This window comes from Chitinophagales bacterium, assembly GCA_016787225.1.
GTDB lineage: Bacteria > Bacteroidota > Bacteroidia > Chitinophagales > JADJOU01 > CHPMRC01.
In genome coordinates, this window is record JAEUUY010000010.1 from 1 (window position 1) to 57671 (window position 57671).

Consider the following 57671-nt stretch of genomic DNA (forward strand, 5'->3'; position numbering starts at 1 on the left):
AGACTCAAATGAGTATCAGGAAATAATTAAAAAAAATAAAATACATTATATCAATAAAACAATTGAGAAATATAAAATTGCAAAAGACTGTATACTAGCTAATTGAGGGGTAGTTAGATAGAATTCCGCATTAGAAAATGCAGAATCGATTAAGAATTTGTTGCAATCCCGTACGTACGGGATTGAAACAAATTCTAAATCGGGATAAACCCAACTAAATCATATAGTTCGCCACGCAGTGGCTTCTAATGATTAATTTGGGTTTAACTATATGTATGACAATAGTATAGAATCCTACACTAGAAACACATGGCTGCATTTCTGGTTGAAGCGGAAAACAAATCTCAAAATACTGGAGAGCATTCTATAATCTACTCATAAGGATTACGATAAAGTACATAAGTGGTGAGGATATTATTGTAAATACCCTCACCACTATTTTTTACTCTTTTACTATTTTCAAGCTTGTAGCTTGATCGTTTTGATTTATGTTCAGAATATAGATACCTGAAGGTAATTCTCCAAAATCAATTTCCTCGTTGATCTCACCGGAAGAATAGTTTTTCTCCGTTGATAGTTTAACTTGCTTGCCATTTATAGAGTATATAGAATAACTTATTCTTGTTTCCTTATCTAATATTACTTGGATTTTTACCTTATCGCTTGTAGGATTGGGAAATACAGCGATATTCATATCATTTCCAATATTCTGAATTCCATTCGTAGTTTTTAATACTATGGTATGGACTGTTGTATTGGTTATGACAGGGTCGTTAAAGTCGAAATAAATTTCTGCAGTATTTTTTAATATGGCACCTATGGGTTGATTATTTGCCAGATTAACACTATATCCAATAAATCCTTGACTAGCTTCGTAGTCAGTACCACTATCTGGGAGCATTATATTTTCAAATTCAAAAAATACTCTACCATTATCATTGAAATGAGTTACATATTTATGAGAGGCTTCATTTATTATGAAACTATTAAAATCGAATTTTGGATCTATTTGATCTTCGATGACTACAGTGTGTGCAGGAGCAGTTCCTGTATTTTGGAAGCGTATATGATAATCGATAGTTTTAGTATCAGGGTCAATCTCCTCAGCCTGAGCTGCTGTTTTATCATTAGGGTCCCAGCTGCCTACACAAGTATCCTTGATTGTTTTTGAGTTATTAGATAAGTTACAGTCATCATTGGTAGGTTCTATCCATACACTATCTATCACTATAGTGCCCAAGGCTAGTGAAACAGGAGTATGGAAGTAAGCGTGTTTATATCCCGAAGCGTATGGAAGTAGTTTAGGAATAGACCATGTGATAACATTTCCGCTCACTGTATAACTGGAACTTGTACTTGATTTTACAACTAGATTTGATAAGAAGCGATAATGGATTTTTACATTATGTACAGCATGGGCAGTATTATTTTTATATGTAATGGTTTTCATTGATGTAAATCCAGGAGTAATATTCCAGTTTCTATGTATCGATACAGAGAGGTCTTGACATTTATTGGCTGTATCATAGAAATTATAATTACATGTTAATGGGCCAGTAGCATTGACCGTTATCTTTTTAGGAGATGCAGGGCATAGCTGATCTAATCCCGAGAAATTAGATAGAACCTGTTCTACTTCATAATTTCCTTTTAAAACCCAAAATTCATAATATCCATTCGTATTGGTATATGTATACCTAATCGGACTCGTATTTATTTTTATCTTAATGGATGGTAATGGTTGGTCTGAAGAATCGAATCCACAATTTCTATTAAGGTCATGATATACATAGCCACATACCTTAGCCCAATCGGGGTCATTGCTGCAAGGTCCTGCAGTATATTGCTTCACCCCAGCTCTCGTGGCTTCGCATGAATTTAAATATGTTATTCCATTACAACCGCATACAGCTTGAGTATAGCTTGGACACTTAGTACTTACTTTATTGATGTAACCACTATCAAAGCATGCATTCGAACTATTTACCTGAATGTAGCGAACTATTGAATCCGTGCATTGGAAGGTACCAATAAATTTATTGATATACATAACTACTCGATAAAATCCTGGAAATGGATAGGTATATGTTGAATTAGGGGAAGTAGAACTGGCGCCATTTCCAAAGCTATAATTATACGTAACACTCGAGTCTATACAGCTTGAGGTATTGGTTAATGAAATGGTAAGACCTGATTTCGTATAACTGTTATTAGCTTTGAAGCATCCACATGTACTTGTATTGACTGTGATACATTTCGTTATCGTTTTTGTGCAAGTAGTGCCAGTCAAAGCATCAAATAATGTAATAGTGAGTGTTACAGAATATTTACCATTCTTCACAAAGGTATGACTAGGATTAGGTATATTGTAGGTTTGACCTGTACTAATTTTATAATTTATTGACACGATAGTCGCATTCGTAGTATTGGTGGTATTAGTGAATTGATAGTTACCACCTGATACTATCCAATTGAAGTCAGGTTGAAATCGATTACATGGATTCACATTAGTTACTTGTATGTACTTACAAATACTATCAATACAGTATAAATTATTGTGATTTAACCAACGCTTGGCTATCAAACAAACCTTGTAGGTGCCAGGATTTGTATAATGCGCTGTAGGATTTTTCTGAGTCGAAAAAGTTCCATTCCCGAAACTCCAAAGATAGGTGTACATTTGACCTGTCACTGGAGTAGTTTTATCCAAAAAGTTAACTGTACCTAAATTGGAATTCATTGTCCAATCGAAGTTTGCCTTGACATTACAAGGAATTTTACAATTGGTTACTGCTACTAATTTTATAATAGAATCACAGCAAATTATATTTTGATTGGAGTCTCTCAGGCAATAGTAAAGTTTGACAGAATAAATACCATTCGCACTATATTTAATTTTAGGTTTGGCGATTATACTTTTTATTCCATTGCCAAAATCCCAATTAAAGGTAAGTATATATCCTGAGCTATTTGAATCGATACTAAAGTCTAAGGATGTATCCGAAATTTTCCAATTGAAGTGACGAAACAGATTGCAAGGCGATGCTATAAAATAACTACAGTTGGATACACAGCCTGAACTATCTGTAACAGTGACATAATATGTGCCGGGTAAAAATCTTTTGATGTATCGATTCGTATCTCCTCCTGACCACTTATAGGTATAAGGCGGAATCCCAAACTTGGGATTGCAAAACAGCGTATCTTTATTTTTAGTTATATCACATCTCAATTGACATGATACAAAACCTTGAGTATTGATCGTTATCGTATGCGATTTGATATGTTTAATACCGTTAGGCATGCAATCATAAGTTTCTATGATGACATACAGTTCAGCTTGAACTGTCTTGACCGTATCAAAACTAATCGTTCCAATTAATTTATTCGTATTCGTGCCAGAAATAACCATATTAAATCCTGTTAAGTCTGTAACGGTGGGTGTAGATATTACTTTGTATTTAATTTTCGAATTGGTATTCCCCAGTATATTGAAATAGATTTTATTTCCTTTATTTTTACCTTTGATAGTATATACATAGCTCGAATCATAGGATGAGCATACGACATGCTTTACCGAATCTACCTTTAGGTTGCGATTCATTCCTTGCGCTGTCGTTACCGCAAACTGAATATCCCGCGTTATATGACCTACTAATACTCGGCGATAACCACTAGGTTGGCTAGCATCTGCAATTGCTCGATACTCCATAGCTGCAATAGCATAGACAGCTGTTTGTTCAATACTAGGTGTTAACTTAATCTCTCCAGAGTTTGGATTAAACTTTACGCCAGATGTGGTGTACAAGAAATTTTGAGTTGTGAGTTGTGGGTTGAATGCAACAGTGCCATTATTGAGATTGATAACATCCGAAAAATTGATACCTGGATGATTGAATGGGGTGTAAAGACTAAATGCTATCGAATCTAAGACTATTTGTTTCCCATTGATCATGATATAATTAGGGTCAAAAGAATCAACACCCGCAGGGTTGTAAACGTTCTCTTCTCCTTTGAATAAGTATTTAAACGGAATATTCGCAAAGGTTAAAGAATTATTGTTATAATCGGTATTCACCAAGGCTTGTAACCATGAATTTTCTCCTCCAGGATTTTGTATGGTAGTTATAGCATGATTTCTACAGCAACTCGTCCAGCCGATATAGGCATATCCTATATTCTTGCCTATGGTGTGATCCACTTCGTAGACCCATTTTTCGACCCCCATGATATTAAGAATAGGTCCTTTTGGGCAATTGGTCGTAGGCGTGACAGCTACATCTGGCACCTTACATATTTGGCTTACTTCTTCTTTATACTTAAAGTTTAAGCTTACATTGTATTTCGTACTACTAGTACCTATTGTGACAATCTCATTTCCATAATCTATCCCAGCGCAGTCACGATATACCGTAAGTCTTATTCGATACCTTCCTGTGAGAGTATCCAATAATTGATAATTCAATTCGCCGCCCATTATATGGGTAGCATTTAAGCTATTAGTCCACCCTACAAGTAGCATTAGGGAGAAAATGTAGCGTAGAAAATTGTTTCGATTGGTAAATGGTGTTTTCATAATTATCTAATTTTACTAGTTAATAATCTTTTATAATACAAAAATATAGAGATAATTATTAAATTTTAAAAGAAATTTCTTGATTTGTTAGATTGTTTTTAAGATAATAGTACTATTTATAATATAAATATTGTTTAAATAATTTTGGAACTGACACTTATCGTCAGTATGCCAACATACAAGGAATTCAGGCAGTCTATTTATAGAATATTTTAATATTCATTGGTATTAATTATTTAATTAATTATATTTGCTAAGATAAGTTTATTAAAAGGCACAGAAAACCAAACTAGAAGTGCTAGGCTTTATTTCTGGACCAGGTACGAAAAAAATATGAGATTATTAATTTTACTTTCAGTTATACTTTTTTCTTGCAATAAGGAGGACAATAAAGATACTCCTGTGCCGATAGCTTATCGAGAAACTAAATCTATTTCTTACAATTCAGTTGGAGTGGATGTCGTAATAGACAAACCAGCAAAAAACGACTTAGATGTATTGCTTGTATTTCATGGAACAGTAGCTTCTGATAGTGCTATTCTGACCGCTGCCAATAATACTTTAGACAAATTCAAAGGAATTTTGGATAGAAATGATATGATGATTGTAAGCGTAGCATATCCACAAGAATTTGTCTTGTTAGGTGATAATATTGTCAAATGTGAAGCTGCATTATTATGGCTGAAAAATAAAGCAAGTCAAGAATTAGGGATAACAGTTAAGAAAATATTCTTAGGAGGTCATTCCCAAGGAGGTTATATGGTGACTAGATTAAACACCATGCACCAGACCAATGGAGTTATAGCCAATGCGCCAGGTCCCTTGAATCTAGTTTATCGATGTCAACTAGAGGAAAATAGACAAATTCAACCCAGCGCCGTTTGCACTAAATTGAAAAACGTATATGGAACGACAGCAAGCAATCCTAATCCTTATTTTCAAAGGTCCTTGTTAAATTTTACCAATGGGTTTCAATCTGACATTTTATTTGTTCAAGGCTTAAGCGACTCTCCTATACAGCTATATACTTGGCCTACTTTCAAACAAGATATACTTAACTGCACCAATTGTCAAAAAAGCCAGTTTGTAGAAATAGCAGGTGGAGAGCACGGCTCTTTGTTTGAAAGTCCGATAGGGAAAACTGAGTTTAATAAATTTATAAATAGTCATTGATTTAGCTTATCGCTCACAGCAACTCATAAGGTAAGTGGTTATTTAAATTATACACCAAAAATCCATCGCTTTTCATTCCTATAAGCTTATTTTTGAGGTAAAATGAGTCTGCGATAGCTAATGGGAAATGAACTGGGGTCGGCTGATAAACACTGTAACTATATAATGAACGAACTGAAAACTTCAATTGAAAATTTATACTCAACTTTCTCGACTTATCCAAATAAATCGACAATGGATGGTTGCCCTTGTTGCATATTAAATACGGATAAAGAAAAAATTCATTCAAAGCAATTAAGAGACCTAACAGAAGAAGACCTTTCAAGATACACAGCAAAAGCAATGACAACTTGGGGCGATGAAGATGACTATAAACATTATTTACCAAGGATATTTGAACTATTATCTACGACAGACTTTATCGTTTCGACATTTATAGTTTTAGGGAAACTTGAATATGGAAATTGGAATACTTGGAAGGAAACCGAACAAACTGCAATCAAAAATTTCTTGTTTGCTTGGTGGGCAGAATTGGTAAAAAACAAAAAGTCATTTGAACACGAAGCATTTATTGAAATAGTAAAACTAACAGATAATGTTGATGAATTACTTAAACATTGGATAATTGAATTCAACAATAATAGCTTTGCAAACTTTGTTGATTTTGTTTATTCATATTATAACGATTTGAACACCAAGAGAACTGAATTCAAAGAACTAAACATGGAAATTTGTGACAAGTTACTAATTTGGACTAACGATAATTCAAGTATTTTAGAAAAAGGCTTTTTTAAATATGCTGACAAAGACAAAGAATTTGCAGAAAAGATTTCTATTACACAATATATACTAAAACGAATATAAAAATAAAAAGTCGAACGCCCAGCAAGGATTCCTCTGTAAATCAATCTATCTAAAAAAAGGATTATATATTAGCTATTTCCTTTTGAACAAAGAAATACTATTTTTTCCGCAAGTCAATATCTACCTTACCTTACCCCACCATTTCCTTCTCCAATCTCGCCAACTTTCTTCGTCTGATATTATGCTTCCACTTGCTGACGAGATAGAACATAACAGGCACCATGACCAAGGTTAAGACGGTCGCATAGGTCAAGCCAAAGATAATCGTCCATGCTAGCGGTCCCCAGAAGATAACATTGTCGCCTCCGAGGTAGATATGCGGATTCAAATCGGTAAGGAAGGTAAAGAAATTGAAGTTTAAACCGATAGCCAGAGGTATCAAGCCCAAGACTGCTGTCGTAGCTGTCAGGAGTACTGGTCGCAAACGTGAACGACCTGCCTCTACGATACAGATGACGAACTGATCCATAGGAATATCTTCGTGGGTCTCGACTCCCAGCTCTGATTTTTTCTTATCGAGTAGGAGGATAAAAAAGTCCATTAAGACGATACCATTTTTCACCACCACACCTACGAGCGATATGATACCCATCATAGTCATGAGTACTACGAAGTCCATATTGGCAAAGGTCAAGCCGAAGAATACCCCTGAGAAACTCAAAAGCACCGTCGCCATGATGATAAAGGTCTTGGACGTCGAATTGAATTGTAATACAATAATCATAGTGACCCCGAATAAAGCTAGTAATAATGCACGATTCAAGAAGTCCTGATTTTTCTTCTGTTCTTCTTGCTCACCCGAAAATCCAAAATTCATCTTCGCAGGGAGTTTATAGACCTTGAGTTCATTCTTGATTTCTTGCATAATCTCATTGGCATTATAGCCATCCAATAAATTAGAGTAAATGGTCATTATGCGATTTCCTGCCTTGTGATTGATTTGATTGAAGGTGAAAGTCTGCTCTGTCTTAGCCAAAGTAGCCATCGGGATTTGAATGATTTGACCATTCATCTGATTTCTAAATGTAATCGGCTGATTGAGGATAAGGCTCTCATCTTTTCGTTGATCTGCATTGAGGCGCATCATAATTTTATAATTGTCATCGCCTTCTTTATATGTAGAAACTTCTTGTCCATATAAAGCTCTTCTTAAATTAAATCCTACAGCACCTGTTGAGGTCATTAAATTTCCTGCAAGGGTTCTATCGATATTCATTTTGAGTTCAGATTTATCTTTATTGATATCCGTACTCAATTTCTCAATTCCAGGTATTTTTTTAGAATTGATAAAATCGATAATTTTATTACTCTCGGCTAGCATGGCATCATAATCCTCGCCTTGCAGCTCTATACTTATAGGATATCCTACAGGTGGACCATTACTTTCTTTCTCTATGGTAATTTTGGCGCCAGGAATCGGTTTGATGTTAGCACGCAGTTCATTTAAAATCTCCTGCGTATTGACTCCTTTACGCTCTTTGAATTCTTGAAAGAGGACAGTTACTTTTCCTTTGAATGGAGTCTCAGAACTATTCCCCATATCCACTCTAGGATTTCCAGCGCCTTCACCTACTTGGGTTACTACCGATTGAACTAAGAAATTAGGAGCTGGATTGACTTTTTTATATTTCTCCAATATACTCAGAACTTGCTTTTCTACTTGTCGTGTTGCATCATTCGTTTTTTCTATCGGTGTACCCTGCGGAAACTCTACATAGACAATATTTTGATTTGGAATGTTGTCGGGGAAAAACCAGACTTTTCGTGGAAATATTTTAAAAAATAAAATAAATGAAAGAAACAATAACCACACTATAGAATAAAGTGAGATTTGCGGTCTCGAAAAAGAAAAATCACGTCGCTTAATCATCCAAAACAATGGAAGTATCAGCAAACTAAAAAGTACAGTAAGAACCTTGGATTTATATCGTTTGTCTTCAAATAGCCAAGCTAATCTTCGAGCATACCAATTCTCAAAACGCGGGAAGTAATGATGCTGAAAAGTCTGTGTAGCATTAAATATATAATGATGATACAACCATAAAAATCCTACTATGATAAAACTCAAATGGGCTATCACTCTCAATCCAGTAGCGAATGGAATAGGATTTTCTGTAAACATCTCAGCCTTTCCCATCCACCCAGGAATAGCGAAAAACACACCTATCAATAGTAGATAGCGAGTATATTTTTTCAAATTTTCATAAGAAATATTTTCATCTTTCAGTGCCATAAAGCCCCCTGTCATAGAAGCATTGATAATCATAGCTACAATAAGCGATGCTCCTAGTACAACCGATAAGGTCGCAGGGAAATAAATCATAAATTTACCCATAGTACCGGGCCATAAACCTAGAGGGAAGAAGGCTGCCAAGGTCGTGGCGGTAGAGGATATCACTGGCCAAGCTATTTCCCCAATACCGATTTTTGAAGCGGATATTCTATCCATACCCTTCTGCATATTCGCAAAGACATTGTCCACCACCACGATACCATCGTCCACAAGCATACCTAATCCCATAACCAAAGCGAAGAGAACCATAGTATTGAGGGTAACACCATAAGCATCTAAAAAAGCAAATGCCATCAACATGGAAAGCGGAATAGCCGAACCTACGAATAATGAATTTCGCAATCCCATAGTAAACATAAGCACTGCCATAACTAGGATAATTCCAAAGAGAATATGATTGGATAATTCATCGACGGCATGTTCCACTCTCGAAGATTGGTCGCCGGTATATTCAATGGATATATCTCGAGGTATATCCGCTTTTTTTAGTGCTTCTATACGTTCTTTGACCTTTTCTATCGCATGAATCATATTGGTACCCGAGCGCTTTTTGATATTGATCATGACGACTTCTTTTCCTGACTCGCGAGCATAAGTCGTTCGCTCTTTTTCCTTAAATTGTACCTCAGCTATATCGCGCAATAGAACTGAACCTCCAAAAGATTTTACGACGATTTGATTGAGTTCATCGGGATTGTCAAACTCTCCTATTACACGAATATTGGATTTCTTACCGCCATTTTCGATATTACCTCCAGATATAGTCATATTCTCGCCCTGCACAGCACGCTGCACATCGTCAAAGCTGACAGCAGCACTCGCCATCTTGAATAAATCTAGTGCTATTTCTACCTCTTTGTCACCGACGCCGAGAATTTCTACTTTCTTAATCTCTGCAATATTCTCGACATCATCTTTAATAATTTTGGCATAGTCTTTCAGAGTCTGCGCAGGATAGTCACCTTTTAAATTGACATTTAGAATCGGGACTTCCTCTGCAATATTAATGTTAAATATTGTCGGCTCTACTTTACCGCCATTATCCATTTTAGGCCAGTCATTCGCAGCCTTGACCATATCGATTTCATCTTTGGTTTTTTGCTTGGCTAGTTCTACCGTATGCTTATCATCAAACTCGGCTACTATCAATGAAAAATCTTGGAATGAACTCGATGTGACCTTAGTTACTCCAGACAAGTTCTTAATCTTCTTCTCAATAGGATCCGTAACTAATTTTTCCACGTCCTCAGCAGCATTGCCCGGATAGATAGATGAAATGAAAATTTTATTCTCGATAATTTCTGGAAAATCCTCACGAGGCATGGTCACATAGGCTATGGTTCCCATTAGCACAATAGCAAAGGTGAGTATATAGACAGTCACTCTGTTCTCAACAGCCCATGATGATATTCCGAATTCTTTTTGTTTGAAACTCATTTTTTTTACTTTTATTTTATATTCACCACATAGGACACATAGGTTTTGTATGGTTTGAATATTTATTATGAAAATTTTTTATTTTTTAATTTCTCTGTAATTAACTATTAGGTAATGATTTGAAATATTCATTCACGAAAGTCTTCTGTCCCTCTTTAAAAATATTGTTACAATTGAAATTAATTAGTAGGCCTTTAGGTGCTTGTAATAATTTCATATAGGTGAGAAGCTGCGCTTCAAACATAGGAGTAAATTCGGTAACAGACTTCAACTCAACTACAATTAAATTCTCTATAAATAAATCACATCTAAATTCAACTTCAAGTTTCTTTTCTCTATAAACTATAGGGATAACAAACTCTGTGTAAAAATTTATTTTTCTATGTCGTAACTCTTCAATTAAACATTTATGATAAATCGATTCAAGCAAGCCTCTTCCAAGAAATTTATGAACTTCTATTGCGCTACCAATAACTTCATAGGTTAAGTCATTAATATACTTCTTAGAAATCATCACTATGTGATCTATGTGGTTATTTTCAGAATGCTAAAACTTCACTGGAGTATTATCTACTACCGACTTATTGCCTTCTAAGATTATTTTATCACCTACATTCAAGCCTTGTAATACTTCTGTATTTTCTGAATTGGCCTGCCCTACTTGAATAATAGTCTTTGAAGCTACTGCATTATTTTTATTGATTTTTTTCAGGACATAAACATATTTCTCACCTTTTGCATTCGTTCCAATGGCTTTGTTAGGGACTGAAAGTGCATTCGCATTTTGATAATCTACTATATCCAATTTCGCACTCATATTTGTTTTAATCATATTATCGGCATTGGATAGGGGAATTTCTACCGCAAAAGTTCGGTTACTAGGATTAATAGCGCTCGATACACGAGCAACTCTGCTCTGCATGGTGCGATTTAGCGCAGGTATATACACGTTGACCAGAGTACCCACTTTGACTTTACTTATAAACTGCTCGGAAACATCAGCAGATACTTTCAGGTTACCTAAACTAACTAATTTCGCTATAGGCACACCCGGCGCTACAGCTTGTCCTGACTGGACTATCAGATTATCAATCGTACCTGAAAATGGAGCTTTCAATTTAGTTCGTGATAACTGCGATTGAATAGCAGATATACTTTTTTGCGCAGCTTCGTAAGCAGTCTTTGCTTGTAAATACTGTATCTCTGAACCTATTTTATATTCGTTCCACAATCTAGCTTGCTTATCAAAAGCTGTTTTTGCGAGATCCGCTTGAATCTGAGCTTGCTTGAGCTGAGAAGACATACCACCATCATTGATACTCGCCAGAACTTGTCCTTTACCTACACGCTGACCTTCACTGACGGACCAAGTAATAGAACCAGCATATTCTGGATACAAAATAACATCCTGATCCGTACTGACACTAGACTGAATAGTTATCCCATGCTGAAAAGGCTGTGAGCTAATCGTATATGGTAGAATAGTTTCCGATTCCGATTTTTTCTCTAGCTTGGCTATTTCTTCATTGATTTTTTCTAACTTCACATGATAATCTGCAATTTCTTTGGTTATCTCACTGCGCTCTGCTCTTAATTTTTCTATATCCGACTTACATGAAAAAAGTAAGGACGCTACTAGGATAATGGTTAAATACTTGTTCATATTTTTAAATTTGATTTGAAATTAAAATTTTCCTTGAATTTTTTTGAGGTCGATATGACTATTTAAAAGATTTAATTCTGACTGTAGAAGTTTTAAATATTGCTGGATACGCTCGTTTTGCGCATTAGCAAATTCGAAGCTACTGCCGACTCCTTCTTTATATTTCACCTGAGTTTTATGCTCTATTTTTTCTGAAAGTTTGAGAATGTCTTTTTGATTTTTAAATTCATTAATATTATTGCGAAGCGTCAATACGGTATTCATATTTTCTATTTTGAGAGAATTGTATAAATTTTGTTTATCCACTTCTGCTTTTTCCAAGGCTAGCTTGGCTTGGCTAATTTGACTCTTTCTCGTAAAACCATCAAAGATGGGTATATTGGCTTGAATACCGAAATTTCCGAAATTATACCATTTATTATTGAGAAAATTAAAGCGATTGCTGAATGAATTATATCCGTAGTTGGCAGCACCAAAAAGACTAGGTAACGCTGAATATCGCATTTGTTTCAGATCATATTTTTTCAATAATATAGCTTGGTCTGCGAGTTTAAACTCTAATCTATTTTCCAAATTTTCGATAAATGGACTTTGCTGAAAAGCCTCTTGCAGTATATGAGCTACATCTTCCGCTATCATCAAACTATCTTCCATTGGGAAACCCATATTGAGTTTCAAGGCAGAAATAGCTAATTGATTTTGAGTTTCTAATACAGATATTGCATTTTCTATGGTCTTAACGTTGTATTGCAATCGCTCGACATCGAGTTCTTCTATCAAACCTTGTTTATAGATTTTATTTGTTTGGTCATATAATTTTTCGATAACAAGTTTACTTTCTTTGAGTGATTTCAAGCTCTTTTTTGCTGCTACTGCTTGAAAATAGTTCTTGGAGATTAATACTTTGACATCACGCTCGCTCATTTTGACTTGTAGATTGGCAAGTTCCTTAATAGATGCGCGCGCCTGCACCCCCACGAGGTAGCGACCATCAAAGATAAGCTGCTGCAAACCTATATTGGCATTCATAGTATTGCTTATCCCAAACTGCACTGGAATCAATTGTCCTGGAGCACCGAAAGCATCGCCCGGTATGACACTCGTAGGCACTATGAATTGATTTTGGTAGGCTATAGAACCGTTTATCTTTGGAAAACCTTGCGTCAAAACCTCTTGAGTTTTTTCATAGGTTATTGATTTTTCCAATTGATTCTTTTGATGATTGTAGTTATGCTTTAGTGCATAATCAATAGCAGCTTCTACAGTAAACACACTTTGCTGAGCGTATAGACCGGGAAGTATAAAACTAGTAACTAGTAGTACAATTAATTTATTCATATATTATAACTCAAAATTTATTTTATCTAAATATTTAATTCCTTTAGGTGTACCAATGCCATTAATGTGATAGTACATAAGTTCTTTTTCTAGTTCACCAAAGGATCGACTGCGCTGCTGTGCGAAAAAATCAACCATATTGAATATACTATGAAAATATTGACTAGCTATAAACTCAACATCTATAGTACTTCTATAGAGACCTTCTTCCTGACCTCGCTGCATATTTTCTACAATGGTTTTTAAAACACAGGTCTTAAAAAAATCTTGCAATTTTTTCCAGCAATGGGGATAGTATTTCTGGATATCAGCCACGAAAATTGGTTTCATTTTGCGATGGGTCTCCATATCCATTTGATAAATCAACCTCAATTCGTCTATCGCATTCTTCGCTAAAGTTTTCACTCGATCTATTCCGCATGCGTGTTCTGAAATATGACTATCGATTTCACATTCGACTATTTCATCCTTACTGGTAAAATGAGCGTAAATGGTTTTCTTAGAAATACCTAGCGCAGTGGCGATATCGTCCATATTGACAGCCTTGATACCACGCTCAAAAAAAAGCGTCCTCGCTAGTTCTAAAATAGATTCTTTATTCATTCGGCTGCAAAGCTAAATAAAAAAATCTATGGAAACTGAAATAGTTTTTAAAGTTTCCTAAAATTTTATCGAGGCTTAACCCTTAAATAATTCCATTATTTAAAAAATCTATCAGAATTTTCGTACGCTGCACTCCTATAAGGCTTATAAGTTCTTCTTTATCTGCCTCTTTCATATTAGAAATAGACTTATACTTCTGAAGAAGTTTTGTCACAGTTGTCTTGCCTATTCCTTCGATATTATTAAGCGAGGACTGAATCATTGCTTTAGAACGAAGCTGTCTGTGAAAACTCAAACCAAAGCGGTGCGCTTCATCACGCATCTGCTGAATTAGTTTAAGTGCGGGACTTTTTTTATCAATATACATGGGTATAGGATCGTCCTTAAAATAAATTTCCTCTAATTTCTTAGCTATACCGATTATAGTAACCTTAGACTCTAAACCCAAATCTTTTAACGATTCTAAGGCATGGCTTAGCTGACCTTTACCTCCATCTATCACTATTAACTGCGGTAGCGTTTCATTTTCTTCGACCATACGCTTATACCGACGAGTAACTATTTCTTTCATAGAAGCAAAATCATCTGGACCATCTACGGATTTGACATGGAAATGTCTATAATCTTTCTTTGCTGGTTTACCGTTCCGAAATACCACGCAGGCACTCACCGGATTGGTTCCCTGAATATTTGAATTATCAAAGCATTCGATATGAATAGGCAGTTGATTTAATCTGAGCTTATCTTGAAGTTCTTTCAATACATTAAATTCATTACGCTTCTTCTCAAACTTAGGATCGGAAAAGAGTGTCATAGCAAAACTTCGCGCATTGGTATAAGAAACATCCAGTAATTTTTTCTTATCACCTAACAATGGTATGACTTGTTTTATTTTATGAGGCAATTCAGCTATTTCGAAAGGGATAACGACCTCTTCTATTTCTTTATATGTCAATAAAAACTGAGAAATAAATTGTTCCAAAACTTCCTTATTGTTTTCTTCAAGTTTTCGTTCAACCTCAAAACTCTTCGAACTTACTATAGTGCCATTCTCCACCCTGAGATAGTTCAAGATACATTTTGACACGGTTGTATATATATTCACTGCGAGAATATGATTCCATTTGGGATTAAATATGACAGACTTGGTTTCAAATTCACCCAATTTTTTTAATTTTTCCTTCCATTGCTCTGCTTCTTCGAATTTTAAACTTTCAGCAGTTTTCTCCATTTGAGCAGTCATATAATCTTTGACCTGAGAAAATTTTCCCTTCAGTATATCTTTTATTTTTTTGATATTCTGAGCATAATCATCTTCTGATTGTTTGGCTTCACAAGGGGCTAAACAATTTCCAATATGATATTCTAAGCATGCGCGAAATTTCTTTTTACTGACATTTTCTTTTGACAAATTCAATGTGCATGTTCGAAGTGGAAAAAGAGCTGTTATGGTATTAAAAATATCTTTTGCTGTAATCACAGATGTATATGGTCCTAGGTATTCAGAACCGTCTTTGTAGTACTTTCGGGTAAAAAAGATTCGTGGGAAGCGTTCATTTTTTATCACGATAAATGGATAGGTCTTATCATCTTTTAATCTAATATTATATTTAGGTTGATTTTCTTTTATTAAACTATTCTCCAAAATCAAAGCATCATTTTCATTAGGTACTATAGTCACTTCTATTCGAGCTATTTGTTTGACCATAAGCCTAATTCGAGAAGCTACTATTTTATTCTCTAGAAAATACTGAGACACGCGTTTCTTGATATTTTTCGCCTTACCTACATATAACCAATTTTCCTCCTCATCGAAATAGCGATATACTCCAGGTTGCTCTGGAAGAGTGTCGCGGATAGAAAGAAATTCGTCGAGATTCATTCTAAAAGTTACTAGTTGAAAGTTTAAAGCTAGATGATGTTAAATTTATACTACAAAAATAAAACCAAGTTACTTGTAACTTAGAACTTGAAACTATAGACTCATTAAATCTTTCGTCTGTCTAACTGAAAATGCGTCAAATAAAGGAAAAAGAAACAAATTGAAATAAAATATATCAAATCTCTAGTATCTAGTACTCCTCTCGAAATGCTATCATAGTGGTAGCTTATCCCTAGATTTTTGAGAAAGTATTCTAAATTACCTTCAAATAAACTAAATTTCGAAACCAAATCGAATCCCCAAAAAAACAGAGCGGATATAACTGCAGCGATTATAAATGCAACTATTTGATTAGCCGTAATGGCAGAACAAAAAAGTCCTATAGCACAAAACGCAGAAGCGAGAAGCACTAAACCAAAATAACTACCTATCACTCCTCCATTGTCAATATTGCCTTTTGGATAACCGAGCTGATAGATGGAAAAGTAATAAATCAAAGTAGGAATCAAGGCAACTAGAATAATGAAAAGGCTAGCTAAAAATTTTCCTAGTAAAATATCTCGATCCGTAAAAGGCTTGGTATATAACCACTCGAGCGTACCCATTTGCTTTTCTTCGCTAAACAATCTCATAGTAATAGCTGGAATAATGAATAAAAAAAGTATAGGAGCTAAGGTAAAAAATGACTCCAATGTGGCATAACCATATTCTAGAATATCATATTCAGGAAAAAACCATAAAACTAAGCCTGTAATGGTTATAAAAAAACCCATAGCGAGAAAGCCTATCATGGATGAAAAAAAAGAATTGATTTCTCGAAGAAAAATTGCCTTCATTACTTATTAGTTAATTCTTTAAATACACCTTCTAAATCCTTTTCCTCTAGTTGCATGCCCACTATTGACCAATTCTTCTGAACAGCAAATTGGAAAACATCCTGACGGATATCAACCTTGGGATCATTAAGATAAATACGATATAGCTTGTCTTTCACTAACTCTATCTTTCCAATATTCCTTACTTGTTTCAATTCTTCTATAGAAATATCACTGGCAAACTCAACAGTTAAGATAGCTTCTTTTGAGCCCATTTTTCGCAAATTCGCAGTAGAATTATCCGCCACAATTTCACCTTTATTTATAATAATCACTCTTTCACACATGGCTTCTACTTCCTGCATAATATGTGTAGATAGCAATACTGTTTTTTCCTTCCCTATCTTTACTATCAATTTTCTTATTTCGTCCAATTGATTAGGATCGAGACCAGATGTCGGCTCGTCTAAAATCAATACCTCGGGATTATGAATAATAGCCTGTGCTATACCAACTCGCTGTTTATATCCCTTTGATAATTGATGAATTTTCTTATCCTGTTCCTTAGTTAAACCTGTCATAGCTATCATCTCCTGAACTTTAGCCAAAGTATTTGGCAGATGAAATATCGTAGCTACATAATGCAAATATTCCTTGACGTACATATCCTTATAGAGAGGATTGGCTTCGGGCAAATACCCTACTCTCTTTTTTACCTCTAAAGGCGATTCGGCTATATCAAAGCCTGAAACGCGCGCAATACCAGATGTCTGGGGAATAAAGCCTGTTAAAATCTTCATTGTCGTAGATTTCCCTGCTCCGTTAGGTCCTAGAAAGCCGACAATATTCCCTTTTGGTATTTCAAAAGAAATATTATTAAGCGCTATCTGCTCATCGTATTTTTTTGTGAGATTTCTGACTTCAATAGACATCTAGAGGAATTTATCAAGTTTATCTCTTTTTAAGTCGGTCGTAAAGTTTTTTACTTCTTGCTCTTTGTCTAATTTCAAAATCATCAAGGCGTCCTTAGTATCCACGATACATTTTCCCTCTATACCTTGCACAATAACTAGTTTACCCTTAGGGGCCACTATCAGATTATTACTTGCGTCATAAATCTTTACTAAATTATTTGTTGTGGCATTTCCTAAATAATCTTTATCTAGGGATTCATAAATCGACGACCAAGAACCTAAATCTGACCATTCGAAATCAGCAGGAATTACATAGACATCAGAAGCTTTTTCCATCAAACCATAGTCAATAGATATGTTGTTAAATTGACTATAAACATTATTCATAGCCACAGACTCTCTGACAGTATTGATATCTGCTAAAATGCTTTGAATTAACTCTCCCATTTCTGGAAGATACCTCTCAAAATTCTTCATGAATGTCTGAATATTCCATACAAAAATTCCTGCATTCCATAAGAAATCTCCAGACTTCAGAAATGTTCTAGCTAGCTCTTCGCTTGGTTTTTCAGTAAACGTCTTTACCTTTTTAAATAGGTTCGATTCATCTTCTACATATTGAATGTATCCGTAGCCTGTTGCAGGTTTATTTGGCTTTATACCAATAGTTACTAATGCACTCTTTCGTTCAACAAAACTAAATGAATTTAAAACGATAGCTTCGAATTTCTTTTCGCCTAATATAATATGATCGGAAGGAGCTATAAGAATATTCGCCCTTGGATTAATTTTACCTATTTTATAACAGGCATAGCCAATGCATGGTGCTGTATTTTTTCTTTCAGGCTCCAAGATTAGATTTTCAGGACTCAAATGTTCTAGCTGCTCCATGACTAATCCATAATACTCAATAGTAGTCACTACGTATATATTCTCAGATGGCACCATGGTTTTGAATCGATCAAAAGTCGATTGAATCAAGGTTTTGCCTGTATTTAATACATCGAGAAATTGTTTGGGTTTCGCCACTCTGCTTTGAGGCCAAAATCTACTTCCTATGCCTCCCGCCAAAATGACTACATAATTATTGTTTTGCTTTTTCAATCTCTTTCTTCACTTTCTTTAAGAGTCACAAATATACAACAGAAATTCTTATAATTTTGAAAAAGGAAAACTAAATATATAAAAAATGGAGACCAAATAGGTCTCCATTTAATTTTCCTATTTTAAAATAACAAAGCTTACTGCTTATCTACAATAATCTTTTTAATCATGCGATCCCCTTTACTATCTATTTCTATAAAGTAGATTCCATTTGGCGCACCCGATAAATCAATATGCCCATCTTTATTCGACACTAATTTATCTGCAGTGACTACTTTGCCTAACATATCTGTAACTTTGTAGGATATGCTTGTATTCAAATCATTTTGAATAAACACTTTACCATCACGGACTGGGTTAGGGTAGACTTGAATATCATTGTCTATATTGTTAGAAATAGAGGCTCCACAACCTGGGGCTGTGGCTGATTTAACTACAATGGTCTTAGTAACAGGCCCAACATTACAAGCTCCAAAACTAGATGTAACATTTATCTGTACATTTCCAGCAGCAGGGAATTTATATCCTGTAGGAACCGTAGCTGTAGAAATCTGAGTAGCTCCATTTCTCCAAACATACTTCCAATCAAGTTTAGATGAACTATTCGTAAATGTAACATCTTTATTTACACATGGAGAAGCAGGATCTACTGAAAAGTCCATAACGTTCGTATCAGATGTATTTAAATTAACATTGGCTGTAGCGGTGACTGAACAAAAAGCATTTGATACTGTGACCGTATACGCACCTGAAGTAACTTTATTTGTAGTGGCGGTAGTTGAAGCTCCTTTACTCCATGCATAAGTTTTCGGAATTGTACCACCCCCAGTAACTGTAACTGTTAAGTTTTGGTTGGTATCAGCACAACTTGTCAATGTTTTATTAGCCATTGTTGCAGACATTGAAAAAGACTCGATTACAGTAGTAGCAGTTTTAGGATTGGAACCGTCAGTAACCGTAACGGTGTAGGTCACATTTGCGTTTCCTACAGTGGCTATTGGATTCGCTATGTTAGTAGCACTAAGACCTGTGGCAGGAGACCATGTATAAGTAACTGGCCCACTATAGCCTGTGGCAGTGACATTTAATTGAACTTGAGCATCTTTACAGACCTGCTGATAACTTTGGGCCTTAGTTATACTAATATTTGGCTCTACTACAGCAGATATATAAGGATAAATTAGCCAATTTTGAACATAAAACTTCTTACAAGTCTCTGTTGTATTTAAATCGCCACTATTCCATAAGGATAGTCTATAGGGATTACCAGTGGTAGGTTTTACAACATGTGATGAGTGCGAATATCCATAACTTGTTTGGAGAGCAAATCCGTCACCATTAGTACCACAATTTGTGCTATAGGTGGCAATGCCTCTTACGTTGTTTTCTATATGTCCTACAAACTTAACTTTCACTAAAAACCCATTTCCTTTCGACAAGGTAGTTTGTTTTCTATACATATAGGTATCAATATCTGTAGCATTCTTTAAAATCACTGTATCAGAACTAGCCAATCTCACACCCGTGATATCTTGTTTGAAACCTGTACTAGGATTAACTCCATAATTGAACGAGTCTTCATAAACAAAAATATAAAGCGTGTCATCTTGAGAAGTATTGTTTCGTGTATAAATCAATACCGGATTTATAGAATCAATTGTAATAGTAGAACTATCAATATTAATATTTCTAATAACGTTATTATTGTCTAGGTAGGATAACTGCCAAAAACCTTGAATAATGCCTACCGAATTAAAAGCAGCAGGGGTGTTAGGTAGGGTAAGCGTATCATACTTGCTATTGGTAGACCAACCATAACCTTTTTCAAAAATACCTTGACTATATGATTTCTGTATACTATCACAAGTTGGGTAATTCATCATAAACTTCTCGGTGGAAGATCTTGGTTTTAATTGCTTTTTATAATTTTCATTAATCGCTAGCCTAGCTTTAATTTTTGCAATATCTAAGTCCGTCAAATTGCTTAAAGGCGGTAAATCCTGCCCAAAAACAGTCAAACTAATAAGGCTGATTGTTAAAAGTAAAATTTTCTTCATTTCTTATTTATTTTATTAAATGTAAAACGCAAATGTATGAATAATTATATTAAAAAAAGAGAGATTTTGTTTAAATTTTGTTGCAGAATCTACATCTAGGTTCGTACTCCCCTTTTTCTCCAAGTAAGATAGTAGAGTTGACCTTTACTAGTCTGTGGCTAAAAAGCGCTGGTTCTCCGCATTGCATGCAGACAGCATGTACCTTATCGACCTCATCTGCGATAGCCATAAGTGCTGGCATTACTCCAAATGGTTTTCCCAGATAATCCATGTCTAAGCCTGCAATTACTATTCTTATTCCTTTGGCTGCCAATTTATTGCATACCTCTGGAAGATTCTCATCGAAAAACTGAGCCTCGTCAATACCGATAACATCTTTATCTTCCCCAAGTAATAAGATAGATTCAGAGTTAGAAACTGCTAAAGAAGGTATTTTCTGATTCGAATGCGACACGACCTCACTTTCACTATATCGAGTATCTAATATGGGCTTGAAAATCTCCACCTGCTTTTTGGCTATTATAGCCCGATTCAATCTTCGAATTAACTCCTCTGTTTTACCAGAAAACATGGAACCACAAATTACTTCTATTCTTCCATGAAAATTTCCGTTTCTTTGCACTAAATGAATATTTTAGAGCAATAATACAATAATTATCGAATCTATGAGTAATAATTCTGAAATCTCAATTGACGATTTAATTAAAAGAATTTACAAGTCCTATGTAGAAATTAAAGTAGGTGAGTTTAGAGAAATAGATCGCGACCTGTTACTCAGTGATATTGGACTATTGTACACGAGTATAAAAAATCTTTATCCATCGAATGAAATACCTGCCATTGAGTTTGATCTTAGTCAAAAAGCGCCTAGTATAGAAATTGAAAATAGTAAAACTAAATCAGATTTCAAAGCAGAATCTATTGATAAAAATGAAGATATCCGCGAAGGAATAGATGATTCAAAGAAAAATGTAAGCGTGGAAGAAAACCAAATTCCAACAAAAGAAGAAAAAACAACCGTAATTGATCTTTCTATATTTGAAGATGCTGAGCAATTGACAACAAATGAAACAATGGATTCGAACCTCGTTGATCGGAAATCTGACAATACGAGTAGTCCTGTTTTAAAAGGATTCCAATCAGAAGTTAAACCCACTGAACAAAAACTTCAAGACCTGCAAAGTGTGCCAAAAGTAGTCAATTTGGAATCTGAAAAAGAATCAATAAAAAAGGTTGAACTCAAATCTAATATAGAAGAGGTAATAGAGAATGATAAAAAGAGCAAAAGCGACATTATGGACTTTTTGCATCACGATGATAAAAAAACTACCCGAGACATTTATAGTTTTTTAGACTTGAATACACGTATAGGTTTGATAGAACTATTTTTTAAGGGGAATTCTATGGAGTTAACAGAATGTCTTGTATGGCTAAATAAGCTCGATACCAAAGAGGCTTGTATGAAAGTTATAGATAAGTTTGCGGTGAGATTCGGCGTAGACAAAACGGAGGATATCTACAAACAGTTCGTAGGTCTAGTAGATAGAAAGCTAGATTACAGCAAATAATAGCTAATGTTTACTAGCTAGATAGCGTTCTGCTTCTAGCGCAGCCATACATCCAGTACCCGCAGCTGTAACTGCTTGTCTATAATTTCTATCCATGACATCCCCACAAGCGAATACCCCTTCTACATTCGTTTTTGTAGTTCCAGGAATCACTTTTATATAGCCATCATTATCTGTTTCTACATATTTGGAGAATATCTGTGATTGTGGAGTATGGCCTATAGCTACAAAGAATCCTGTAATCGGTATTTCTTGCAGACTGCCGTCTTTGGTGTTTTTTATTCTTACAGCTTCTACGACCTTATCGCCTAGAATTTCATCCGTTTCACTATTCCAGTAAACTTTGATATTCGAAGTTCTTAATACGCGGTCTTGCATAATCTTACTTGCTCTCATTTGATCCCTTCGAATCAACATATGCACGGTCGTACATAATTTTGAGAGATAAAGGGCCTCTTCACAGGCACTATCCCCTGCTCCCACAATAGCTACCTCCTGACCTCTATAAAAGAAGCCATCACAGACTGCGCAAGCAGAAACACCGCTGCCATTTAATCTTTGTTCAGAAGGAATCCCTAACCATTTGGCAGTAGCTCCAGTGGATATAATTACGGTCTGAGCCGATATCTCTTCACCTTTTTCATTTTTGCAAATATAAGGTGGTTTACCAGAAGAAAAATCTACCTCCGTAATTAACCCTGGTCGAATATCAGCATCAAATCGCTTAGCCTGATCATAAAGTTCTTTCATCATTTCTGGTCCTTGAATTCCATGAGGATAACCAGGAAAATTCTCCACTTCATTCGTTGTCATTAACTGACCTCCAGGCTCAAGGCCTTGATACATTAATGGTTTTAAATTAGCCCTCGAAGCATAAATAGCAGCAGTATAACCAGCTGGACCTGAACCAATAATTAAGCATTCCGTTTCTATCATGATAAATATTTAATATAAATTGTTTTTAGTTTCGGTTTTTGAACAAACAAACCACGAAATTAGTTCGATATTAATTATTTTTACGACAAGTTACAAACAGCTATGTTGAAAAATCCAAATATTGGAGATCGAGTTAAATGGATAAATCAATCATGGAGAGGTACTATACTAGAACTCCAAGGGCAAAGAGCTAGAGTTCTATTGAATGATGGATTTGAAGAATGGGAACAAATTTCAAAATTAACCTCGGAAAACGAAATTATAGATTTAGATAAAATTCATGATAGTAAAAATGAAATAACACATATTGAATCGAGACCTTTAAAGATTTCAGAGATAGACCTACATATTGAAAACCTTTTCGTTCATTGGAAAAAAATCCCAAAGGAAAAGATTTTAGAAATGCAAATTCAGGCATTTCAGGAAGAATTTCATGCATGTTATAGAAATTCAGATGAGCTTATAGTTATTCACGGCAAAGGAAGTGGAATTCTAAAAGAAAACATATTAAGAATACTTCAAGAACAAAAACAAATAAGTTATGAGGCTATGCAGGATGGTAAATATAAGCATGCAGCCATCAAGATTTGTTTTCATAAAACTTAATGCTGAATTGTCTATTACGTAGTCAACTATTTGTGTGACCATGTTTTATGACTACTTCTTTTTATTTAAACTATCTAATTAATTTATTGAAGAAAAATAATCTGTACCTTTGTTCCTATCAAGCAAGAATTGATCACATTATAAAATACAAGTCAAGTTGAAAAAAAATCTATCCTTAATTATTGTAGTGCTGAGCTTAATAGGTGTATTAGCTTATCTTAAATACACAAAATCTAAATCAAATTTTGAAGAAACTGTATTTAATATATCCGATATCAGTACTATTGGACAAATAATTATAGCGGACAAGCAAGGTAATAAAACAGTAATTACAAAAACTGACAAAAAATGGAAGGTTAATGATAGTATTTATGCTGATCACGATAAAATGATAATCTTGTTAAATACTCTAAATAAACTTCAAATTGAAATGCCCGTAGGCGACTCCATGAGAAAAATAGCCATTCAGGATTTAAGAACATTAGGCAAGGAAATTAAAATTCTTGATAAAGAGGGGAATGAACTAAAAAACTTTTTTGTAGGTAGTCAAATGGGGAGTGGAAATAACATGATATTGAGCGAAAATGGCATAGTTTCAGCTGATCCATATCTAGTGAGAATACCGGGAATTAAATCGATAGATTTGAAACACCGATTTCCTGCTAACCCGGACGCATGGTATAGTAAAGAAGTGTTTTCTACACCCATTGATAAAATAAAAACAATCGTGGTAAACTTTCATGATCGACCACAATTTTCTTTTCGGCTGACAAAAGATGAAGATCTAGTGAAAATAGACCCATTTATAGATTCTATAAAAATTAATAAACCATTGAATAAAGAACATGTTATCCAATTTCTCTTAGAGTTTGAATCCAAAAATTTTGAAGGGAGAATTAAGAATGACAGTGCTATAAACTATATCAAAAAAGCTAAACCTGACTATACAATAGAGATTGTAGATGTATTGAATGAGAAACGTTTTATCCAAATTTTTAGAATGCCTTCTACTTTTAACAATATGGAACTAGATGTGGCAGTAGATGCCGCTGGGAAAAAACTTCCGTTTAACATCAATAAATATTGGGCATATAATTCATACACGAAGGAATATGTAATCGCCCAGCATTATGTGTTTGGTCCAACTTTGGTGCCCTATAGTTATTTTTTTGAAGATAAATAATTGTTAAGATAAGGGATTATAATTCAGAACTTTATTTCTTGTAAACAATATTATCTGAATCCAATTCGATAATATTGAGATAAGTATCCATATCTGATTCAATACGATTCACTTCACCTGAACTATCAATATAGAATGGTTTATAACCCCAGTCCTGTAATAACTGATGAGCTTTTTTATGATTTATATTACCTCTGTATGAGGCAGCAAATTCCATGACAATCAAAGGAGAATTCGTAGATATAAAAGACCGAAGACCCTTTAATACAGCGTATTCTGCTCCTTCTACATCTATTTTTACTACACGAGGTATTACATCCAATGATTGAATCAAAGTATCTCCTTTCTTTCCTTCGATAACGTGTTTGATAATTTTACCCTTATCATACCACTTTTGATTAGAATATTGTTCTAACTCAAAAGTGTTATATTCAGAATAATAAGTTGGGAACTCATAGAATTCAATTTTTTCATCTGAATCTGTCAAAGCGCAATGAAATAAATCGACATTACCTAAATCTTTACAATTGGTTTCTAGGACTTGATAGGTCTTCGTAGATGGCTCAATAGAATATACTTTGCCAGCCTCAAGTAAATGACTTGCTAGCATGGTGAAGTAACCGTAATGCGCACCTATATCTAGAAAACAACTATCATTTTTCAATTCATTCACCAAAAATATAGCTAAACGTATCTCTGAATCATGTGTCTTACCACCTGATAAATAAATATCAATAGAAGCAGGTAGAACAATATGTATATTTTGACCCCAAAAGGTCTTAACAGAGGTTTTAAAAGTAAAATCGCCTAGTGATGGCAGCACTCGGGAATAGATAATGGAAATTAGGTAACGAATTGGATTATGCAAAAAACGATTTGCTTTAGAAGTTTCTGCGAAAGTTTTTATTCGCTTCAATTCAGAAATTAATTCTGCTCGATTCATTGATTTTTTTTAAACAGAGTGAATCAAATAAATCTACCTTCAGTAAATAAAAATGGACTCAACTTTTCTATTTGAAAGTTCGAAACTTTACCAACTTTAGATGCATCATAGTTTGTACGAACACGTATATAGTTATTAGTATATCCATTCATAAATCCATTATCGTTTTCATGCTCGAAAAGCACTGGGTAAAGACTACCTAAATGATCAGAATAAAATTTATTTTTCAATTTATCTGATAAAATTCTCAAACGTTTATTGCGCGCTCTTCGAATCTCCATAGGTATAAAGGAATCTGATTTTACTGCTCTGGTATTGGCGCGCTCAGAATATGTAAACACGTGTAGGTATGATACTGGTAGAGATTGAATGAATATATAACTCTCCTCGAAAAATTCATCAGTTTCTTCTGGATAACCTACAATAACATCCACGCCTATACAGGCATGAGGCATCTTATCTTTGATATGCTCAATTTTATTGCGATAGAAATTTGAATCATATTTTCGCTGCATACTCACTAGCATAGCATCGGAGCCGCTTTGCAATGGTATATGAAAATGTGGCATGAATACATCGCTCTCTGCCACTAAGTCAATGATATCATTTGTCAATAAATTAGGTTCAATAGAAGAAACGCGCACACGTATCCCCCTTCCTTTATAAGCCGTATCAATAGCCTTGACCAAATCAAAAAAAGTCTCATTTGTTCTTTTCTTACCATCTGTGGTTTTTCCAAAATCACCTGTATTGACACCTGTTAACACTATCTCTTGTACACCAGTTTTTACAGCTTGATCAAAAACCAAAAGTGTCTTTTCGATAGATTGACTCCGACTTCTACCCCGCGCTAATGGGATAGTACAAAAGGTACAGAAATAATCGCAACCATCCTGCACTTTGAGAAACGTTCTCGTTCGATCTCCACTAGAAAAAGACGGCACAAACTCATTGATTTCTTTTATATCCTCTGCTTTAACTATGGCTGCACCTTTATCTATCTGATCAATATTTTCTAGCAAATTAAATTTCTCACTTGCGCCTAAAACCATATCTACACCTTCAATTTCAGCGATTTCTTTCGGTTTTAACTGAGCATAACAACCTATGATAATCACTTTAGAATCTGGTGCAGTTCTTTTAATTTTCCGAACGATATATCGGCACTCCTTATCAGCATTTTCTGTCACTGAGCAGGTATTCACGACATAGACATCCGCTTGTTCACTGATATCGACACGCTGAAAACCTGCATCTATAGCTTCATTAGCGAGACTAGATGTTTCAGAGAAGTTTAGCTTACAGCCCAGCGTATGAAATGCTATTTTTTGTTGTGTACTCATCTATCTAAATTCTCTGTAATCAAAATGATAACCCTCTAGGTGGTACTTCTTTTTTAAATCAGCATCCTGACTTTTAGAAGGCTTATTCCCTGAATAATAAATTATCACCTCTTTCATCCATTTATCTATTACAAAATTATGGACTGTAAAAGATTGCGATGCCAGCTCGTTCTCAATATAATTTTCAAGATTATACCTTGTAGTAGCCCTGGTCAGTTCAGTGGAACTAAAGTATAAGCCAAAAAGAAAACAAACTAATGTTGTCACGAAATAAATCCATTTAAATCGATTATTTTTGATGCCCTCTCTCGAGACTCTTGATAAATATAATAAGGTGGACAAGCCCATGAATAACAAAAGAAAAAGTAATTTATATCGAATGATTATTTCATAAATTGCTACTCCGTCTCTCTGGATAAACATGACAGAGGAGGCAATAATCAATACTGGCCATTTGACTAGAAATTTCAATATCCAAATAATCATAGAAATTCGATGTGAATTAAACAAGAATATAGAAATGGCTATTAGAAATACAGCCAAGTAGGTGGCTATATCTACCTCTGCCCAATTTCCAATTGTCTGAATATTATAGGTGAAAGGAGCAATGTAAAAATAAATGAGTCCTATAAGAAAGGTAACCAATCCACCAACAAAAATTTTTATCAAGGCTGCAATAACCAGGTCGCTTTTTCTCTTGTAAACACCAATGGTAAATTGTAGGAAAGAAAAAATAAATGGACTAATTAATAAACCGGAATAAATAACAAGAGGTTTATCAAAATTTAGACCTAGACAGACCAGTATAGCACTTAATACAACCATAAATAGTACTACAGATTTTTTTTCCTGCGAGCCAGAATAATAGGCAATGAGGTCATCTAAATTAGTCATCAAAACCAATTTAGTTTCATAAAGATATTCTTTCAAATGTTCTGTCATAATTTACTAGATTTAAGTCGTTTACTTAGCTTTTGTTATGAACTCGGTTTGACAAAGGTAATCACCTTCGTTTCAAAAAAATCCTCTTTAAAATAATCCGAAATTGGTTTAATTTTTATTTTTCGCTTTGTTTCTTTAATTTCCTCTGTCAAGTCTCCGCCTTTCAAAGCTATCAATCCGTTATCAAGTTCATTAAAGGATATGGGGTGAATTTTCCCCCTAGACCACCTCAATAAATCAGACATAGGAGCTACCGCTCGAGTAACAATGAAATCAAACTGCAGTTTGATATCCTCTGCTCTCCCCCAGTGTGTTTTTACATTCTTCAAATCTAGTGTTTCAGCTACGCCGTCTATGACCTTTAATTTTTTCTGAATGGAATCTACTGCCAAAAATTTAGCCTCTGGAAACATAATGGCTAAAGGTATAGACGGGAATCCTCCACCAGCACCTAAATCCATAATTAAAGTACCCTTTTTAAACTGAACAAACTTAGCTATAGCTAGCGAATGTAGAACATGATGCACATAAAAGTTATCAAAATCTTTACGTGAAACTACATTGATTTTATCATTCCATTCTTTATAAATGTTATAAAGCTGTTGATAAGCATCTTTCTGTCGTGGATTTAGTTGATTGAAATAGGCAAATACTCGCTCTAACATCTATTTTAAGCTTTTTTTCAATTTTAGGTTTGAAGAATTGCAAAAGTAGCTATCTTTGCCGAAACTTTAAATAAAATAGAAAATGTCAACAACAAACATTGCAGAAAAAGTAACACAAATCATAGTAGATAAACTAGGATGTGATGAGACGCAAGTAAAGCCAGAAGCTAGCTTTACAACCGACTTGGGCGCAGACAGTTTAGATATCGTTGAATTGGTTATGGAGTTTGAAAATCAGTTTGAAATGTCTATTCCAGACGATCAAGCTGAGAAAATTCAAACAGTAGGCGATGCTATTAGCTTTATTGAGCAAGCTCAAAAAGCATAACCCAATAGCTTAATAAAAAACAAAAAGCAAAGGTATGCGAAGAGTTGTCATTACAGGTCTCGGAGCCGTGACACCTCTTGGTAATGATGTTGGCACCTTTTGGAATGCTCTAGTAGCTGGTACATCGGGTGCCAATTTAATTACCAAATTTGACACGACCCATTTTAAAACCAAGTTTGCATGTGAGTTGAAAAATTTCGACCCACTAATTTATATTGAAAAAAAAGAACTTAACAGACTAGATCCAGCAGCTGTTTATGCTATGGCTAGTGGCACACAAGCTGTCGAAGATAGTGGTATAATTTCTAGTTTTAATCCTGATAGAGTAGGCGTATTATGGTCGTCTGGAATAGGCGGAATATTGACTTTTGAGCAAGAAATATCCGCTTATGCTAAAGGCAATGGAACACCAAGATTTAATCCTTTCTTTATTCCTAAAATGATACCGGATATCAGTGCCGGTCATATATCCATGAAATATGGATTCCGAGGTCCGAATTTCTCACCGGTCGCTGCATGTGCTTCATCAACGATAGCTATAGCAGATGCATTTATGTATATCAAATATGGCAGAATTGATGCCTGTGTAGCTGGTGGTTCAGAAGCAGCTATTACGGAAGGTGGTATTGGAGGATTCAATGCCATGAAAGCGCTAAGTGAAAGAAATGATGATTTTGCTACTGCTTCTCGACCATTTGATGCTACTAGAGATGGATTCGTCATGGGCGAAGGTGGTTGTGGACTCGTTTTGGAGGAATTAGAACACGCCTTAAAAAGAGGAGCAAAAATATATTGTGAAATAGTTGGTTCGGGCTTGACTGCTGATGCACATCACCTTACTGCTCCGCATCCAGAAGGCTTGGGAGCATACAATGTGATGAAAAATGCAATAGAAGAAGCAGGATTGTCTGTAGAAGAAATCGATTATGTGAATGTGCATGGGACATCAACCCCGCTAGGAGACATAGCAGAGTTAAAGGCGATTAAACAACTTTTCGGTGATGCTGCATATAAGATGAATATCAGTTCTACGAAATCCCAAACAGGTCACCTTTTAGGAGCAGCAGGAGCCATAGAAGCTATCGCATGTATCAAATCTGTGCAGGAAGACATAATTCCACCGACGATTAATTTCACAACACCTGATGAGAATATAGATCAAAAATTGAACCTCACACTCAATACAGCTCAGAAGCGAACGGTAAATACTGCATTAAGCAATACCTTCGGATTCGGAGGACACAATGCTTCTGCTGTATTTAAGAAATATAACGGATAATTACTTGATTTTAGTCAAAAGTTTTTTGACTACATTACTCTTCCTTAAGGCCTTTATGGCAATACTGCCCACAAAATAAACAAACCAAACGTCCCGATCTGAAAAGGTCGGGATTTTATTTAGCCTTACCCTTTCGAACAAGAGCTGCCTCCACCAATCCCATAAACAATGGATGAGGATTTTCAGGTGTACTTTTTAATTCAGGGTGAAATTGTACTCCTATGAAGAATGGGTGATTTTCAAGTTCTACAATTTCTACTAGTCCTGTCTCTGGATTCTTACCGCTGGTCTTAAGTCCATTCTTATTAAGTAAATCAAGATATTCATTATTGAACTCATAGCGATGTCTATGACGCTCAGATATATGATGGGATCTATATATTCGGTAGGCGAGTGATTTTTTATCCTTAATAGCACAGTCATATGCCCCCAGTCGCATAGTGCCTCCCATGGCTATACGTGTTTTTTGCGATTCCATGATATCAATGACTGGATTCTTAGTATTCTTATTGATTTCTATGGAATGAGCATCTTTTAATCCCAGCACATTGCGGGCGAATTCTACAATGCACATCTGCATACCAAGACAGATACCAAAAAATGGAATATTATTTTCACGTACAAAGCGTATGGTTTCAATTTTACCGGTAATCGCACGCTCACCAAATCCTGGTGCGACCAATATACCATGAAATTTGCCCAATATCTTTTTAGCGTTTTCGGCGGTTATCGTTTTGGAGTGTATCGGAACTACATTCACTCTCGTAGATTTAGCCGCACCAGCATGTATAAAAGACTCAAATATACTTTTGTAAGCATCTTGCAATTCAATATACTTACCCACTAAGGCTATATTGACCTCATATTTTGGCTGTTTTAATTTATCGAGAAATTTAATCCATTTCTCCAGCTTAGGTTCTTTCTTGGATCTCACCTTCAATTTTTTCAAAACAACCTTATCTATGTTTTCACGCTGCATTTCAAGCGGAACATCATAAATCGTTTCCTTATCTATAGCTTGAATGACAGCAGATTCATCTACATTGCAAAATAGAGCCAATTTCCTTCTAATGTCCCTACTAAGCTCATGTTCTGTTCTGCATATAAGGATATCAGGTTGTATACCAGATTCTAAAAGCATTTTAACAGAATGCTGAGTCGGTTTTGTTTTTAGTTCTTTTGCTGCCGACAAATAAGGTATCAAGGTTAAATGACAAACAATAGCATTTTCCTTACCCATATCCCAGATAAACTGACGTACGGCTTCTATATAAGGTAATGACTCTATATCACCTACAGTACCTCCTAATTCGGTAATTATAAAGTCTAGTTTCTTACCTTTATTTGGTGCTGCAAATCTTCGCTTAATCTCGTCAGTAATATGTGGAATTACCTGAACAGTCTTGCCCAGAAAATCTCCCTTTCTCTCCCTGTCTAGAACGGTCTGATAAATTCGACCAGTAGTTACATTATTGGCTTGTGAAGTCGGTGAATTGAGGAAACGCTCATAATGCCCTAAATCCAAATCTGTTTCCGCTCCATCTTCTGTCACATAACACTCGCCATGCTCATAAGGATTTAGTGTGCCTGGATCGACATTTAAATAAGGGTCAAATTTCTGAATGGTGACTTCGAAACCATGTTCCTGAAGAATTTTAGCTAATGAAGCTGCGAATATCCCTTTTCCTAAAGATGAAGTAACGCCTCCAGTGACGAATATATATTTTGTCATGACCGTATAAGTGCTATAGTGAATACGGATGACAAAGGTAGTTGAAAAGAAATTAATAGATTTTATTTTCTATGTATTGCTTAGCTGATAAAACCTAGAGTCAATAGAATCATTAAGTTTCAAATTGCGTTTTATTTTTTTTACTTAAATTTGCCCTATAGGCATTTTGCTATAAACATAGGATATGAGCATAGAAATATTCAAGCAACTTCTTCCCAAGGTATGGTTATTTTTATGCGAATAGCCTGCCTGATGCAGACAGGCATTTGACCAAATAAATATTTAAAATAGACACATGAGAAATTCAATATATAGTATCGCTGTAATTTTACTAGGTTTACTAGCATGTAAAAAAGATGAACCCGCACCTGATTTAAGTTCTGTATGTGATAAGGGTGGAATATGGCTTGTGGACAAAAAAGATAGTTTCAACCCCAATCCTTCATTGGATACATTCTTGTTTAATCAAGGAGGGGGATATCATCGATTTATATATACCAATTCTGATGTCAATAGACTTCAAATCGATGTATTAACCAAACCTGATTCTGGTAAAACTCTAATTTATAAAGCACTTTTTGTGCGCCAAATAAGTGGTAGCTATATTTCGGATCATTTTAATTATGCTAATATGAAAGATTCTGTACTCACTATTACGAATAATGGTAACCACTATCTCATTAGTATAAATCCTGTCAAGGTCAGTATCGGGACATCACGAACCATTGAATTACGAGCTTGTAATATAAGAATGAATGATGTCACTCCGTAAAAATGAATGAACGATTGACCATGTCAGTTTTTATAAACTAGCTCACTGTAAACTATCTGAATTGACCAGGTGGTAAACGAACAAGCAATTAACAATCCTTTAAAATTATAATAAAAGAAACCAAGTTAATTATAATGAAGCAAATTATCAATACCAAACATGCCCCAGCTGCTATAGGTCCATATAGCCAAGCAGTATGGGCTGGAGATCTGTTATATACTAGTGGACAGGTTGCTCTCATTCCTGAAACTGGCGAAATGGACAACCTCAATCTCGAAACGGAAACACACAGAGTCATGAAAAACTTGACTGCTTTACTCTCTGAGGCAGGACTTAGCTTCGAACATGTGATTAAAGCAAGTATTTTTATCAAGGATATGAATGACTTTGCTAAAATCAATGAGATCTATGCCTCTTATCTCCAAGAACCTTACCCTGCTCGCGAAACTGTGGAGGTAGCTAGACTACCGAAAGATGCTCGGATTGAAATAAGTGTAGTCGCTAGAAAATCTTAAACTGAGTTTCAAAATAGTTTCTACAATTATCAACCACCAAACACTGTGACTGCTCACCGAGACTACCAACTTCATTAAAATGTTTCAGTTTAAAGATATTATAGGACAGGATGAAGTCAAAACTTCTCTCATTGCCCAGGTAAATAGTGGCAAGCTGCATCATGCCCATCTCTTTTTGGGTAAAATGGGCTATGGCACTTTTCAACTAGCAATGGCTTTTTTAAAATATATCTATTGTCAGGATAAACAAGAAGATGATAGCTGTGGAGAATGCGCTAACTGCATAAAGCTAAGTAAATTCAATCATATTGATATTCACTGTACCCTTCCCAGTTTTGATATCAATAACTTGAGTAGTGCCCTTATGCCCGAGTTTCGCGAAATAGTAGAAGAAAAAAAAGGCATGTTTGATTTAAAAGATTGGATGGATTTTCATAAAGAAAAGAACGCAAAAATACGAAGTGCCGAATGTGATATCATACTGCATGATATGGGATTGTCCTCATACGAGGGTGGATATAAAACGCAGATAATATGGATGGCTGAAAGTTTAGAAAAGGATTCTAATAAAATATTGAAAATCCTGGAGGAGCCCAATCCGCAAACCTTATTTATTTTGATAGCAGAAAACTCTGACAGACTATTACCCACCATTCTTTCGCGCTGCAATATCCATAAAATTTTACCTCTTAGAAATAAACAAATTCAGGACTATTTCATACACCAGCAGGGACAACAGGATACCGATACGCTCGAACGAGCTATCCATTTTGCCGAAGGTGATATTATAGAATCAGAGCGCTATTTAGCAGATGAAGATAGTGAATTTCCTTTGGAACAAAACCTGATTAATTTCCTTCGTGGTCTGATTAATTTCCATGAGCGAAAATTTGATAATATCAATAAAGCTATGAAACAAGCGGAAGTATTATCTGGACAATCAAAGTCCAATCAAAAGAAGTTTTTAGAATATTTTCAATATTTTCTACGTCAGGTGATTATGATAAAAATAACTGGCAATTCCCAACTCAATGAATCTTTACTAAAAGCTGGTCATCACTTTGCTAATTTACTGGATCTAGACCAAATAGAAGTCTGGAATCAGCTATTGGATAAATATCACTTCGCCATAGAAGGAAATGCGAATGTAAAAATAAGTTTTGTATCTTTGGCGATTGAATCAGGAAAGATTCAAAATAGAGAAGAATTTGAAAATTTTGTTAGTCAATAATTATATATTGTATGGGTTGTTCGAGTGGAGGTTGTAGTTCTGGTGGCTGTAGTACCGGCAGCTGCAATAAAAAAAATGTATTTGACTGGTTTTCCAATATCCAGTATGCTACAGGTATCGATGAATTTAATGTCGTAGAAATCTCATTTAAAGGAGGATCAAGAAAAGATTACTATATCAATGACAAGCGCATCGATCTGGTCAAAGGAGAATATGTATGCGTCGAAGGAAGCGGAGGCTATGATATAGGACAGGTATCCCTCAAAGGCGAGTTGGTCAAACTACAATTGAAGAAAAATAAAGTAGATACCACAAAAGAGCCCTTGTCTAAGATTCTCAGAAAAGCGAATGAAAAGGAATTAGCGACCATGGAGACCTTTCGCAAAAAGGAAATGGATGCTATGATCAAAGCCCGTCTAATAGCCCGTCAGCTCAATCTGGATATGAAAATCAGTGAGGTAGAATATCAGGCAGATGGCAAAAAAGCTATTTTCTATTTCATAGCAGACGATCGAGTAGATTTCAGAGAGCTTATCAAACGCTATGTGGCAGAATATAAAATAAAAATTGAACTCAAGCATATTGGCGCTAGACAAGAAGCTGCTAGAATAGGAGGTATGGGAAGCTGTGGTCGAGAGCTTTGCTGCAGTACATGGTTAAATGAATTTCCATCAGTTACTACCAGTGCTGCGCGATATCAAAACATTTCTATAAATATAGAAAAACTCTCTGGACAGTGTGGAAGATTAAAATGTTGTCTGAACTATGAACTAGCGCAATACGTCGAAGCTACAAAAGAATTTCCTTCTAATATCAATGAAATCCAAACCGAGGAGGGCGTTGCTGTTATTCGCAAGACTGAAATTCTGAAAAGACAAGTGGTATTTGCCTATAAAAATGATCCTGCAAGTGATTTGTACAAACTGAGTTTACAAGATGCCATGCATATCGTAGAGTTGAATAAGCGCGGACAGAAACCACAGAGTTTGTCGAGCATGGCCATCAAAGAAAAAGAGGATGAAAAAGTGAAAAAAGACGAAGACCTAGTAGGTCAGATTCAACTGAAAACACTGGAAAAGAAAAAACAAAATAACAAGAAAAAATCCAAGCATAAAGGTGGCAACACTCAGCAAAGTAGTAACGCAAATAAGCAGCAAACGAACAAAGAACAAAACCAAAACGTCAATAAACAACAAAACAACCCTCAGGATAATCAACAGATCAAACCGAAGACAAATAACCAGAACAAGAAGAAAAAACATTTTAGAAAGCCCCCACCAAAAGAGTAATATCATGTTTAGGATTCTTGTAGCATTTTTTACATTGTGTGCGCTTATTGGTTGTGATACGAGTGTGGTATACGAAAAAAGCACACCCGTCAACACCTATGGATGGAGAATGACCGACAGCCTCCAATATGAAATCGATATTCAAGATTCTTCCCAGCGCTACGATCTATCGGTGGCTATAAGACATAGAGATGTCTATGACTATACCAATCTCTATGTAAAAATCATAACCATACTACCGAATGGAGAGGTAAAATCCGAGGTAGTATCACTCCCTTTATGCGATGAGTCTGGAAAATGGATGGGGAAATGTGCTGGAGATATTTGTTTTTCTAGAATTTTAATTCTCAAAAGGACCTATTTTCCTATAAAAGGAACTTATAGATTTTATATCATTCATGAAATGCGCCAAGAAAAATTAAAAAATATTCTGGATATGAGCCTAAGACTCGAGAAATCTCCACCCAAAATATATACGGAAGATGAAGAATAGAATAGGACTTCTTTTCCTTTCGACTATCCTTATGATCAATGCTTGTCAGGACTATTCGAAGACTCAGGTAATTCAGCATAGTGATTTTAAGGTAGCACTTCCGGGCTTTGTAAAACAAGAAGAACTAGCTGAAGACGCTGAGCTGGAATATGCCAATCGATACCGAAACTTCTACGTCGTAGCTTTTATACTGAAAGATACCGTAGGTCGAGATAGTTTATGGACTCTAACGACAACAAGAATTTCTAAAGGTCTGCTGAATCCTGAGACAGATTCCTCCCATAAAAATGGATTTATAGAATCTAGGATCACAGGAAATTTCAAAGATGAAAAAGAAGCTATTTTCTACCGACAAAAATTGATTTATCAAAAAGGAAAAAGTTTATTGCTCACGGTCTGGACTAGAGGAAAAGAGCGCAATAAAAACTACGAAGGAGAGATGAACGATATTCTAAACTCATTCAAACCCGTTCCGTGAAGCTAGAGGACGATAAGATAGTAGCCATGTGCAAAGATGCCGCTCAGGTAGAACTGGGTATTCGGCATCTCATACATAAGTATAAGGAAAAACTTTACTGGCAGATCAAGCGCATTGTAGAACATCACGATGATACCGAAGAGGTCTTGCAGAATGTATGGATAAAAATATGGCAAAATATAGCCGCTTTCAAAGGTGAAAGTGCCTTATCTACCTGGATTTATAGAATTACCTACAATGAATCTGTCTCCTATATACAGGGTCGAAAAAAACAAAAACTAGCAGACTGGGAGACCTCCGAACCTATGATAGAGTCTCAGACAGAAGATAAGCTATTTAACAATGAAATCTATGATAGAGAAGAAGTCCTCAAAAGAATAGAAACTGCCATTGAAAAACTGCCCCAGAAACAAAAACTTATTTTTCACTACCGATACAATGAAGAAATGCCTTATAACCAGATAGCGGAGATTACAGGCACTTCGGAAGGAGCACTCAAAGCCTCTTTCTACCATGCAGTCAAAAAAATAGAAGAATTTATTAAAAAGAATTAAACCCAAGAGACTCGAAATTTATCTAATACTTGATAACAAACTAGATTAGAAGCACGGATGTAAAGAAAAAATGAGATGAACCACGAATTAAAAAAAGAACTTGAAGAACTAAAGTCTCCATTAGCCATGATGGAAAAGCAATATTTTGCCCAGGCAAATGAGCTACCAAAGAACTATTTCGAAAGGATGGAAGATAGATTTTTTGAACGTTTAAAACAAGAAGAAGTACCGAGAGAGGCAAAACATATAACTATGTTTAATAACAAGCGATTCTCCTATGCTATAGCAGCTGTTTCGGCTTTTGCTATTCTTAGCCTAGGGATACTGACTGTTATGAAATCTAGTGAACCTCAACTGAGTGAAAACGAAGTCAAGACCTATCTGGAAGAGGAAGGCGACTTCTTAGCCATAGAAATGCCGAGCAAAGTAGAGCAGTTCAACAAACTAAGTGAAAGTGAGATCCAAGACTATCTCTGCGAAGTAGAAGGCATGAGCTGTGGTCATTTGAATTAATCCTTAAAATAAATTAAAAACTATATATCTTTGAATCGATACATAACAAGAATAAACATGAAAAGAATACTTATAGCGTTCGGTTTTATTATTTGCGGGCTTAGTCTATCTGCCCAGAATGACAATGTGGCCAATGTAAGAAGAGATTTTATGACCAAAGAGCTTCAGCTCACCGCTAGTGAAGCTGATGCCTTTTTTCCAGTCTATAACGAATACATTCAGAAGAAAAAAGAAATTAGACGAGCTCTGAGACAAGAAGGTCGTAGCTCTGAAAAATCAGTAGATAAAATGATCGATATAGAGCAGGAACTTATCAATCTTCAACGTGAGTATCTGGAGAAATTCCGAAAAATCCTCCCAGAGAAAAAGGTAGTACAACTTCTCGAAGCCGAGAAAAAATTCAAAACCATGATGGTACAGCAGCTGAGAGACTAGTCTCTGCGCAGTGCCTCTCCCCTTTTATTATATAGCTTTACTGCTGATATTTCGATAAGTATAAACTGAATGTTTACACTTTTTTTTTGCGCATAGCATGATAAAAATATTTTATACTGTGTGGAATTCTGTAATAGTCCTCCCGATAGCTATCGGGACGCTAGGCTCCAATGGACTAAACACAATTCACATGGGTATTTACCACTCTCTATATATAGTACACATAGGAGTATTTATATGTAAGATTGGTATTACAGAATAATTGCTATTTTTGTTCAAATTGAATATAATGAAACATTTAGTCATTCTGCTTTCCATATTAGCTCTAAACGGTTGTGCCCAACCAAATCTAGTTTTTGACAAGCGATTTGTCGAATGCGAAGACAAATGGGTTGCATTCAGTAAAGATGAAGAAGACACCTATACATATGGTTTCATTTATATTGATGCACAAGCTGGATTGACGTTTAACAAAGAAGGTAGATTCAAATATAATAAACTCAATGCTATAGAAGTTGAAAAAATAACAGGATCCAGTATCAAAGCAAGATTGAAACCTAATAACGTAAAGGTTGCTATAATACCATCAACTATATTTAAAGACTTACAAATAGAAGAGTATCCAGATTGGCTAAAATTTTACAAAACGGATACCGGCACTGTCAAAAGGCTCTATAACTGGGGATATATGTATAATGGCTGGGGAGAATGTAAAAAAGCATTGAGCTTTTTGGAGAAAGCTAAAACACTGGAGCCCGAATATAAAGGCCTAAACGTAGAGTTAGCCTATTCATATAATTGCTTAAATCAATATGACAAAGCAGAAAAAGTTTTAGAATTGGATGTCATTAAATATCCACAGGACGCATATATCAATAAAGAATATATCTATACCCTTTCAAAGAATCATCAAATAGACCTCGCTTGTCAGCATTTTTCTAAAACAAAAACAATATTAAAAGATAAACAGTATCATGCGGAGAATTGCTATAATATCATGCAATACTATTATGAAAATAAGGACAAAATAAATTTTATAAAATGGTATAAAGAGCTCGAAAATTGGGAAATCACAAATGAACTGATTAGAACCTATGCAGATAGTATGAAGAAAAATTTAGAAAAGTAAAGTACTGAATTTTGCTCATATCGTCTATTGTTAACGCTTGATAAAACTATCACTAACTATAATACACAATTTAATGGAAAACATTTTTAAAGATTATGAAAAAACAATTAAGAAAAAACATAGTATTGCTTTTACACCTAACTATAAAGAAGAATTTAAAACGACCGTCAATAACACTCTTTTTGTTGCTATTGCAGAAATTGTCGTTGAAAAACTCGGCTGGGATTTAGTTTATAAAGATGATAACAACATTGAAGCAAAGCGCAGCGAAAAAAGCATGGGAATGGAACGCTGGACAGAGGCTATATCAGCAAGTTATAATTTTGGGAATATACTGGTAAAAAGTGAGAGCCTGGGAAGTGAAGTTTGGGATCTTGGCCGAAATTCCAAAAGGGTAAAATTATTTATATATGCATTTGAGAAAACCTTAAAAAGCTTCGATAACGAATCATTAAAAAAACTCGAAAAGGAAAATGAGAAAAAGAAGAACTGGGACGATTATGTTATTCCAGATAAATTACCAAACCCAGTTAAACCTAAAACTCCAAATATAATCATACCAATTATTGGAGGAATCATAGTTTCAATAATTCTTGGCTACATATTAGCTTTTGTTTCATTAAAAGGAATTTATGTTATTTTATTATTTGAGTTTTTAGTTGCATCTATTATTGCATTTATAATGAAATTCTTAATAAAACTTTCAAATTATACCAACTTTGATATCTTACAATATTTACTGGCAGGAATGATCATTCTTATTTATTTTTTAAACCAGTATTTTCAATATGACATCGTTTTGAGTGAAAATAATTTTGATGGATTTTCATTTTTCGAGTTTATAAAATTGAGAATGTCCCAAGGATTGACAATAAAGAATTTGAATACTGGTTGGTTTGGTTTAGTCATTAGCTGGTTAATACAATTAGGATTGACAGGTCTTTTCCTTTATTTAGGAATTGTCAGAGTATTGACACAATATGTTATTGAAAGAGTTCCTGGTGAAGTTATTGATTTTGCTTTTTATCATTTGATGAAAGATAAGACAGAAGAAGAAATTAGAACAGAGCTAGCTAAAAAAGGTTGGTCAGATAGTATCAATCAGGATGAAGTATTCGAAGCGATTGTAGGACTACAGGATGCTACAGAAATAAATAGAATAAAATAACAACAAAGTAGCCAGATCTAAATTAACAGACAATAATTAACATCTTAAAAAATAATCCATGAAAAGAAATACCATTTTATCTATTCTTATAATTGTGATAAATATCTGCTTAGGACAAACGAAGGATGCAAATAATTATATAATTTTTTATGAAGAATCAAATACTGCTATGTATTTCAAAATGGGTAACAGTGCCCATTTGGACTATTACCTTCCTGATAAAGTTAAATTTGGAGAATTTGAGTATTATGCAAAAATTAGACATTATACCTGGGGAAAAATAGATACCACCTACTATAGAGAAGATGATGAAAATTATTATCACTATGATCACAGGATAAATAAAGAATCTATTGTGTTGCCAAAAAAAGTTACCTTGGGTCAAAAATGGCTAGAAGCAGATAGCAGTTGGTGCTACGAGATTATAGGAATTGATAAGCAACTTCAAACCCCAGCAAGGAACTATGAAGACTTAATTGTAATTGAATGTATTCAACTGACAGGAAGAGATAAATTAAAGAGTAAGGAATACCATTTGCACTATGCCAATGGAATAGGACTAATTGGAAGTGAAACTAATGGGAAATTAACCAGCTATTTAGCTGAGGTAAAAAAGAGCGCGAAAGAAGGAGAAAAAATAGGGAAGTAAAAATCAGAAATCAATGATTCGCGAATTAGTCTCTATACTGATCAAAGAGATGAGAAACTCATTTATCTCGGAAGTATGACTTTTAAATTCACGAACGACTTATAGAATCTACACTCACCAGCGTCAGCTCCGTAATCTCTGGTCGGATACCTACCCTACCAGGATAACCGATATAGCCAAAGCCACGGTTGACATAAATATGCTGATCGGCTTCAGAATACAGCCCAGCCCATTGTTTATAGAACCATTGTACAGGTGAGAATCGAAACCATTTATTTTCTACCCCAAACTGCATACCATGGGTATGTCCGCTAAGGGTGAGTTGAATATCCTGATATTGCGCTCTCACTTGCGCATCCCAGTGGCTAGGATCATGAGAAAGAAGTATTTTAGTACCGATATTTTCTACCCCTTGATACGCTTTTTTCAAGTCACCCTGACGGGTAAAATGCATCTTGGCTCCCCAGTTCTCTACGCCTATCAAAGCTAGTTTTTCACCTTTGATATCGAGTATTCGGTTTTCATTGCACAGCAAATCCCAATTCGTTTGCTTATGGTAATCTTTTAAGGTTTGGAAATTTTCTTCTTTAAATGCAGGTGTTTCCCATGGAATATAGTCGCCATAGTCATGATTGCCTAGGATAGAAAACTGTCCGTATTTGGCTTTAATTTGCTGAAATACTTCTATAAAAGGTTCGTATTCGGAGGCTTTATTATTCACCAAATCTCCAGTGAAGAAAAATAAATCGGGCTTCAAAGAATTGATAAGGTCCACTGCATTTTTTAGTGGTGTCTTATCTGAAAAACTACCTGCATGAATATCGGACAACTGAACAATTTTAAGACCTTCTAGTGCAGATGGCAAATTTTTGATAGGTACTCGAATCTTCCATATTTGGTAATCATGGGCTGTTTTAACCATACCGTGAATAAATGCCAGAAAGGGTAAGCCTGCTACGCCTAGAAAAACGGAATCTAGAAATTGTCTGCGACTGGTATGTAATTCTTTACTCGGCTTGACTATGGTATTATAAAGAAAACTCAAAAAACGAGTTCCGTCTTCTATTAGAAGAAATAGAACTAAAATCAGCTTGGAAACAAATATTCCCATGAAAATACCTGTCATAAAGCGAGTCACTGGCGTGCTATGTTCTCTGAAATTAAATATCAACGCAAGAATAAAATAAATAATCACAAAGGCTGTCAAGCCAAAATAAATGAAGTAAGCCAGATTTTTAGTTTTCTCCGAAGAGTTTTGAAAGGCTGCCCGCACAGCACTATAACCATAATAGTCTATGACTAGAGTGATAGCTAATATTATCCAAGGGATTAAACTTCTAGTCATTATTTTTGAGAAATATAAAATCTGTTATGAGTCAATATCCGATAAGAACATTCATCCTATTGCTTTGGTTTCAAATTTTACCATTATTAGCATTCTGCCAGCTGCTCAAAGAAAAGAAGGAATACACGCGATATGATAGTTTACTAGGAACTATCACTCCTAGTCGTGCATATGACGTGACTCATTATAAGCTCAGCCTGGATATCGATCTAGAAAAGAAAAAGATTTCGGGTAGTTCACGCATGGAGTTTATCAGCCAAGATAAAATGGATAGTCTGCAAATAGATCTCTTCGATAATTATGAAGTACAGGAAATAACAATAGAAGGCATAGCTTGCAAATACCGAAGAGATAAGAATCACCTATATATAGCTACTAAAAATATAATCAAAGAAAGCAACAGTTATACACTCAGCATCAAGTACCATGGCATTCCACCTGAGGCTAAAAGAGCGCCATGGGATGGAGGATTTGTATGGAAAAAAGATAGTTTGAATAGACACTGGGTAGGTGTAGCCTGCCAAGGATTGGGTGCTTCTAGTTGGTGGCCATGCAAAGACCATTGGTCTGATGAACCAGACAGAGGTATAGAAATAAGTCTCACAGTACCAGATTCATACAAAGCAGTCTCTAATGGAAAGCTTATTTCACAACAAAAACTACCCAATGGTAAGTCCGAATGGAAATGGAAAGTGACTCAGCCCATAAATCTCTATGATGTGACCCTAAATATAGCACACTATAAAAGCATTAATCAGGTCTACACTTCAAAAGTCCATGGCAAAAATTTGAATATGGCATTTTGGGTTTTGGACTACAATCTGGAAAAAGCAAAAAAGCACTTCCAGCAGGTTATTCCTATGTTAGACTGCTACGAAGCAAAATTAGGACCTTATCCGTTTTATGAAGACGGCTATCAATTAGTAGAGACGTCTTACCTCGGCATGGAGCACCAGAGTTGTGTAGCCTATGGCAATAAGTATTTCAGCGGTTATCTTGGCAATAAAAATTATACGGGAGGTCACGATTTTGACTATATCATTATTCATGAAACCGGACATGAATGGTTTGGCAATAACATCACTGCAGCGGATAATGCTGATATGTGGATACACGAAGCTCTCACTACATACGCAGAGAGTATATATGCGGAATGCGCCTATGGACCCGGTTCTGGGGACGCCTATATGAACAATATGAAAAGACGCGTCAAAAATCTAAAGCCTATTCAGGGTGACTATGGAGTGGCCAAAGAAGGAGATGGTGACATGTATGCTAAAGGTGCTCTCTTCTTCCACACCCTCAAATATCAGATCAATAATGAGCAAGTGTGGAATTTTATATTGAAAGATATTGGCAAGACCTTTGGGAAACGCACCACAAATTATCAAGATATCGTACAATATTTTAATAAGATAACGAAACGTCAACTGGACCCACTCTTTAGTGCCTATCTTCAATATGCCGATATCCCTCAAGTAAAAAAAGAAGAAATCAAAGCAACAGGAATCAAAACTATAACCTTGACACTGAGTCATGAACGAAAAGATCTCAGTCTGCGAATATATTATAAAGTAGATGGCAAAGAAAGTCAGGTTTTATTGGAAAATTCCAAACCATTTACTTTGAAAATGCCTTTAAATACTAATTTTGAATTAAATGAAGATAAAGTCTATTTTAAGTTTAAAGATTAGAAGCAATTTAGATACAATTGATTCTTTTTCTTACACTTAGGATGCGTAATAAATATAAAAAAAAACATGTACATTTGCATCTATAAAACGTGAGATATGGAATTTGAATATCAAGAAAATACGGAAAAGACAAAATGGTGGCAGCGCCTCAAGAAAAATATCAATACAGAGACGACCGATAAGCTAGAGACTCCCGATGGTGTATGGTATAGTTGTAAAAAGTGTCGTGCGACCATTCCATTCAAAGACTATGAAAATAATCTCTGGTGCTGCACGAAATGTCAAGCAACTGGTCGAATTGGTTCTGAAGAATATTTCTCTATTTTCTTTGATGATAATCAAGTAGAGGTTTTATTTGAAAATATTGTAGCGTCCGATAAGCTAGAATTTGTCGATGAAAAACCTTATCCTGTGAGATTAAAGTCAGCTATAAAAAATACTGGTCTGACCGAAGCAATACGTGTAGGTATAGGTAAAATCGATAGCATCAGTACCGTCATAGCCTGTATGGATTTTGCCTTTATCGGTGGCTCTATGGGTTCGGTCGTCGGTGAGCGAATAGCTAAGGGAATAGATAAGGCTATTGAAACGAAATCAGCTTTTATGATTATTTCTAAATCAGGTGGCGCACGTATGATGGAGAGTGCCTTTTCGCTTATGCAAATGGCTAAAACCTCCGCAAAATTGACTCAATTGGCTGCGGCTAAGCTGCCATATATTTCATTTATGACCGACCCTACTACAGGTGGTGTTTCTGCTAGCTATGCCATGTTAGGCGATATCAATATTGCTGAACCTGGAGCCTTGATAGGATTCGCAGGACCACGAGTCGTAAAAGAAACGATTAAAAAAGAGCTTCCCAAAGGATTTCAAATGTCAGAATCTTTGCTGGAAAATGGTTTTTTAGATTTCATATCTGAGCGAAAAGATTTGAAGGACAAGGTAGCTAAATCGCTCAAATTCTTCATGCATAAATAAAAGGAATTGAAAAAATTGCTTTTCATAATTGCCCTGCTTATCGGTCTAGGGTATTTGGGTTATTATTACTACTATATTCCATATTTCGACAACAATCAAATGGGAATTACAGATATGCAAGGGCAACGAGTGAAATTTCCTCAAGACCAGCCCTATATCCTTTGTTATATTCAAACCTGGTGCAAAGACTGTGTAGCAGAGACTCCTTGCCTTATGGATTTTAGCAAAAAACAAAATATTCCTATCTATTTTGTAACGGACGAAGACACCATTTTACTCAAAAAATATCGCTCTAAATTCGACTATGAATTACCCATTTATCTCACGAAAACGAGATTAAAAGAAAAGGGGATACTTCTATTTCCGACTGCCTTTTTTTATGGGAAAAGTAATGAACTACTCTATAATAAAATGGAGAGAATCGATAGTTTGGAATTGGCTAATTATTTAGGGAAATTAAAATAGGTAGTGGTCAGAGAACTGTGGATAGTTGAAAGTGAATAATAAATGAAGAATATACGAACCCTCGATAAGACTGAACTCACAACTGCGCTCGAAGCCATGGGAGAGAAAGGGTTTCGTGCCAAGCAAATCTATCAATGGCTGTGGAAGTCACGTGTATTAGACTTTGCACACATGAAAAACATAGGGAAGGAATTGCAAGCAAAACTTAAAGAAAATTTCTTCGCTCCAGAAACTAAAGTAAGCCATTTTCAGCAGAGCCAAGACGGTACAATCAAAGTAGGTTTTGAAACCTATGATAAGGAGACGATTGAGGGTGTCATTATTCCTTCTGAGGAAAGAATCACGGCTTGTATTTCATCTCAGGTAGGTTGCAGTCTGAGTTGTACCTTCTGTGCTACAGGTTTTCTGCCTCGCAAGCGAAATTTGTTTGCTTTTGAGATTTATGATCAGGTTTATCTATTAAATGAACTTGCACTCAAATATTACAGCAAACCTTTGACTAATATCGTCTATATGGGCATGGGAGAGCCTCTCCTAAATTACGATGAAGTGGTTAAGAGTTTTCATGTATTGAATAGCGAAGAAGAAGGACTGGGCATAGGTGCTAAGCGAATCACCATCTCTACTTCAGGCATAGTGCGTAATATTAAAAGACTAGCCGATGAGGGATTGAAAATAAATCTAGCACTCTCACTCCATGCCGCTACGAATGAAAAACGAACGGCTATCATGGATATCAATAAGAGTAATCCATTGGAAGAGTTAATGAAAATACTCACTTATTTCTATGAGAAGACACACAATAAAATCACCTATGAATATATCTTGCTAGGACAATATAATGATAGTGAAGAAGACGCTCATAATCTAGCTAAACTCTGCAAAGATTTCCCCGTCTATGTCAATCTGATAGAATATAATCTCGTAGCTGAAACGCCTTATATCAAGTCGAAAAAGGAGCGTAGAGATAAATTCTTGCAAACCCTTCGCAACCAAGGAGTACAGTCCAAGGTGCGCAAAAGCCGCGGCAAAGATATTGACGCGGCGTGTGGACAGTTAGCGAATAAGATTGTGAAAATGGATATTAATTTATAAGAGTTCTGAGTAATTTTCTTATAGCTCTTTCAATAAATTAATCAATTTGCTAAAAGTTTCTTCATCTAATGCCATTGGAAATTTTAGGAACAAATCAAATTCATTAACTTCTAATATTAAGTCTTTGTATGGTAACATATTGGTTACCCTATTAGAATTTAGAAAATTGTATAACGCCATTTCATTGTTGGAATGGATATAAAACTGCTTAGAGAATTTTGGATTTTCTTTGAATTTGAGTTCCGTTGGATTGAAAAAATCATTGATACTATCTTCAAATGTTTGGGGTCTAATAAAAATTCTTGCAAAATTTGTTGTTAGTTTTTTAAATCCCACTAAGTGAAGCCCGTTTCCTATGCTGTTCCTTCTTCCTGTATTGATATTGCTTTGCAAATAACTTAGTAATATGTATGCGTCTTTAGTTTGATTTACTTGAAATACACATTCAATATAGTTTAGGTTATAACCATCAAATATTACTAAATTTTGAGTCTCATCATAAAGTAAATTTTCTTGACTTTCTAATAAATTTATTTCTGTGACTTTTTCAGTATAGTTGTTACGGATTTTTGTCAATATTTCTAATTCTTCCTCTGACATAAACCACAGTTTTGAAATAAAACAGTTATACTTTTCTTTTACCCTTGCACCCCTTATCCCCACATACGCCATAGAGGTATAGCTGATGGGAATTGATTTCTACATTTAAAACTTCTTCGAGTGATTTCTTGATTTGATAGAGACGTGGGTCACAGAATTCTATGATTTTCTTGCACTCTTGACAGATAAAATGGTCATGTTGCTTGAATCCATATGCCTTCTCATAGATAGAAGTATTGTTATTGAGATAATGTCTGGTGATAATGCCACACTCTAAAAACAACTCTAGAGAGTTATAGACCGTAGCCTTACTGACATTAAACTGATTTTTATCTACTGCATGAAATAAATCTTCTGCCCCAAAATGATCATTTCGGTCATAAATGAGTTTCAAGAGATAATTTCGCTCAGGAGTACGTCGAAGTTTCTTTAGAACAATATAGTCTTCTAATATCTTAGAAGCCTTGTCAAATAATTCTTGAATATTCTTATTGGAAGACACCTATTGCGTAGCGATTTTCTTGGACACAACTTCCGACTCTGTCATGACATGGACTATTCCTATACCAGTCCAATGAGACAAGGATAGATAGGAATCATTTAGAGTCACATTCTTTTCTTGCAGTTTCTTGCCTTCCATTGAATACACGGATACTCTTGCTATTTGTCCAGGATTCAAATTTCTAACTTCTATTCTACCATTTACTAGATCAAAGTCTAGGTTTGAGGTATTAGACGACCGAATCTGATTCGTGATAACTCCATTCTTTGTTCTATATCGGTAGCTGACAGTCTGGTATTTTCCAGTAGAATCTACAGTCGCATTGACTATTTCTTGCCGAAAATTTGGCGAATAGAAGGTGTGGGTGGTAATATTGAGTGCATTTATTGGCAACTGTCCTCCCAAAAATGGAGTTAAGTCTTGGCTAATTGGTAATTCAAAAGCTCCCAATTTAGCCTTGGCATAAAGCATAATTTTAGGTGTACCACTTATAATCCTTACAATTTTTATCACATCAATATTATTATCGACAGGTGTTTTAATTTTACCGCTACCTTCTGCTTTGAGATTCAGGTTAAGTTTTATTTCTACTCCTATTGAATCTACTATTAACTGAGATCCAGGAGGTAGACCTGGCAGCATACCTTGGAGCATAGAATCAATATTGAAGCCTTGAAATAAGGTTTTGGGAATTGTAATTTTGACTTCATCGCTACTTGTCACATTCGTGGTATTTGTCATCGGGAAACTAGAATACTTCATTGTGCCTTTAAGGTTCATAGGTCCTATACCAGGTATAGGCATTTGTTGTTGAAGTTGCCCGATAGATATCAAAAATAAATCATTGCCACTCTTTTTGAAAAAAACGGTAGCTTGGTCATTATCATCTTCTGTCAATTTCAGGTTAGAGTTAGGATACTCGACTGTCTTATCATTAGCGACATAGCGTATAACCGTCGTATCATTCTGTGTCAAGTCTGAAAAATCATATACCCCTCCAATAATAGGCTTAGGAGTATAAAGTTGATTATGGACACCATAGGTAAACACATCGCCTATGGTAGGTATATGGGTGGCAGGAATCGTGATTTGTGCATTGAAATCAATAGAAATACAAACCGATACAATATAAATTATTAATCTTTTCACAGGAAAAATTTAAGAATTACTATCTACAAAGATAAGAAATTAATGGAAAAAATTCTAACTAAAGAATATAAGAGAACTTTGACAACTAAATCTGTATAAGTTGTTTCTTAATTTTCTCTCTAAGCGATTCAGAGGCATTTACCAGTGGCAAACGAACGGCATCTGAGGTGATATTCTGTAGGCTAAGAGCGGATTTAATTCCAACTGGGTTGCCTTCTTCGAATATAGAATCTATAATTTCAGATAGTTTAAACTGAATAGCTGTAGCCTCTTTAAACTCACCATTTAATCCATGATTGATCATAGTTGAAAATTCTTTCGGCAATAAATTCGCTATTACCGATATACAACCGTCCATTCCAAATGATAGCTGTGGGACTACTAAATTATCATCACCGCTTAAAACGATAAAATCTTTCGGCTTGTTCTTGACTAATTTCATGCACTGGTCTATGTTGCCACTAGCTTCCTTGACTGCTACAATTTTATCAACCTCTCTAGCCAATTTCAAGGTAGTTTCTGGTAACATATTAGAAGAAGTACGACCCGGAACGTTATAGAGTACGATAGGCAATGGTGAAGCCTTGGCAATAGCTTTATAATGCTGATAAATTCCTTCTTGAGTTGGCTTATTATAATATGGGCTAGCACTCAGTATAAAGCGATATCCGGTCAGATCTGAATTATTCATTTCATCAATAACCTGCTGCGTATTATTACCTCCAAAACCTGCGATAAGATTTACCTTATCTGCCGCAATTTCTGCTACAAATCGAAGTATTTCCGCTTTTTCATCTTTCGTCAGTGTAGGTGTCTCTCCAGTTGTACCTAATACAATTAAGGAGTTCACTCCACCTTTGATACAGTGATTAACAAGTTTTTTTAACGCCTGATAATCTACTGCATTCTCTTTATCAAAAGGAGTTACTAATGCTACTCCTGTACCTCTTAATTGACTGCTCATCGCGTTCTTATTGAAATTATAAAATCCATTAATACCTTGACTATATCTTTCCTACCTTTTACCTTGGAAGTTCCTAATATAATATCAAAAAGTATTGGTTCTTGATTGTAGTTGACCCCAAGTCTCAATTTTGATTTTGAGGCTGCAAATATAACATTAAGCGGAGAGTTTAAATCATTAAAAAAACCCAAAAGTAGGTCGAAATCTTTTGCAGCAAAGTCAAATAATTGTTGCTTAGTAGGATATCCATACCAATTCAAATCTTTTCTACTAAACAAAAAAGGTTCATACTTCTTTTCATCAGAATTGATGAATCCAAAAACTGAGATCGTTTTCCCTTCTTGTTTCAATTTGTTTTCAAGATCTCTAACCGTAGTAATCATTTCATAATCTGAAGCATCATAGGCTATACCTATCGTTTTCATGTTAGAAAAATCCTGAAGTAAGAGATTTTTTCTGACATGTAAGCAATCTTCTTTTAATCGCTTAAAGAAGAAGTAATTTTTAATATCTTGTAACATGAATTCTTTAACCCGCCTCCACAGCACTGCTCATAGCGCTATACTTTTCTATTCTAGTATTGATGCGTTGCTCTGAAGTTAGTTTAGTTAATTCTGCTAGATTTTCGATGATATGATTTTTCAATCTTACCGCCATCTCGCTAGGATTATAATGCGCACCACCAGCAGGTTCAGGTACTATACCATCGATCAATTTATTTTTCAAATTATCTGCAGGAGTAAGTTTGAGAGCTTCTGCGGCTCTTTCTTTGTGTTCCCAGCTTCTCCATAAAATACTGGAACAAGATTCAGGTGAAATCACGGTAAACCATGTATTCTCCAGCATAAATACTTTATCTCCTACACCAATACCCAGAGCACCTCCCGATGCGCCTTCACCTATGATATAACATAAAATAGGAACTTGCAACTGCGCCATTTCAAATAGATTTCGGGCGATAGCCTCAGCCTGTCCTCTATCTTCTGCCTCAATACCAGGAAACGCACCTGGAGTATCTATTAAAGTTACAACAGGAATGTTAAATTTCTCCGCCATTTTCATTGCTCGGAGAGCCTTGCGATAGCCCTCTGGATAAGGCATGCCGAAATTTCTATACTGTCGCATTTTGGTATTCACTCCCTTCTGGTGCCCTATAAGCATAACCGATTGTCCATTGATTTGAGTCATTCTGCAAACGATGGCTTTATCATCTTTTACATTTCTATCTCCATGAATTTCTATACCATAATCTGCTATGTTGTCCATATAATAAAGAGCATAGGGACGATTCGGATGCCGAGAAAGCTGAACCTTCTGCCATGTGGTCAATCCTTGAGTTACTCTTAACTTTTCTGCTTCCAGATTTTCTTTGAGCAGATTTATCTTATCACTGAGGTCAATATTGGACTTCTTCTCCATCGCCTGCATTTCTTCTATCTGCTCTTGAATTTTCTGAATAGGAGCTTCAAAATCTAGATACTGAATTGGCAAACTTTCATTACTCGTCATAATCTTAATAATTTATTAATGGCAAATGTATGTTAAAAGTAAATAAATTGGCTTATACAATAGAAATTTTTAGGGTATTATGTCATATTTATTTAATATTCAATAATTCATATTGAATGCCAGTTAATTTAGCTACAGCTCCTACTGATGGCATATTGTAGAAGTTCTTCCTAACCCATTCATAATGATTGCTTGATTTATCTAATAAGTCAAGTGAGGCTTTATGATTTCTCTGAACCTGTTGTAGTAAACTAAACATCTTTTGCCCAGTATTATCTTTCATAAATAATCTGGTGACGGCATCCATATTGTCCTTGCGATAATCTATTTGATTATCGCTTGACATTCTAGTGCCAGACTTTTCTATAATTTCTGATTTAATGTTTTCTATATATTGATATGCATCTTGTATGTCATGGCTGTACAATGATAAATCCTGTTTTTGATTTTTCGTTAATAAAATCTTATTGAGATAGTCGAAACTTCCTATAACATCACTAGTTGGTTTATATGCCATAACAACCACAAGAAAGCAAAATAGAAGTATCCCAAAGAACCCATAATAGCTTTCTTTAAAATTGTTATTAGATTTTTTAGCCTGATAAATGGCGTAAAACAAAAGTGAAGGAAAAATAAGTGACGCGATACCTACGATACACATTTCACTAGCTCCAGGCCAATGCATAATCTTAAATAAAACTCCTAGTATAGACACACAAGTAGAAAAAATTAAACTAAAGTAGGCAAACTTTCCAAAAAAATTGGGCGTATCCTTTATTCGAACTATGAAATAGAATGGAATAATAAAAATAACGGTCCCTAAGCCTGCTATGACCATTTCATTTGCTCCTGGCCAGTGCATAATTTTAAACAATGTGCCAAACAAGACCATGACCATTGTCATATAAGAAGCTAAGGGCAAAAATCTACGCATAAGAAATAATAAAAAATTAAAATTGGTATTTGACTACCCCTTCAACTTCCTCAATGCCTCATTCAATTTTGGCATTACTTCAAAGGCATCACCCACGATACCATAGTCTGCAGCCTTAAAGAAAGGAGCTTCTGGGTCGGTGTTGATAACCACAATTGTTTTTGAACTGGATACACCTGCTAAATGCTGTATCGCACCTGAGATACCTACTGCGATATAAAGATTCGGTGAAATAGCCAGACCTGTTTGACCTACATGCTCGTGGTGAGGACGCCAGTGAACATCTGCTACCGCACGACTGCATGCTGTGGCTGCACCCAAGATTTTAGCACAATCTTCTATCATACCCCAGTTTTCAGGCCCTTTCAAGCCTCTACCTGCAGATACTACAAGCTCAGCTTCACTTAAAGGTATGTCTCCTGACACAAGCTCGCTCTTAATATATTTCGTAGAGAAATCAGAGTCCGATACAGCGGTCGCAGAAGCTATCACTTCGCAGTTTGTTGGATTTTTCTCAGCTGGGATAGAATTAGAAGCTAGAGATACTATTTTCTTTTCGGTATGTATTTTATAATTCGCTACTGCCTTGCCCGAAAACACATTTTTACTAATTACAAAACCATCGGAAGTTTCAGCCAAGGCATTCGCACCATTGACGAGACCAGCTTGTAATCTTACTGAAAGTCGAGGAGCCAAAGCCTTGCCATTTTGATTAAAAGGAAGCACCAATATACTACCACCATTGGCATTGAATATTTCTCCTATCGCTTTTGCAAAGGCTTTGCTGTCAAAATGATTGAATTTCGAATCAGTAACTTGAAATAATTTGGCGACACCATATTCTCCTACTACACTACTATCACAGGCAGTGAGACAAATTGCCCCAACGGTGCTATTCATTTTATCTGCCAATTTTCTTCCATAGGTCAATACTTCCAATGAAGATTTCTTGATTTGACCATTGACTGCTTCTATATATACTATAACCATAACTTAATTTTGAATAATGAATTCTTAAATTTTAACATCTATATGACCTTTGCTTCCTCATGGAGTGCTTTCACCAAGGCATCTACCTCATCTACCGAAAATAATTTCACCGCAGATTTTGGTTTTGGTTCTTCAAATCTTTGCACAGATACTAAGGTATCACCAGCTTGTGCAGGGATTTTTGCCAAAGGCTTGGTCTTGGACGTCATGATACCTTTCATATTGGGCAATCGTTGCTCAGCTAAACCTTTTTGAGCTGAAATTACAAATGGTGTTGATACCTCTACTACCTCTTCGCCACCTTCTACTTCTCTATTGAGTGTAGCGGTATTGCCATTCATATCCCACTTCGATACTTGCGATACAAAGGCACAATCCATAAATTCTGCTATCATGCCTCCCACTGAAAAACTATTGTAATCGATGGTTTCCTTTCCAGTTACTACGATTTCATAACCATTCGACTTTGCATAATTTGCTATTTCTTTAGCTACATAATAAGGCTCTAAATCTTCTGCAGATTCTATCAATACAGCATCATCAGCGCCTATAGCTAATGCCTTCCTTAAATATTGGTCATTATCAGCTGCTCCCACATTGATAACGGTTACTTTTCCGCTACCTGCTGCTTCTTTTAGCTCGAGTGCACGCACAAGAGCATACCATTCATCAGTAGGATTGAGTATATAGGTGACTCCATCGCCAGCAAACTTGGTGTTGTTGTCTTTGAATGCTATCTTAGCCGTGGTGTCCGGCACTTTGCTTACGCATACTAAAAAGTTCATTTTAATTATTAATTTTGAATTTTAAATTTTGAATATTTCGATTTTACTTTATTAATATTAAGAATTAATAATTTAAAATTAAAAATTCCTAGCCCATATTATGAAAAACAGCCTGCACATCTTCATCCTCCTCCAATCTTTCGATTAGTTTTTCTACATCCGCTTTTTGTTCATCTGTCAAATCCTCTTTATAATTCATAGGCACACGTTCCTTCTCTGCGGTTGTTATAGCTATACCCATACTATCCAGTGCTTGTTGCATTTTTCCGAAGTCCGTAAAACCAACTTGAATATAGGTCTCACCTTCTTCTGTCCCTATTTCTTCTAAGCCAAAATCTATTAGCTCAAGTTCTAGTTCTTCTAAATCGCGACCTGCTAAATCCACTGTGAAAAAAGCCTTGTGTTCAAACATAAATTCTACCGAACCACTATTACCTAACGCACCACCACATTTGTTAAAATGAGACCGCACATTAGCTACGGTTCTATTTGTATTATCTGTTGCGGTTTCTACTAGAAATGCGATACCATGTGGACCAAAACCTTCATATAGCACTTCTGCGAAGTCTTTTTCATCCTTTCCCAATGCTTTTTTAATAGCGCGCTCCACATTATCTTTGGGCATATTCGCTGCTTTGGCATTTTGAATTGCTATACGCAGGCGGGTATTGGTTGTAGGATCACCTCCACCGCTCTTGACTGCCATTACTATTTCCTTACCTATTCTGGTAAAAGCTACTGCCATTTTGCTCCACCGAGCCATTTTAGCTGCTTTTCTATATTCAAATGCGCGTCCCATTGCTTAATATACTTAAATATCTATTGGTTTTAAGGAAGGCAAATTTAAGAGAAAAAAATTATTCCTAGCTTTAAGTAATCCTAAATTTCTGAAACACCAATTATTTCTTCCAGTCGACCACTTTTATGATAACCGAAAAACCATTTTCTGGTTTATCCCAACCATTGGTAGGAGTTTGTTTAGCTAATACATGTTTTTCAGCATGAATCAATCCTATATTTTTAGCATAGACTTCAAAAAAATGAGTCTTCTCTATAGCATTACTATCCAAATGTTGAAGAACAGTCACGGTATTGTCAAAATTAAATCCAGAAACTTGTTTTGATTGAAAAATGTCCATATATCTATAGTTCCATTCTCCATATATTTTATTGACTGAAGTGTCAATGTATTTATTGCCTTTCCATGACATACTTGACTTTATAGGTGATTGTAACTTCGTAAATCGAAGATTGTTTTCGTTTTTAGTTACTTCGTCCTTAAGGGGCTGCATGGAGATATTTCTAAGAAATGCCCAAGGTTCCGAAGGTGTTTTTCGAAATAATACTTTTATTTTATACTGATATGGCAGACCGAATCCATGGAGTGTATCTTCGATCCATTCTCGTATATAATAAGTTGTCCCTGTTACAATTGGAGCAGGGTCTAATGAACTTTTAACATAATGAAAAGAGTCAACCTTATAATCAACCCAGTGACCGATAGTTTTAGGAAAATAATCTTGGTAAGAAACCTCGTTTTCTGGAGGAACACTATCTAACTGCTTCTGACAAGATGATAGCCATAAAAGCAAGAGAATCAAAAAGACTCTCATGAATAGCAACATAGAATTTATGAATGAGTCTATGCGTTTTGAGAGCTATTGACTGTATCTGCCTTTGAATAAGCAGGACAAGTCTTGCTTCTACAAGCAGAAGCAGTCAATAATACCACGATAGCAAATAAAAACAATACCTTCTTCATCTGTTATATATTTTATAATCGGGACTACAAATTTTGTAACCACCTTTTAATTTAGGAAACGAAAATAAGGCATTTTTAGTATCTAGCTAAACAATTTTTGAAAACGACAAATTTTAGCGAGAATATGCACTATATTTATCCACAAATTAATTAAAACAAAAGTCCATTGGCAAAAATAAAAAAAGCTTTTTTCTGCACGAATTGTGGTAATGAATCCCCAAAATGGATAGGTCGCTGCCCAGGGTGCAATGAATGGAATACCTATGTGGAAGAAATTATTTCCAAAGAAAATTCTAATCCTAATCAGTCCACGTTTAAAGATTTCTCGGTAAAAACGAAGCCAGTAAAACTCGAAGAAGTTAAACAAAATGATATATCTCGTTTCTATTCGGATGATCCAGAATTCAATCGAGTTCTCGGAGGTGGCATAGTTCCCGGATCTATTGTTCTCATAGGGGGTGAACCAGGGATAGGAAAATCCACGCTTCTTCTTCAAATTGCGCTCTCCCTCAAAGATTTGAAAATTCTATATGTATCTGGTGAAGAAAGTGTAGAACAAATCAAAATGCGAGCGGATAGAATTCAAGCAAAAAATGAAAATCTATACCTATTTTCGGAGACTTGCACACAGACCATTTTTGACCAGGTAAAATCACTCGAACCCAATTTAATCATTATAGACTCCATTCAGACAGTTTATTCACAACATATACTATCAGCATCGGGCAGTATATCTCAGGTAAGAGAATGTGCTGGAGAGTTTCAGCGACTAGCCAAAGAGACTAATATACCTGTCATTCTGATAGGTCATATTAATAAAGAAGGAGAAATAGCAGGACCAAAGTTGCTAGAGCACATTGTAGATACCGTTTTGCAATTTGAAGGAGATAGAAACTATACACATAGGCTGCTGCGAACGATTAAGAATCGCTTCGGTTCTGCCTTAGAGCTAGGTGTATATGAAATGAAATCCGATGGATTGCAACCCGTTATCAATCCATCGGATATTCTATTGGGCAATAGAGATGAAGCTCTCAGCGGGGTAGCTATAGCCTCTACCATGGAGGGAATGCGCCCATTGATGATAGAAGTACAAGCACTGGTAGCCAATGCTGTCTATGGCAATCCTCAGCGTAGCTCCATTGGCTTTGATACGCGACGATTGAATATGCTCCTAGCTATTCTAGAAAAGCGCGGAGGCTTTCAATTATCGAATAAGGATGTATTTCTCAATCTAGCAGGAGGCATCAAAGTGAGCGATCCTGCCCTGGATTTAGCTGTTTTAGCAGCCATCATTTCCTCCTATAAAGACGAAGAAATATCAAGCAATACGGCTTTTTGTGCTGAAGTAGGACTCAGTGGAGAAATACGAGCTGTTTCCCGCATAGAGCAGCGCATAGCCGAAGCCGAAAAATTGGGTTTTGAGAAA

54 protein-coding genes (1 of these 54 running past the window's edge) are annotated in these 57671 nt (G+C 35.4%); 24 read left to right on the forward strand and 30 right to left on the reverse strand.

Annotated elements, in window-relative coordinates; all coding sequences use genetic code 11:
* Nucleotides 1–442: 442 nt before the first annotated feature.
* The gene (locus tag JNL75_02725) at nucleotides 443–4576 is read right to left on the reverse strand and encodes a PKD domain-containing protein (GenBank protein ID MBL7788731.1); all 4134 of its coding nucleotides are present in this window, start codon (nucleotides 4574–4576) and stop codon (nucleotides 443–445) included.
* Between the two features lie 333 nt (nucleotides 4577–4909).
* Here JNL75_02725 and JNL75_02730 point away from each other — a divergent pair, with 333 nt between their 5' ends.
* Together JNL75_02730 and JNL75_02735 are read left to right on the forward strand one after the other, a co-directional pair.
* Nucleotides 4910–5749 (forward strand): alpha/beta hydrolase fold domain-containing protein, encoded by an 840-nt coding sequence (locus JNL75_02730; protein ID MBL7788732.1) that lies wholly within the window; start codon nucleotides 4910–4912, stop codon nucleotides 5747–5749.
* Between the two features lie 165 nt (nucleotides 5750–5914).
* A complete protein-coding gene (locus JNL75_02735; protein MBL7788733.1) occupies nucleotides 5915–6613 on the forward strand; it encodes a hypothetical protein in 699 nt (232 codons plus the stop codon).
* Between the two features lie 130 nt (nucleotides 6614–6743).
* Here the strand turns inward: JNL75_02735 and JNL75_02740 are convergent, their stop codons facing one another.
* The 11 genes from JNL75_02740 to JNL75_02790 all read right to left on the reverse strand — a co-directional run bounded on the left by JNL75_02740 (nucleotide 6744) and on the right by JNL75_02790 (nucleotide 21290).
* Nucleotides 6744–10343, reverse strand: a complete 3600-nt coding sequence (locus tag JNL75_02740) for an efflux RND transporter permease subunit (protein MBL7788734.1) — start codon at nucleotides 10341–10343, stop codon at nucleotides 6744–6746.
* A 100-nt stretch (nucleotides 10344–10443) separates the two neighbouring features.
* A complete protein-coding gene (locus tag JNL75_02745) occupies nucleotides 10444–10857 on the reverse strand; it encodes a GxxExxY protein (protein ID MBL7788735.1) in 414 nt (137 codons plus the stop codon).
* 33 nt (nucleotides 10858–10890) lie between these two features.
* On the reverse strand, nucleotides 10891–12006 hold the full coding sequence (locus JNL75_02750; protein MBL7788736.1) for an efflux RND transporter periplasmic adaptor subunit: 1116 nt from the start codon (nucleotides 12004–12006) through the stop codon (nucleotides 10891–10893).
* Between the two features lie 21 nt (nucleotides 12007–12027).
* Complete coding sequence (locus JNL75_02755) at nucleotides 12028–13344, reverse strand: TolC family protein (protein ID MBL7788737.1); 1317 nt, start codon at nucleotides 13342–13344, stop codon at nucleotides 12028–12030.
* Nucleotides 13345–13347: 3 nt separating this feature from the next.
* The gene (locus tag JNL75_02760; GenBank protein ID MBL7788738.1) at nucleotides 13348–13947 is read right to left on the reverse strand and encodes a TetR/AcrR family transcriptional regulator; all 600 of its coding nucleotides are present in this window, start codon (nucleotides 13945–13947) and stop codon (nucleotides 13348–13350) included.
* 82 nt (nucleotides 13948–14029) lie between these two features.
* The gene (locus JNL75_02765; GenBank protein ID MBL7788739.1) at nucleotides 14030–15829 is read right to left on the reverse strand and encodes an excinuclease ABC subunit C; all 1800 of its coding nucleotides are present in this window, start codon (nucleotides 15827–15829) and stop codon (nucleotides 14030–14032) included.
* Nucleotides 15830–15933: 104 nt separating this feature from the next.
* The gene (gldF, locus tag JNL75_02770) at nucleotides 15934–16665 is read right to left on the reverse strand and encodes a gliding motility-associated ABC transporter permease subunit GldF (GenBank protein MBL7788740.1); all 732 of its coding nucleotides are present in this window, start codon (nucleotides 16663–16665) and stop codon (nucleotides 15934–15936) included.
* Nucleotides 16665–17576, reverse strand: a complete 912-nt coding sequence (gldA, locus tag JNL75_02775) for a gliding motility-associated ABC transporter ATP-binding subunit GldA (GenBank protein ID MBL7788741.1) — start codon at nucleotides 17574–17576, stop codon at nucleotides 16665–16667. The genes gldF and gldA overlap by 1 nt, the downstream gene beginning before the upstream one ends.
* On the reverse strand, nucleotides 17577–18662 hold the full coding sequence (locus JNL75_02780; GenBank protein ID MBL7788742.1) for a mannose-1-phosphate guanylyltransferase: 1086 nt from the start codon (nucleotides 18660–18662) through the stop codon (nucleotides 17577–17579).
* A 137-nt stretch (nucleotides 18663–18799) separates the two neighbouring features.
* A complete protein-coding gene (locus JNL75_02785) occupies nucleotides 18800–20719 on the reverse strand; it encodes a T9SS type A sorting domain-containing protein (protein MBL7788743.1) in 1920 nt (639 codons plus the stop codon).
* A 70-nt stretch (nucleotides 20720–20789) separates the two neighbouring features.
* Nucleotides 20790–21290: a thymidine kinase gene (locus tag JNL75_02790; GenBank protein MBL7788744.1), complete on the reverse strand. Its 501-nt coding sequence runs from the start codon at nucleotides 21288–21290 to the stop codon at nucleotides 20790–20792.
* 94 nt (nucleotides 21291–21384) lie between these two features.
* Between JNL75_02790 and JNL75_02795 the strand changes: the two genes are divergently transcribed.
* Nucleotides 21385–22287, forward strand: coding sequence for a hypothetical protein (locus JNL75_02795; protein MBL7788745.1), 903 nt, complete (start codon nucleotides 21385–21387; stop codon nucleotides 22285–22287).
* A 3-nt stretch (nucleotides 22288–22290) separates the two neighbouring features.
* On the opposite strand, the gene trxB is transcribed toward JNL75_02795, so the two are convergent.
* Nucleotides 22291–23223 carry a thioredoxin-disulfide reductase gene (trxB, locus tag JNL75_02800; protein ID MBL7788746.1) on the reverse strand — a complete coding sequence of 311 codons (933 nt, stop codon included), beginning with the start codon at nucleotides 23221–23223 and terminating at the stop codon, nucleotides 22291–22293.
* 102 nt (nucleotides 23224–23325) lie between these two features.
* Between trxB and JNL75_02805 the strand changes: the two genes are divergently transcribed.
* Both JNL75_02805 and JNL75_02810 read left to right on the forward strand, forming a co-directional pair.
* Nucleotides 23326–23829, forward strand: a complete 504-nt coding sequence (locus JNL75_02805; protein MBL7788747.1) for a Smr/MutS family protein — start codon at nucleotides 23326–23328, stop codon at nucleotides 23827–23829.
* 157 nt (nucleotides 23830–23986) lie between these two features.
* Nucleotides 23987–25012: a hypothetical protein gene (locus tag JNL75_02810; protein ID MBL7788748.1), complete on the forward strand. Its 1026-nt coding sequence runs from the start codon at nucleotides 23987–23989 to the stop codon at nucleotides 25010–25012.
* A gap of 31 nt (nucleotides 25013–25043) precedes the next feature.
* Here JNL75_02810 and JNL75_02815 read toward each other — a convergent pair whose 3' ends face one another.
* Genes JNL75_02815 through rsmG form a run of 4 tightly spaced genes read right to left on the reverse strand, consistent with a single transcriptional unit; the run spans nucleotide 25044 to nucleotide 28905 of the window.
* Nucleotides 25044–25955 carry an FkbM family methyltransferase gene (locus JNL75_02815; protein ID MBL7788749.1) on the reverse strand — a complete coding sequence of 304 codons (912 nt, stop codon included), beginning with the start codon at nucleotides 25953–25955 and terminating at the stop codon, nucleotides 25044–25046.
* 23 nt (nucleotides 25956–25978) lie between these two features.
* Nucleotides 25979–27298, reverse strand: coding sequence for a tRNA (N(6)-L-threonylcarbamoyladenosine(37)-C(2))-methylthiotransferase MtaB (gene mtaB / locus JNL75_02820; GenBank protein ID MBL7788750.1), 1320 nt, complete (start codon nucleotides 27296–27298; stop codon nucleotides 25979–25981).
* Nucleotides 27299–28240 carry a hypothetical protein gene (locus JNL75_02825; protein MBL7788751.1) on the reverse strand — a complete coding sequence of 314 codons (942 nt, stop codon included), beginning with the start codon at nucleotides 28238–28240 and terminating at the stop codon, nucleotides 27299–27301. It lies immediately after the preceding gene.
* A 35-nt stretch (nucleotides 28241–28275) separates the two neighbouring features.
* Nucleotides 28276–28905, reverse strand: a complete 630-nt coding sequence (gene rsmG / locus JNL75_02830) for a 16S rRNA (guanine(527)-N(7))-methyltransferase RsmG (protein MBL7788752.1) — start codon at nucleotides 28903–28905, stop codon at nucleotides 28276–28278.
* Nucleotides 28906–28987: 82 nt separating this feature from the next.
* Here rsmG and JNL75_02835 point away from each other — a divergent pair, with 82 nt between their 5' ends.
* Together JNL75_02835 and fabF are read left to right on the forward strand one after the other, a co-directional pair.
* Nucleotides 28988–29233, forward strand: coding sequence for an acyl carrier protein (locus JNL75_02835; protein MBL7788753.1), 246 nt, complete (start codon nucleotides 28988–28990; stop codon nucleotides 29231–29233).
* A 34-nt stretch (nucleotides 29234–29267) separates the two neighbouring features.
* Nucleotides 29268–30512 carry a beta-ketoacyl-ACP synthase II gene (fabF, locus tag JNL75_02840; protein MBL7788754.1) on the forward strand — a complete coding sequence of 415 codons (1245 nt, stop codon included), beginning with the start codon at nucleotides 29268–29270 and terminating at the stop codon, nucleotides 30510–30512.
* Nucleotides 30513–30627: 115 nt separating this feature from the next.
* On the opposite strand, the gene JNL75_02845 is transcribed toward fabF, so the two are convergent.
* On the reverse strand, nucleotides 30628–32244 hold the full coding sequence (locus JNL75_02845; protein MBL7788755.1) for a CTP synthase: 1617 nt from the start codon (nucleotides 32242–32244) through the stop codon (nucleotides 30628–30630).
* A 295-nt stretch (nucleotides 32245–32539) separates the two neighbouring features.
* On the opposite strand from JNL75_02845, the gene JNL75_02850 reads away from it, so the two are divergent.
* The 12 genes from JNL75_02850 to JNL75_02905 all read left to right on the forward strand — a co-directional run bounded on the left by JNL75_02850 (nucleotide 32540) and on the right by JNL75_02905 (nucleotide 41470).
* Nucleotides 32540–33016 carry a hypothetical protein gene (locus tag JNL75_02850; protein ID MBL7788756.1) on the forward strand — a complete coding sequence of 159 codons (477 nt, stop codon included), beginning with the start codon at nucleotides 32540–32542 and terminating at the stop codon, nucleotides 33014–33016.
* Nucleotides 33017–33147: 131 nt separating this feature from the next.
* Nucleotides 33148–33531, forward strand: a complete 384-nt coding sequence (locus JNL75_02855; GenBank protein MBL7788757.1) for a RidA family protein — start codon at nucleotides 33148–33150, stop codon at nucleotides 33529–33531.
* A 79-nt stretch (nucleotides 33532–33610) separates the two neighbouring features.
* Entirely contained in the window at nucleotides 33611–34762 is a 1152-nt protein-coding gene (locus JNL75_02860; GenBank protein ID MBL7788758.1) for a hypothetical protein, read from the forward strand.
* An 11-nt stretch (nucleotides 34763–34773) separates the two neighbouring features.
* Complete coding sequence (locus JNL75_02865) at nucleotides 34774–36051, forward strand: hypothetical protein (protein MBL7788759.1); 1278 nt, start codon at nucleotides 34774–34776, stop codon at nucleotides 36049–36051.
* A 4-nt stretch (nucleotides 36052–36055) separates the two neighbouring features.
* Nucleotides 36056–36544 carry a gliding motility lipoprotein GldH gene (locus tag JNL75_02870; GenBank protein MBL7788760.1) on the forward strand — a complete coding sequence of 163 codons (489 nt, stop codon included), beginning with the start codon at nucleotides 36056–36058 and terminating at the stop codon, nucleotides 36542–36544.
* Complete coding sequence (locus JNL75_02875; protein ID MBL7788761.1) at nucleotides 36534–37022, forward strand: hypothetical protein; 489 nt, start codon at nucleotides 36534–36536, stop codon at nucleotides 37020–37022. The genes JNL75_02870 and JNL75_02875 overlap by 11 nt, the downstream gene beginning before the upstream one ends.
* A complete protein-coding gene (locus JNL75_02880; GenBank protein MBL7788762.1) occupies nucleotides 37019–37576 on the forward strand; it encodes an RNA polymerase sigma factor in 558 nt (185 codons plus the stop codon). Before JNL75_02875 ends, JNL75_02880 begins: the two co-directional genes overlap by 4 nt.
* 75 nt (nucleotides 37577–37651) lie before the next feature.
* Entirely contained in the window at nucleotides 37652–38089 is a 438-nt protein-coding gene (locus JNL75_02885) for a hypothetical protein (GenBank protein ID MBL7788763.1), read from the forward strand.
* A 57-nt stretch (nucleotides 38090–38146) separates the two neighbouring features.
* The gene (locus tag JNL75_02890; GenBank protein MBL7788764.1) at nucleotides 38147–38524 is read left to right on the forward strand and encodes a hypothetical protein; all 378 of its coding nucleotides are present in this window, start codon (nucleotides 38147–38149) and stop codon (nucleotides 38522–38524) included.
* A 289-nt stretch (nucleotides 38525–38813) separates the two neighbouring features.
* Nucleotides 38814–39653, forward strand: a complete 840-nt coding sequence (locus JNL75_02895) for a tetratricopeptide repeat protein (GenBank protein MBL7788765.1) — start codon at nucleotides 38814–38816, stop codon at nucleotides 39651–39653.
* 73 nt (nucleotides 39654–39726) lie between these two features.
* On the forward strand, nucleotides 39727–40821 hold the full coding sequence (locus JNL75_02900) for a hypothetical protein (protein ID MBL7788766.1): 1095 nt from the start codon (nucleotides 39727–39729) through the stop codon (nucleotides 40819–40821).
* A gap of 58 nt (nucleotides 40822–40879) precedes the next feature.
* Nucleotides 40880–41470, forward strand: coding sequence for a hypothetical protein (locus JNL75_02905; protein ID MBL7788767.1), 591 nt, complete (start codon nucleotides 40880–40882; stop codon nucleotides 41468–41470).
* 88 nt (nucleotides 41471–41558) lie between these two features.
* On the opposite strand, the gene JNL75_02910 is transcribed toward JNL75_02905, so the two are convergent.
* Nucleotides 41559–42815 (reverse strand): metallophosphoesterase, encoded by a 1257-nt coding sequence (locus tag JNL75_02910; GenBank protein ID MBL7788768.1) that lies wholly within the window; start codon nucleotides 42813–42815, stop codon nucleotides 41559–41561.
* Nucleotides 42816–42841: 26 nt separating this feature from the next.
* Between JNL75_02910 and JNL75_02915 the strand changes: the two genes are divergently transcribed.
* The 4 genes from JNL75_02915 to rlmN all read left to right on the forward strand — a co-directional run bounded on the left by JNL75_02915 (nucleotide 42842) and on the right by rlmN (nucleotide 47047).
* A complete protein-coding gene (locus JNL75_02915) occupies nucleotides 42842–44509 on the forward strand; it encodes a M1 family metallopeptidase (protein MBL7788769.1) in 1668 nt (555 codons plus the stop codon).
* Nucleotides 44510–44605: 96 nt separating this feature from the next.
* Nucleotides 44606–45487 carry an acetyl-CoA carboxylase, carboxyltransferase subunit beta gene (gene accD, locus JNL75_02920; protein MBL7788770.1) on the forward strand — a complete coding sequence of 294 codons (882 nt, stop codon included), beginning with the start codon at nucleotides 44606–44608 and terminating at the stop codon, nucleotides 45485–45487.
* A 6-nt stretch (nucleotides 45488–45493) separates the two neighbouring features.
* The gene (locus JNL75_02925) at nucleotides 45494–45952 is read left to right on the forward strand and encodes a thioredoxin family protein (protein MBL7788771.1); all 459 of its coding nucleotides are present in this window, start codon (nucleotides 45494–45496) and stop codon (nucleotides 45950–45952) included.
* Between the two features lie 42 nt (nucleotides 45953–45994).
* Nucleotides 45995–47047, forward strand: coding sequence for a 23S rRNA (adenine(2503)-C(2))-methyltransferase RlmN (rlmN, locus tag JNL75_02930; protein MBL7788772.1), 1053 nt, complete (start codon nucleotides 45995–45997; stop codon nucleotides 47045–47047).
* Nucleotides 47048–47065: 18 nt separating this feature from the next.
* Here the strand turns inward: rlmN and JNL75_02935 are convergent, their stop codons facing one another.
* The 11 genes from JNL75_02935 to JNL75_02985 form a co-directional block, all read right to left on the reverse strand.
* Nucleotides 47066–47647: a hypothetical protein gene (locus JNL75_02935; GenBank protein MBL7788773.1), complete on the reverse strand. Its 582-nt coding sequence runs from the start codon at nucleotides 47645–47647 to the stop codon at nucleotides 47066–47068.
* A gap of 25 nt (nucleotides 47648–47672) precedes the next feature.
* The gene (locus JNL75_02940) at nucleotides 47673–48149 is read right to left on the reverse strand and encodes a transcriptional repressor (protein ID MBL7788774.1); all 477 of its coding nucleotides are present in this window, start codon (nucleotides 48147–48149) and stop codon (nucleotides 47673–47675) included.
* The gene (locus JNL75_02945; GenBank protein ID MBL7788775.1) at nucleotides 48150–49298 is read right to left on the reverse strand and encodes a T9SS type A sorting domain-containing protein; all 1149 of its coding nucleotides are present in this window, start codon (nucleotides 49296–49298) and stop codon (nucleotides 48150–48152) included.
* Between the two features lie 85 nt (nucleotides 49299–49383).
* Nucleotides 49384–50262: a 4-hydroxy-tetrahydrodipicolinate synthase gene (locus tag JNL75_02950; GenBank protein MBL7788776.1), complete on the reverse strand. Its 879-nt coding sequence runs from the start codon at nucleotides 50260–50262 to the stop codon at nucleotides 49384–49386.
* Nucleotides 50259–50783 carry a hypothetical protein gene (locus JNL75_02955; GenBank protein ID MBL7788777.1) on the reverse strand — a complete coding sequence of 175 codons (525 nt, stop codon included), beginning with the start codon at nucleotides 50781–50783 and terminating at the stop codon, nucleotides 50259–50261. The genes JNL75_02950 and JNL75_02955 overlap by 4 nt, the downstream gene beginning before the upstream one ends.
* Nucleotides 50784–50790: 7 nt before the next feature.
* Complete coding sequence (locus tag JNL75_02960) at nucleotides 50791–51771, reverse strand: acetyl-CoA carboxylase carboxyltransferase subunit alpha (GenBank protein MBL7788778.1); 981 nt, start codon at nucleotides 51769–51771, stop codon at nucleotides 50791–50793.
* Between the two features lie 88 nt (nucleotides 51772–51859).
* Nucleotides 51860–52705, reverse strand: a complete 846-nt coding sequence (locus tag JNL75_02965; GenBank protein MBL7788779.1) for a hypothetical protein — start codon at nucleotides 52703–52705, stop codon at nucleotides 51860–51862.
* A 33-nt stretch (nucleotides 52706–52738) separates the two neighbouring features.
* Nucleotides 52739–53695 carry an electron transfer flavoprotein subunit alpha/FixB family protein gene (locus JNL75_02970; GenBank protein MBL7788780.1) on the reverse strand — a complete coding sequence of 319 codons (957 nt, stop codon included), beginning with the start codon at nucleotides 53693–53695 and terminating at the stop codon, nucleotides 52739–52741.
* Between the two features lie 38 nt (nucleotides 53696–53733).
* Nucleotides 53734–54480, reverse strand: a complete 747-nt coding sequence (locus tag JNL75_02975) for an electron transfer flavoprotein subunit beta/FixA family protein (protein MBL7788781.1) — start codon at nucleotides 54478–54480, stop codon at nucleotides 53734–53736.
* A gap of 88 nt (nucleotides 54481–54568) precedes the next feature.
* Nucleotides 54569–55279, reverse strand: coding sequence for a YebC/PmpR family DNA-binding transcriptional regulator (locus JNL75_02980; GenBank protein ID MBL7788782.1), 711 nt, complete (start codon nucleotides 55277–55279; stop codon nucleotides 54569–54571).
* Nucleotides 55280–55379: 100 nt separating this feature from the next.
* Complete coding sequence (locus tag JNL75_02985; GenBank protein MBL7788783.1) at nucleotides 55380–56093, reverse strand: hypothetical protein; 714 nt, start codon at nucleotides 56091–56093, stop codon at nucleotides 55380–55382.
* Between the two features lie 315 nt (nucleotides 56094–56408).
* Here JNL75_02985 and radA point away from each other — a divergent pair, with 315 nt between their 5' ends.
* Nucleotides 56409–57671 carry the 5' portion of a DNA repair protein RadA gene (radA, locus tag JNL75_02990; GenBank protein ID MBL7788784.1) on the forward strand. It continues 102 nt past the right edge of the window, so the window shows 1263 of its 1365 coding nt (coding positions 1–1263); it begins with the start codon at nucleotides 56409–56411; its stop codon lies beyond the right edge, outside the window.

Bases quoted from the DNA above. Each gene is read 5' to 3' on its own strand.
- JNL75_02725 (MBL7788731.1), bottom strand. From the start codon at position 4,576: ATGAAAACACCATTTACCAATCGAAACAATTTTCTACGCTACATTTTC.
- JNL75_02730 (MBL7788732.1), top strand. From the start codon at position 4,910: ATGAGATTATTAATTTTACTTTCAGTTATACTTTTTTCTTGCAATAAG.
- JNL75_02735 (MBL7788733.1), top strand. From the start codon at position 5,915: ATGAACGAACTGAAAACTTCAATTGAAAATTTATACTCAACTTTCTCG.
- JNL75_02740 (MBL7788734.1), bottom strand. From the start codon at position 10,343: ATGAGTTTCAAACAAAAAGAATTCGGAATATCATCATGGGCTGTTGAG.
- JNL75_02745 (MBL7788735.1), bottom strand. From the start codon at position 10,857: ATGATTTCTAAGAAGTATATTAATGACTTAACCTATGAAGTTATTGGT.
- JNL75_02750 (MBL7788736.1), bottom strand. From the start codon at position 12,006: ATGAACAAGTATTTAACCATTATCCTAGTAGCGTCCTTACTTTTTTCA.
- JNL75_02755 (MBL7788737.1), bottom strand. From the start codon at position 13,344: ATGAATAAATTAATTGTACTACTAGTTACTAGTTTTATACTTCCCGGT.
- JNL75_02760 (MBL7788738.1), bottom strand. From the start codon at position 13,947: ATGAATAAAGAATCTATTTTAGAACTAGCGAGGACGCTTTTTTTTGAG.
- JNL75_02765 (MBL7788739.1), bottom strand. From the start codon at position 15,829: ATGAATCTCGACGAATTTCTTTCTATCCGCGACACTCTTCCAGAGCAA.
- gldF (MBL7788740.1), bottom strand. From the start codon at position 16,665: ATGAAGGCAATTTTTCTTCGAGAAATCAATTCTTTTTTTTCATCCATG.
- gldA (MBL7788741.1), bottom strand. From the start codon at position 17,576: ATGTCTATTGAAGTCAGAAATCTCACAAAAAAATACGATGAGCAGATA.
- JNL75_02785 (MBL7788743.1), bottom strand. From the start codon at position 20,719: ATGAAGAAAATTTTACTTTTAACAATCAGCCTTATTAGTTTGACTGTT.
- JNL75_02790 (MBL7788744.1), bottom strand. From the start codon at position 21,290: ATGTTTTCTGGTAAAACAGAGGAGTTAATTCGAAGATTGAATCGGGCT.
- JNL75_02795 (MBL7788745.1), top strand. From the start codon at position 21,385: ATGAGTAATAATTCTGAAATCTCAATTGACGATTTAATTAAAAGAATT.
- trxB (MBL7788746.1), bottom strand. From the start codon at position 23,223: ATGATAGAAACGGAATGCTTAATTATTGGTTCAGGTCCAGCTGGTTAT.
- JNL75_02805 (MBL7788747.1), top strand. From the start codon at position 23,326: ATGTTGAAAAATCCAAATATTGGAGATCGAGTTAAATGGATAAATCAA.
- JNL75_02815 (MBL7788749.1), bottom strand. From the start codon at position 25,955: ATGAATCGAGCAGAATTAATTTCTGAATTGAAGCGAATAAAAACTTTC.
- mtaB (MBL7788750.1), bottom strand. From the start codon at position 27,298: ATGAGTACACAACAAAAAATAGCATTTCATACGCTGGGCTGTAAGCTA.
- JNL75_02825 (MBL7788751.1), bottom strand. From the start codon at position 28,240: ATGACAGAACATTTGAAAGAATATCTTTATGAAACTAAATTGGTTTTG.
- rsmG (MBL7788752.1), bottom strand. From the start codon at position 28,905: ATGTTAGAGCGAGTATTTGCCTATTTCAATCAACTAAATCCACGACAG.
- JNL75_02835 (MBL7788753.1), top strand. From the start codon at position 28,988: ATGTCAACAACAAACATTGCAGAAAAAGTAACACAAATCATAGTAGAT.
- fabF (MBL7788754.1), top strand. From the start codon at position 29,268: ATGCGAAGAGTTGTCATTACAGGTCTCGGAGCCGTGACACCTCTTGGT.
- JNL75_02845 (MBL7788755.1), bottom strand. From the start codon at position 32,244: ATGACAAAATATATATTCGTCACTGGAGGCGTTACTTCATCTTTAGGA.
- JNL75_02850 (MBL7788756.1), top strand. From the start codon at position 32,540: ATGAGAAATTCAATATATAGTATCGCTGTAATTTTACTAGGTTTACTA.
- JNL75_02860 (MBL7788758.1), top strand. From the start codon at position 33,611: ATGTTTCAGTTTAAAGATATTATAGGACAGGATGAAGTCAAAACTTCT.
- JNL75_02865 (MBL7788759.1), top strand. From the start codon at position 34,774: ATGGGTTGTTCGAGTGGAGGTTGTAGTTCTGGTGGCTGTAGTACCGGC.
- JNL75_02870 (MBL7788760.1), top strand. From the start codon at position 36,056: ATGTTTAGGATTCTTGTAGCATTTTTTACATTGTGTGCGCTTATTGGT.
- JNL75_02875 (MBL7788761.1), top strand. From the start codon at position 36,534: ATGAAGAATAGAATAGGACTTCTTTTCCTTTCGACTATCCTTATGATC.
- JNL75_02885 (MBL7788763.1), top strand. From the start codon at position 37,652: ATGAACCACGAATTAAAAAAAGAACTTGAAGAACTAAAGTCTCCATTA.
- JNL75_02890 (MBL7788764.1), top strand. From the start codon at position 38,147: ATGAAAAGAATACTTATAGCGTTCGGTTTTATTATTTGCGGGCTTAGT.
- JNL75_02895 (MBL7788765.1), top strand. From the start codon at position 38,814: ATGAAACATTTAGTCATTCTGCTTTCCATATTAGCTCTAAACGGTTGT.
- JNL75_02900 (MBL7788766.1), top strand. From the start codon at position 39,727: ATGGAAAACATTTTTAAAGATTATGAAAAAACAATTAAGAAAAAACAT.
- JNL75_02905 (MBL7788767.1), top strand. From the start codon at position 40,880: ATGAAAAGAAATACCATTTTATCTATTCTTATAATTGTGATAAATATC.
- JNL75_02910 (MBL7788768.1), bottom strand. From the start codon at position 42,815: ATGACTAGAAGTTTAATCCCTTGGATAATATTAGCTATCACTCTAGTC.
- JNL75_02915 (MBL7788769.1), top strand. From the start codon at position 42,842: ATGAGTCAATATCCGATAAGAACATTCATCCTATTGCTTTGGTTTCAA.
- accD (MBL7788770.1), top strand. From the start codon at position 44,606: ATGGAATTTGAATATCAAGAAAATACGGAAAAGACAAAATGGTGGCAG.
- rlmN (MBL7788772.1), top strand. From the start codon at position 45,995: ATGAAGAATATACGAACCCTCGATAAGACTGAACTCACAACTGCGCTC.
- JNL75_02935 (MBL7788773.1), bottom strand. From the start codon at position 47,647: ATGTCAGAGGAAGAATTAGAAATATTGACAAAAATCCGTAACAACTAT.
- JNL75_02950 (MBL7788776.1), bottom strand. From the start codon at position 50,262: ATGAGCAGTCAATTAAGAGGTACAGGAGTAGCATTAGTAACTCCTTTT.
- JNL75_02955 (MBL7788777.1), bottom strand. From the start codon at position 50,783: ATGTTACAAGATATTAAAAATTACTTCTTCTTTAAGCGATTAAAAGAA.
- JNL75_02960 (MBL7788778.1), bottom strand. From the start codon at position 51,771: ATGACGAGTAATGAAAGTTTGCCAATTCAGTATCTAGATTTTGAAGCT.
- JNL75_02965 (MBL7788779.1), bottom strand. From the start codon at position 52,705: ATGCGTAGATTTTTGCCCTTAGCTTCTTATATGACAATGGTCATGGTC.
- JNL75_02970 (MBL7788780.1), bottom strand. From the start codon at position 53,695: ATGGTTATAGTATATATAGAAGCAGTCAATGGTCAAATCAAGAAATCT.
- JNL75_02975 (MBL7788781.1), bottom strand. From the start codon at position 54,480: ATGAACTTTTTAGTATGCGTAAGCAAAGTGCCGGACACCACGGCTAAG.
- JNL75_02980 (MBL7788782.1), bottom strand. From the start codon at position 55,279: ATGGGACGCGCATTTGAATATAGAAAAGCAGCTAAAATGGCTCGGTGG.
- JNL75_02985 (MBL7788783.1), bottom strand. From the start codon at position 56,093: ATGAGAGTCTTTTTGATTCTCTTGCTTTTATGGCTATCATCTTGTCAG.